This is a genomic window from Streptomyces sp. NPDC085932 (assembly GCF_044540525.1).
GTDB lineage: Bacteria > Actinomycetota > Actinomycetes > Streptomycetales > Streptomycetaceae > Streptomyces > Streptomyces levis.
Genome location: NZ_JBITSJ010000002.1, coordinates 962816 through 1020486, shown reverse-complemented (window position 1 = coordinate 1020486; position 57671 = coordinate 962816). Strand labels below are relative to the sequence as shown.

47 protein-coding genes (2 of these 47 running past the window's edge) are annotated in these 57671 nt (G+C 72.1%); 32 read left to right on the top strand and 15 right to left on the bottom strand.

Annotated features, from left to right (window positions below; genetic code table 11):
* From lpdA to ACIGAQ_RS13735, 6 genes are all read left to right on the top strand, one after another.
* Positions 1-1325: the 3' portion of a dihydrolipoyl dehydrogenase gene (gene lpdA / locus ACIGAQ_RS13760; RefSeq protein WP_311687272.1), read on the top strand. Its footprint begins 64 nt before the window's first position; the window shows 1325 of its 1389 coding nt (coding positions 65-1389); its start codon lies beyond the left edge, outside the window; the stop codon is at positions 1323-1325.
* A gap of 61 nt (positions 1326-1386) precedes the next feature.
* Complete coding sequence (sucB, locus tag ACIGAQ_RS13755) at positions 1387-3240, top strand: 2-oxoglutarate dehydrogenase, E2 component, dihydrolipoamide succinyltransferase (RefSeq protein WP_399782340.1); 1854 nt, start codon at positions 1387-1389, stop codon at positions 3238-3240.
* Between the two features lie 277 nt (positions 3241-3517).
* Positions 3518-4141 (top strand): GntR family transcriptional regulator, encoded by a 624-nt coding sequence (locus ACIGAQ_RS13750; protein ID WP_311687275.1) that lies wholly within the window; start codon positions 3518-3520, stop codon positions 4139-4141.
* Between the two features lie 267 nt (positions 4142-4408).
* The gene (gene aceE / locus ACIGAQ_RS13745) at positions 4409-7111 is read left to right on the top strand and encodes a pyruvate dehydrogenase (acetyl-transferring), homodimeric type (protein WP_399782337.1); all 2703 of its coding nucleotides are present in this window, start codon (positions 4409-4411) and stop codon (positions 7109-7111) included.
* A 71-nt stretch (positions 7112-7182) separates the two neighbouring features.
* The gene (locus tag ACIGAQ_RS13740) at positions 7183-8169 is read left to right on the top strand and encodes a WYL domain-containing protein (protein ID WP_362273914.1); all 987 of its coding nucleotides are present in this window, start codon (positions 7183-7185) and stop codon (positions 8167-8169) included.
* A gap of 56 nt (positions 8170-8225) precedes the next feature.
* Positions 8226-8744 (top strand): DUF4240 domain-containing protein, encoded by a 519-nt coding sequence (locus ACIGAQ_RS13735; RefSeq protein ID WP_311687486.1) that lies wholly within the window; start codon positions 8226-8228, stop codon positions 8742-8744.
* A gap of 217 nt (positions 8745-8961) precedes the next feature.
* Here ACIGAQ_RS13735 and ACIGAQ_RS13730 read toward each other — a convergent pair whose 3' ends face one another.
* Complete coding sequence (locus ACIGAQ_RS13730; protein ID WP_399783175.1) at positions 8962-9795, bottom strand: peptidoglycan recognition protein; 834 nt, start codon at positions 9793-9795, stop codon at positions 8962-8964.
* A 278-nt stretch (positions 9796-10073) separates the two neighbouring features.
* On the opposite strand from ACIGAQ_RS13730, the gene ACIGAQ_RS13725 reads away from it, so the two are divergent.
* Positions 10074-11258, top strand: coding sequence for a MarP family serine protease (locus tag ACIGAQ_RS13725; protein WP_399782333.1), 1185 nt, complete (start codon positions 10074-10076; stop codon positions 11256-11258).
* 47 nt (positions 11259-11305) lie between these two features.
* Here the strand turns inward: ACIGAQ_RS13725 and ACIGAQ_RS13720 are convergent, their stop codons facing one another.
* A complete protein-coding gene (locus ACIGAQ_RS13720) occupies positions 11306-11794 on the bottom strand; it encodes a GNAT family N-acetyltransferase (protein ID WP_311687285.1) in 489 nt (162 codons plus the stop codon).
* Between the two features lie 70 nt (positions 11795-11864).
* Between ACIGAQ_RS13720 and ACIGAQ_RS13715 the strand changes: the two genes are divergently transcribed.
* Together ACIGAQ_RS13715 and ACIGAQ_RS13710 are read left to right on the top strand one after the other, a co-directional pair.
* A complete protein-coding gene (locus ACIGAQ_RS13715) occupies positions 11865-12761 on the top strand; it encodes a TIGR01777 family oxidoreductase (RefSeq protein ID WP_399782330.1) in 897 nt (298 codons plus the stop codon).
* 180 nt (positions 12762-12941) lie between these two features.
* Positions 12942-14357: an NAD(P)/FAD-dependent oxidoreductase gene (locus tag ACIGAQ_RS13710; RefSeq protein WP_399782327.1), complete on the top strand. Its 1416-nt coding sequence runs from the start codon at positions 12942-12944 to the stop codon at positions 14355-14357.
* Between the two features lie 87 nt (positions 14358-14444).
* Here the strand turns inward: ACIGAQ_RS13710 and ACIGAQ_RS13705 are convergent, their stop codons facing one another.
* Complete coding sequence (locus tag ACIGAQ_RS13705; RefSeq protein ID WP_311687291.1) at positions 14445-15923, bottom strand: regulator; 1479 nt, start codon at positions 15921-15923, stop codon at positions 14445-14447.
* Between the two features lie 238 nt (positions 15924-16161).
* Between ACIGAQ_RS13705 and lipB the strand changes: the two genes are divergently transcribed.
* The 4 genes from lipB to ACIGAQ_RS13685 all read left to right on the top strand — a co-directional run bounded on the left by lipB (position 16162) and on the right by ACIGAQ_RS13685 (position 19275).
* The gene (gene lipB / locus ACIGAQ_RS13700; RefSeq protein ID WP_399782324.1) at positions 16162-16962 is read left to right on the top strand and encodes a lipoyl(octanoyl) transferase LipB; all 801 of its coding nucleotides are present in this window, start codon (positions 16162-16164) and stop codon (positions 16960-16962) included.
* Between the two features lie 95 nt (positions 16963-17057).
* Positions 17058-18023 (top strand): lipoyl synthase, encoded by a 966-nt coding sequence (gene lipA / locus ACIGAQ_RS13695; protein WP_094056592.1) that lies wholly within the window; start codon positions 17058-17060, stop codon positions 18021-18023.
* Positions 18024-18284: 261 nt separating this feature from the next.
* Entirely contained in the window at positions 18285-18497 is a 213-nt protein-coding gene (locus tag ACIGAQ_RS13690; RefSeq protein ID WP_094056591.1) for a hypothetical protein, read from the top strand.
* A gap of 76 nt (positions 18498-18573) precedes the next feature.
* Positions 18574-19275 (top strand): DUF4191 domain-containing protein, encoded by a 702-nt coding sequence (locus ACIGAQ_RS13685; RefSeq protein WP_311687296.1) that lies wholly within the window; start codon positions 18574-18576, stop codon positions 19273-19275.
* A gap of 91 nt (positions 19276-19366) precedes the next feature.
* On the opposite strand, the gene ACIGAQ_RS13680 is transcribed toward ACIGAQ_RS13685, so the two are convergent.
* Entirely contained in the window at positions 19367-19834 is a 468-nt protein-coding gene (locus tag ACIGAQ_RS13680) for an RDD family protein (protein WP_311687298.1), read from the bottom strand.
* Between the two features lie 210 nt (positions 19835-20044).
* Here ACIGAQ_RS13680 and glnA point away from each other — a divergent pair, with 210 nt between their 5' ends.
* The 4 genes from glnA (at position 20045) to ACIGAQ_RS13660 (ending at position 24043) form a co-directional block, all read left to right on the top strand.
* Positions 20045-21454, top strand: coding sequence for a type I glutamate--ammonia ligase (gene glnA, locus ACIGAQ_RS13675; protein WP_311687300.1), 1410 nt, complete (start codon positions 20045-20047; stop codon positions 21452-21454).
* Positions 21455-21567: 113 nt separating this feature from the next.
* Entirely contained in the window at positions 21568-21843 is a 276-nt protein-coding gene (locus ACIGAQ_RS13670) for a hypothetical protein (RefSeq protein WP_399782318.1), read from the top strand.
* A 28-nt stretch (positions 21844-21871) separates the two neighbouring features.
* Positions 21872-22243, top strand: coding sequence for a signal peptidase I (locus ACIGAQ_RS13665; RefSeq protein ID WP_399782315.1), 372 nt, complete (start codon positions 21872-21874; stop codon positions 22241-22243).
* Between the two features lie 138 nt (positions 22244-22381).
* Complete coding sequence (locus tag ACIGAQ_RS13660) at positions 22382-24043, top strand: alpha/beta fold hydrolase (protein WP_399782313.1); 1662 nt, start codon at positions 22382-22384, stop codon at positions 24041-24043.
* Between the two features lie 91 nt (positions 24044-24134).
* Here ACIGAQ_RS13660 and ACIGAQ_RS13655 read toward each other — a convergent pair whose 3' ends face one another.
* Positions 24135-24767 (bottom strand): TetR/AcrR family transcriptional regulator, encoded by a 633-nt coding sequence (locus ACIGAQ_RS13655; protein ID WP_399782310.1) that lies wholly within the window; start codon positions 24765-24767, stop codon positions 24135-24137.
* Positions 24768-24862: 95 nt separating this feature from the next.
* Here ACIGAQ_RS13655 and ACIGAQ_RS13650 point away from each other — a divergent pair, with 95 nt between their 5' ends.
* Positions 24863-25918, top strand: coding sequence for an aldo/keto reductase (locus ACIGAQ_RS13650; protein WP_399782307.1), 1056 nt, complete (start codon positions 24863-24865; stop codon positions 25916-25918).
* Positions 25919-25971: 53 nt separating this feature from the next.
* On the opposite strand, the gene ACIGAQ_RS13645 is transcribed toward ACIGAQ_RS13650, so the two are convergent.
* Positions 25972-26286, bottom strand: coding sequence for a hypothetical protein (locus tag ACIGAQ_RS13645; RefSeq protein ID WP_311687312.1), 315 nt, complete (start codon positions 26284-26286; stop codon positions 25972-25974).
* Positions 26287-26515: 229 nt separating this feature from the next.
* On the opposite strand from ACIGAQ_RS13645, the gene ACIGAQ_RS13640 reads away from it, so the two are divergent.
* The 9 genes from ACIGAQ_RS13640 (at position 26516) to ACIGAQ_RS13600 (ending at position 35784) form a co-directional block, all read left to right on the top strand.
* Positions 26516-26875, top strand: coding sequence for an arsenate reductase family protein (locus ACIGAQ_RS13640; RefSeq protein WP_399782304.1), 360 nt, complete (start codon positions 26516-26518; stop codon positions 26873-26875).
* Positions 26876-26993: 118 nt separating this feature from the next.
* Positions 26994-27677, top strand: coding sequence for a hypothetical protein (locus ACIGAQ_RS13635; RefSeq protein ID WP_311687315.1), 684 nt, complete (start codon positions 26994-26996; stop codon positions 27675-27677).
* Positions 27678-28034: 357 nt separating this feature from the next.
* Positions 28035-29066 carry a glutamine synthetase gene (gene glnII, locus ACIGAQ_RS13630; protein ID WP_311687316.1) on the top strand — a complete coding sequence of 344 codons (1032 nt, stop codon included), beginning with the start codon at positions 28035-28037 and terminating at the stop codon, positions 29064-29066.
* Positions 29067-29152: 86 nt separating this feature from the next.
* Positions 29153-30088: a DUF6891 domain-containing protein gene (locus ACIGAQ_RS13625; protein WP_399782299.1), complete on the top strand. Its 936-nt coding sequence runs from the start codon at positions 29153-29155 to the stop codon at positions 30086-30088.
* 318 nt (positions 30089-30406) lie between these two features.
* Entirely contained in the window at positions 30407-30985 is a 579-nt protein-coding gene (locus tag ACIGAQ_RS13620; RefSeq protein WP_311687320.1) for a winged helix-turn-helix domain-containing protein, read from the top strand.
* A 64-nt stretch (positions 30986-31049) separates the two neighbouring features.
* Positions 31050-32060 (top strand): SDR family oxidoreductase, encoded by a 1011-nt coding sequence (locus ACIGAQ_RS13615; protein ID WP_399782296.1) that lies wholly within the window; start codon positions 31050-31052, stop codon positions 32058-32060.
* A gap of 96 nt (positions 32061-32156) precedes the next feature.
* Positions 32157-33416 (top strand): sensor histidine kinase, encoded by a 1260-nt coding sequence (locus ACIGAQ_RS13610; protein WP_399782293.1) that lies wholly within the window; start codon positions 32157-32159, stop codon positions 33414-33416.
* A complete protein-coding gene (locus ACIGAQ_RS13605; RefSeq protein WP_311687326.1) occupies positions 33407-34060 on the top strand; it encodes a response regulator transcription factor in 654 nt (217 codons plus the stop codon). The genes ACIGAQ_RS13610 and ACIGAQ_RS13605 overlap by 10 nt, the downstream gene beginning before the upstream one ends.
* A gap of 203 nt (positions 34061-34263) precedes the next feature.
* Positions 34264-35784 (top strand): DUF1996 domain-containing protein, encoded by a 1521-nt coding sequence (locus ACIGAQ_RS13600; protein ID WP_399782290.1) that lies wholly within the window; start codon positions 34264-34266, stop codon positions 35782-35784.
* An 80-nt stretch (positions 35785-35864) separates the two neighbouring features.
* On the opposite strand, the gene ACIGAQ_RS13595 is transcribed toward ACIGAQ_RS13600, so the two are convergent.
* The gene (locus tag ACIGAQ_RS13595; protein WP_311687330.1) at positions 35865-36296 is read right to left on the bottom strand and encodes a hypothetical protein; all 432 of its coding nucleotides are present in this window, start codon (positions 36294-36296) and stop codon (positions 35865-35867) included.
* Positions 36297-36443: 147 nt separating this feature from the next.
* Here ACIGAQ_RS13595 and ACIGAQ_RS13590 point away from each other — a divergent pair, with 147 nt between their 5' ends.
* The 3 genes from ACIGAQ_RS13590 to ACIGAQ_RS13580 all read left to right on the top strand — a co-directional run bounded on the left by ACIGAQ_RS13590 (position 36444) and on the right by ACIGAQ_RS13580 (position 39727).
* Positions 36444-36971 (top strand): tetratricopeptide repeat protein, encoded by a 528-nt coding sequence (locus tag ACIGAQ_RS13590; RefSeq protein ID WP_399782287.1) that lies wholly within the window; start codon positions 36444-36446, stop codon positions 36969-36971.
* Between the two features lie 50 nt (positions 36972-37021).
* A complete protein-coding gene (locus ACIGAQ_RS13585) occupies positions 37022-38944 on the top strand; it encodes a hypothetical protein (protein ID WP_362273971.1) in 1923 nt (640 codons plus the stop codon).
* 93 nt (positions 38945-39037) lie between these two features.
* Complete coding sequence (locus tag ACIGAQ_RS13580; protein ID WP_311687336.1) at positions 39038-39727, top strand: TetR/AcrR family transcriptional regulator; 690 nt, start codon at positions 39038-39040, stop codon at positions 39725-39727.
* Between the two features lie 13 nt (positions 39728-39740).
* Here ACIGAQ_RS13580 and ACIGAQ_RS13575 read toward each other — a convergent pair whose 3' ends face one another.
* From ACIGAQ_RS13575 to ACIGAQ_RS13545, 7 genes are all read right to left on the bottom strand, one after another.
* Positions 39741-40097 carry a 5-carboxymethyl-2-hydroxymuconate Delta-isomerase gene (locus tag ACIGAQ_RS13575; protein WP_311687337.1) on the bottom strand — a complete coding sequence of 119 codons (357 nt, stop codon included), beginning with the start codon at positions 40095-40097 and terminating at the stop codon, positions 39741-39743.
* Positions 40098-40186: 89 nt separating this feature from the next.
* Complete coding sequence (gene pulA / locus ACIGAQ_RS13570) at positions 40187-45583, bottom strand: pullulanase-type alpha-1,6-glucosidase (RefSeq protein ID WP_399782282.1); 5397 nt, start codon at positions 45581-45583, stop codon at positions 40187-40189.
* Between the two features lie 187 nt (positions 45584-45770).
* On the bottom strand, positions 45771-47144 hold the full coding sequence (locus ACIGAQ_RS13565; protein ID WP_362273980.1) for an alpha-amylase family protein: 1374 nt from the start codon (positions 47142-47144) through the stop codon (positions 45771-45773).
* 120 nt (positions 47145-47264) lie between these two features.
* Positions 47265-48956, bottom strand: a complete 1692-nt coding sequence (locus ACIGAQ_RS13560; RefSeq protein WP_399782279.1) for a glycoside hydrolase family 13 protein — start codon at positions 48954-48956, stop codon at positions 47265-47267.
* A gap of 139 nt (positions 48957-49095) precedes the next feature.
* Positions 49096-50007: an ABC transporter permease subunit gene (locus ACIGAQ_RS13555; RefSeq protein WP_362273982.1), complete on the bottom strand. Its 912-nt coding sequence runs from the start codon at positions 50005-50007 to the stop codon at positions 49096-49098.
* 13 nt (positions 50008-50020) lie between these two features.
* Positions 50021-51025 carry a sugar ABC transporter permease gene (locus ACIGAQ_RS13550; protein WP_311687343.1) on the bottom strand — a complete coding sequence of 335 codons (1005 nt, stop codon included), beginning with the start codon at positions 51023-51025 and terminating at the stop codon, positions 50021-50023.
* A 117-nt stretch (positions 51026-51142) separates the two neighbouring features.
* A complete protein-coding gene (locus ACIGAQ_RS13545; RefSeq protein WP_399782274.1) occupies positions 51143-52411 on the bottom strand; it encodes an extracellular solute-binding protein in 1269 nt (422 codons plus the stop codon).
* Between the two features lie 388 nt (positions 52412-52799).
* On the opposite strand from ACIGAQ_RS13545, the gene ACIGAQ_RS13540 reads away from it, so the two are divergent.
* Positions 52800-53834 (top strand): LacI family DNA-binding transcriptional regulator, encoded by a 1035-nt coding sequence (locus ACIGAQ_RS13540; protein WP_311687347.1) that lies wholly within the window; start codon positions 52800-52802, stop codon positions 53832-53834.
* Between the two features lie 93 nt (positions 53835-53927).
* Entirely contained in the window at positions 53928-54791 is an 864-nt protein-coding gene (locus ACIGAQ_RS13535; protein ID WP_399782271.1) for a phosphatase PAP2 family protein, read from the top strand.
* On the opposite strand, the gene ACIGAQ_RS13530 is transcribed toward ACIGAQ_RS13535, so the two are convergent.
* A protein-coding gene (locus ACIGAQ_RS13530; protein ID WP_399782268.1) for a bifunctional [glutamine synthetase] adenylyltransferase/[glutamine synthetase]-adenylyl-L-tyrosine phosphorylase crosses the window boundary here: on the bottom strand, positions 54770-57671 show its 3' portion. 107 nt of this gene lie beyond the right edge of the window; only the last 2902 of its 3009 coding nucleotides appear in the window; its start codon lies beyond the right edge, outside the window; its stop codon occupies positions 54770-54772. The genes ACIGAQ_RS13535 and ACIGAQ_RS13530 overlap by 22 nt on opposite strands.

Genomic DNA, 57671 nt, shown 5'->3' with positions numbered 1-57671 from the left:
CCGCGGCCCTGCGCGGGGCGCAGCTGGGCCTGGACGTCGCCCTGATCGAGAAGGACAAGGTCGGCGGCACCTGCCTGCACCGGGGTTGCATCCCCACCAAGGCCCTGCTGCACGCGGGCGAGATCGCCGACCAGGCCCGCGAGAGCGAGCAGTTCGGTGTCAAGGCCACCCTCGAGGGCATCGACATCGCCGGTGTCCACAAGTACAAGGACGGCGTGGTCGCGGGCCTGTACAAGGGCCTGCAGGGTCTGGTCGCCTCCCGCAAGGTGACCTACATCGAGGGTGAGGGCCGGCTGTCCTCCCCGACCTCCGTCGACGTGAACGGCCGCCGCGTGGAGGGCCGCCACGTCCTGCTCGCGACCGGCTCCGTGCCGAAGTCGCTGCCGGGCCTGAACATCGACGGCGACCGGATCATCTCCTCCGACCACGCCCTCGTCCTGGACCGCGTGCCGAAGTCCGCGATCATCCTGGGCGGCGGCGTCATCGGCGTCGAGTTCGCCTCCGCGTGGAAGTCCTTCGGTACCGACGTCACCATCGTCGAGGGCCTGAAGCACCTCGTCCCGGTCGAGGACGAGAACAGCTCCAAGCTGCTGGAGCGCGCCTTCCGCAAGCGCGGCATCAAGTTCAACCTGGGCACCTTCTTCGAGAAGGCCGAGTACACCCAGGACGGCGTCAAGGTCACCCTCGCCGACGGCAAGACGTTCGAGGCGGAGATCCTGCTGGTCGCCATCGGCCGCGGCCCGGTCTCGCAGGGCCTGGGCTACGAGGAGCAGGGCGTCGCGATGGACCGCGGCTACGTCCTGGTCGACGAGTACATGCGCACGAACGTGCCGACCATCTCCGCCGTCGGTGACCTGGTCCCGACCCTCCAGCTCGCGCACGTCGGCTTCGCCGAGGGCATCCTGGTGGCGGAGCGCCTGGCCGGTCTGAAGACCGTCCCGATCGACTACGACGGTGTCCCGCGGGTGACGTACTGCCACCCCGAGGTCGCCTCCGTCGGCATCACCGAGGCCAAGGCCAAGGAGATCTACGGCGCGGACAAGGTCGTCGCTCTGAAGTACAACCTCGCGGGCAACGGCAGGAGCAAGATCCTGAACACCGCGGGCGAGATCAAGCTCGTCCAGGTCAAGGACGGTGCCGTGGTCGGCGTCCACATGGTCGGCGACCGCATGGGCGAGCAGGTCGGCGAAGCCCAGCTGATCTACAACTGGGAGGCGCTGCCCGCCGAGGTCGCGCAGCTGATCCACGCCCACCCGACGCAGAACGAGGCGCTCGGCGAGGCCCACCTGGCCCTGGCCGGCAAGCCCCTCCACGCGCACGACTGACCCCTCGGTCGACGAACGCGACGACAGACTTCCGCACTTTCCGTAAGGAGCAACCGAAACCATGGCGGTTTCCGTAACCCTTCCGGCGCTCGGCGAGAGCGTCACCGAGGGCACCGTCACCCGCTGGCTGAAGGCCGAGGGTGAGCGCGTCGAGGCCGACGAGCCGCTGCTCGAGGTCTCCACCGACAAGGTCGACACCGAGATCCCCTCCCCCGCCTCCGGCGTGCTGTCCTCCATCAAGGTCGCCGAGGACGAGACGGTCGAGGTCGGCGCCGAGCTGGCGCTGATCGACGACGGTTCCGGCGCCCCCGCGGCCCAGGAGGCCCCGGCCGCCGAGCAGGCCCCGCAGGCCGAGCAGGTCGCCGAGCCCGCCCCGGAGCCGGCCGCGGCCGCCCCCTCCACCGAGCAGGCCGCCCCGGCGCCCGCCCCGACCGCCGACGCCGCCGCCGGCGGCGGCTCCGCCGAGGGCACGGACGTCGTCCTGCCCGCGCTCGGCGAGTCCGTCACCGAGGGCACCGTCACCCGCTGGCTGAAGTCGGTCGGCGACACGGTCGAGGCCGACGAGCCGCTGCTGGAGGTGTCGACGGACAAGGTCGACACCGAGATCCCCGCCCCGGCCTCCGGCACGCTGCTGGAGATCGTGGTCAACGAGGACGAGACCGCCGAGGTGGGCGCCAAGCTCGCCGTCATCGGCGAGGCGGGTGCCGCTCCGGCCGCCGCCCCCGCGCAGGAGGCCCCGGCCGCTCCGGCCCAGCCCGAGCCCACCCCGGCTCCGGCGCCGCAGCAGCCCGCCCCGGCCCAGCAGGCCCCCGCCCCGCAGGCTCCGGCCCAGCAGGCACCGGCTCCGCAGGCCCCCTCCGCTCCGGCCCCGCAGCAGCAGACCACCCCGGCCCCCGAGCCGGCCCCGTCCGCTCCCGCGCCCGCCCCGGCTCCGGCCCAGGCCCCGGCCGCTCCGGCCGCCGCCAAGCCGGCCGACGACGGTGCCTACGTCACCCCGCTGGTGCGCAAGCTCGCCGCCGAGCAGGGCGTCGACCTGTCCACCGTCAAGGGGACGGGCGTCGGCGGCCGCATCCGCAAGCAGGACGTCGTCGCCGCCGCGGAGGCCGCGAAGGCCGCCGCCGCTGCCCCGGCTCCGGCTCCGGCCGCCGCGGCCGCTCCGGCAGCGAAGAAGGCCCCCTCCCTGGAGGCCTCCCCGCTGCGCGGCCAGACCATCAAGATGCCGCGGATCCGCAAGGTCATCGGCGACAACATGGTCAAGGCCCTGCACGAGCAGGCCCAGCTGTCCTCGGTCGTCGAGGTCGACGTCACGCGGCTGATGAAGCTGCGCGCCCGTGCCAAGGACGCGTTCGCGGCCCGTGAGGGCGTCAAGCTCTCCCCGATGCCGTTCTTCGTCAAGGCCGCGGCCCAGGCGCTCAAGGCCCACGCGCCGATCAACGCCAGGATCAACGAGGCCGAGGGGACCATCACCTACTTCGACACCGAGAACATCGGTATCGCGGTGGACTCCGAGAAGGGCCTGATGACCCCGGTCATCAAGAACGCCGGCGACCTCAACCTGGCCGGTATCGCCAAGGCCACGGCCGAGCTCGCGGGCAAGGTCCGGGCCAACAAGATCACCCCGGACGAGCTGTCCGGCGCGACCTTCACCATCTCCAACACCGGCTCGCGCGGCGCGCTCTTCGACACGATCATCGTGCCGCCGGGCCAGGTCGCGATCCTCGGCATCGGCGCCACGGTCAAGCGTCCGGCCGTCATCGACACCGAGGACGGCCCGGTCATCGGCGTCCGGGACATGACGTACCTGACGCTGTCCTACGACCACCGCCTGGTGGACGGCGCCGACGCCGCCCGCTACCTGACGGCGGTCAAGGCCATCCTGGAGGCCGGCGAGTTCGAGGTCGAGCTCGGCCTCTGACCTTCGGTTCCACGGTTGTACGGTGCCCCGTTCGGATCTCCCGGGCGGGGCATCGCCGTACCCGAGGGACGCGGGGCCGTGACATGTGCGGCTCCGCCGCGTGGGCGCGACGAGCCACCGACGACCGGCGGCCGCCCACGCGCGGAGCAGCGCGAGATCCCAGGCGCCACACACCGTGTGCAACATGTCTCACCTGCGTGCAAGCACGCTCGTCGGCCACACCCGCGGAGCGAACCGGCCGTATTGTCTAAGCGTCGATCCCGACCGAGGAGCCCTCATGACCGCGCCCGTCATCCACTCGCTGCGCGAGCAGATCCGCGAGCACATCCTGGAGGGCATCATCAGCGGCCGCTGGCAGCCGGGCGAGCGGATCGTCGAGCGCCGGATCGCGACCGAACTGGAGGTCAGCCAGACCCCGGTCCGCGAGGCCCTGCGCGAGCTGGAGTCGCTGCGCCTGATCGAGTCGGCCCCGAACAAGGGCGTCCGCGTGCGGAACCTGACGGCCGCCGACCTGGAGGAGAGCTACCCGGTCCGGGCCGGCCTCGAGGCCATCGCGGCGGAGCTGGCCGCCCACACCCTCGCGGAGGACTGCTCGGCGCTGGAACCGCACGTCAGCGCCCTGTACGAGGCCGACCGCATGTCCGACGGCACGGCCCAGGTCCGGCACACCGTCGCCTTCCACCGCGAACTGGTCCGCGCCGCCGGCAACTCCGTCCTGCTGCACACCTGGGAGGGCCTGGGCATCGAGGTGTTCACCGCCCTGTCCATCCGCTGGCTGGGCACGCAGCAGCAGTCGTACGCGGAGGAGCACGAGGAGCTGGTCGCCGCCTTCAAGCGCCGTGACCCCCGGATCGCGGAACTCGTGAAGGCGCATGTCCTGGGGTGCGCGCCCCGGGCGTGACACCCGAGCGCGACCCCGCTCAAACGCCTCCGACCTGCGAAAATCCCTCGAAAATCCGTCACCGCGTGCCACCGCCGGAGGCACCGCGTGCCTACTTTCTCGTGATCAAGAGGTTTTCGCCCTCAACCCTTTGATCGATCATCGATCAGGGAGTTACAGTCGCCGACGGGCTTGCCACCCAAGCCTCAGCCCTGTCCTGCCAAAGACAAAGGGCACCCCCGATCCCCTTACGTGAGGGAACCCCCTTCGACTGAGGAAGGCGGCGACATGACCGACCCCAACGCCATCCAGCCGAGCGAGCTCGACCAGCTCCCCGACCGGGACCCGGAGGAGACCGCCGAATGGCAGGCCTCCCTGGACGCGGTCGCCAAGGCAGCCGGGCCGCACCGTGCCGCGTACCTGATGCGCCGCACGCTGGAGCGCGCCGAGGGCGCCGGCATCGCGCTGCCGAAGCTCCTCGAGACCGACTACGTCAACTCCATCCCCACCTCCGCCGAGCCGGACGTGCCCGGTGACGAGGCGATGGAGCAGCGGATCACCGCGTGGAACCGCTGGAACGCGGCCGCGATGGTGACCCGCGGCAGCAAGTACGGCGTCGGCGGCCACATCGCCACCTTCGCCTCCGCCGCCTGGCTCTACGAGACGGGCTTCAACCACTTCTTCAAGGGCAAGGAGGCCGACGGCTCCGGCGACCAGCTCTACATCCAGGGCCACGCCTCCCCCGGCATCTACGCCCGCGCGTTCCTCGACGGCCGGCTCAGCGAGGAGCAGCTCGACAACTTCCGCCGCGAGGCGGGCGGCAACGGCCTGCCCTCCTACCCGCACCCGCGCCGTCTGCCCTGGCTGTGGGAGTTCCCGACGGTCTCCATGGGCCTCGGCCCGCTGTCGGCCATCTACCAGGCGCGCTTCAACCGCTACCTGACCAACCGCGGCATCAAGGACACCTCCGCCTCGCACGTGTGGGCGTTCCTCGGCGACGGCGAGATGGACGAGCCCGAGTCGACGGCGGCCCTGGCGCTGGCGGCCCGTGAGGAGCTGGACAACCTCACGTTCGTCATCAACTGCAACCTGCAGCGCCTGGACGGCCCGGTCCGCGCCAACTTCAAGATCGTTCAGGAGCTGGAGGCCCAGTTCCGCGGCGCCGGCTGGAACGTGATCAAGACGCTGTGGGGCACGGCCTGGGACGAGCTGTTCCAGCTCGACACCACCGGCGCGCTGGTACGCCGGCTGCGCCAGGTGCCGGACGCGCAGATCCAGACGTACCAGACGCGCGACGCGGCCTACATCCGCCAGGACTTCTTCGGTGCCGACCCGGCGCTGGCGGAGATGGCGAAGCTGCTGAGCGACGACAAGATCCTGGAGTGCTTCCACCTCTCGCGCGGTGGTCACGAGGCGCGCAAGGTGTACGCCGCGTACAAGGCGGCCGTCGAGTACAAGGGCGCGCCGACCGTGATCCTGGCCCAGACGGTCAAGGGCCACACCCTCGGCGAGGGCTTCGCGTCGAAGAACGCCAACCACCAGATGAAGAAGCTCTCGGTGGACGAGTTCAAGAACATGCGCGACCTGCTCGGCCTGCCGATCAAGGACAGCGACTTCGTCGACGGCGTGGTCCCCTACGGCCACCCCGGCGCCGACTCCCCCGAGGTCCGCTACCTCCAGGAGCGGCGTGCCGCCCTCGGCGGTCCGGCCCCGGCCCGGCGCGTCCACCCGGTCGCCCCGCTGCCCGCCCCGGCCGAGAAGGCGTTCGCCTCCTTCGACAAGGGCTCCGGCTCGCAGAACGTGGCCACCACCATGGCGTTCGTCCGCCTCGTCAAGGACCTGGTCCGCGACAAGGAGACGGGCAGGCGCTGGGTGCCGATCGTCCCCGACGAGGCCCGTACCTTCGGCATGGAGTCGCTGTTCCCGTCGCTCGGCATCTACTCGCCCAAGGGGCAGACGTACGAGCCGGTCGACCGCGACCAGCTGATGTACTACAAGGAGGCCAAGAACGGCCAGATCCTCAACGAGGGGATCACCGAGGCCGGTTCGATGGCCGACTTCATCGCCGCTTCGACGTCGTACGCGACGCACGGCGAGACGATGATCCCGTTCTACATCTTCTACTCGATGTTCGGCTGGCAGCGCACGGCCGACCAGATGTGGCAGCTCGGCGACCAGCTCGGCCGCGGCTTCCTGGTCGGCGCCACGGCCGGCCGCACCACGCTCACCGGTGAGGGCCTGCAGCACGCCGACGGCCACTCCCCCGTCATCGCCGCGACCAACCCGGCGGCCCTGACGTACGACCCGGCGTTCGCCTACGAGGTCGCGGCCATCGTCAAGGAGGGTCTGCGCCGGATGTACGGCGAGGCCGCCCCGGGCGAGGACCAGGACGTCTTCTACTACCTGACCGTCTACAACGAGCCGCTGCCGCAGCCGGCGAAGCCGTCCGTCGCCGGGATCGACGAGGGCATCGTCAAGGGCCTGTACCGCTTCAACACGGCGGAGTCTGCGGGCGTGACCGTGCCGGCGAACGCCCCGCGGATCCAGCTGCTCGGCTCCGGCACGGCGATCCACTGGGCGCTCAAGGCGCAGCGGCTGCTCGCCGAGGAGTGGGGCGTGGCCGCCGACGTGTGGTCGGCGACGTCCTGGAGCGAGCTGCGCCGGGACGCCCTGGAGGCGGACGAGGCGCTGCTGCGCGGCGAGGAGCGGGTCCCGTTCGTCCGGCAGGCGCTGCAGGGCGCCGAGGGCCCGGTGTTGGCGGTCTCCGACTACATGCGCCAGGTCCCGGACCAGATCGCGCAGTGGGTCGAGCAGGACTGGTCCTCGCTGGGCGCCGACGGCTTCGGCCTGTCGGACACCCGTGAGGCGGCCCGCCGCCACTTCGGGGTCGACGCCGAGTCCATCGTCGTCGCGGCCCTGGCCCAGCTCGCCAAGCGCGGCGAGGTCAAGGCCGCGTCCGTGAAGGAAGCGCGCGAGAAGTACGGTCTGTGAGTCCTCCCCCGAACACGGACCGTTGATCGGCAGGCCCCCGCCCCGGCGGGGGCCTGCTGCATGATGTGGCCATGCGCGCTGCCCGGCTGATCAAGATGGTGTTGCTGCTCCAGTCCCGGCCCTCCATGACGGCCGCCGAGCTCGCCCGGGAGCTGGAGGTGTCGGAGCGGACGGTGACACGGGACGCGCAGGCGCTGTCGGAGGCGGGTGTGCCGGTCTACGCCGACCGGGGCCGGGCGGGCGGCTACCGGCTGGTCGGCGGGTACCGGACCCGGCTGACCGGGCTGCACCGCGGCGAGGCGGAGGCGCTGTTCCTGTCCGGGGTGCCGGGGGCGCTGCGCGAGATGGGGCTGGAGGACGCGGCCTCGGCGGCCCGGCTGAAGGTGTCGGCGGCGCTGCTGCCGTCCCTCAGGGACGCCTCCCGGACCGCGGCGCAGCGCTTCCACCTGGATGCCCCGAACTGGTTCAAGGAGCCGAGGACGCCCGCGCTGCTGCCGGCGGTCGCGGACGCGGTGTGGGACGACCGGCGGATCAGCGCCCGCTACCGGCGCGGCGAGGAGGAGGTCTCGCGGGAGCTGGAGCCGTACGGGCTCGTGCTGAAGGCCGGTGTCTGGTACCTGTGCGCGCGGGTGGCAGGGGGCGCGTCCTTCCGGGTGTACCGGATCGACCGGTTCACGGCGGTGGAGCCGGGTGCGGAGCGCTTCGAGCGGGAGCCGGAGTTCGACCTGCCCGCGTTCTGGGAGGAGCGGGCGGAGCAGTTCGCGCGGTCCATCCTGCGGGCGCGGGTCCTGGTGCGCCTGTCCCCCGAGGGGGTGCGCAGACTGCCGTACGCGCTGGACTCGCTGTCGGCCCGGGAGGCCCTGGCGGAGGCGGAGGCGCCGGACGGCGAGGGGTGGGTGACGGTGGATCTGCCGGTGGAGTCCGAGGAGGTGGCCCACACCCAGCTGACGGCGCTGGGCCCGGAGGTGGAGGTGCTGGCGCCGGACGGCCTGCGGGAGCGGTTCGCGGCGGACGCGGCGCGGCTGGCCCGCCTCTACCGTCCCGAGGGCGGCGCATAACGATCCCGCGCACTCCGGGTGCGCCCCTGTGCCCCAGGGCCGATGCTTGACCCGTGATGGACGAGACGGAGTTCTGGGAGCTGGTGGACGACGCCCGCGAGGCCGCCGAGGGCGACCCCGAGGAGCAGGCGGACCTGCTCGTGGAGCGGCTCGCCCGGCTGGACCCGGACTCGGTCCTGGACTTCGCCCGGCACTTCGAGTCCCGCTACAACCGCGCCTACCGCTGGGACCTGTGGGGCGCCGCCTGGGTGCTGCTGGACGGGGCCAGCGACGACGCCTTCGACTTCTTCCGGTGCTGGCTGATCGGCCAGGGCCGGGAGGTCTTCGAGGGCGCCCTGCACGACCCGGACGCACTCGCCGACCTGCTCGGCGACTTCGACGAGGAGATCGACGGCGACGGCGAGGAGCTGGGCTACGCGGCCGACGAGGCCTACGAGCAGCTCACCGGCGTGGTCGCACCCGATCTGGAGATCCCGCCCGCCCCCGCGGAGCCGGAGGGCACCCCGCTGGACTTCGAGAACGAGCGCCTGCTCGCGGAGCGCTATCCCCGGCTGTGGGAGCGCTTCAGGGGCTGATCAGGCGCCCCGGTCGCGGCCGGTGCCGGACGGCACGTGCGCGTGCGTCCGCTCGGCCCGCACCGCGTGGCGCAGCGGGGCGGCGCGCCGGCCTGGTCGAGGGCGGACGCGGCGACCGCGTCGGCCCCGGACGACGGTCGCGACCGCGCCGAGCACCGCCTGGAGCTCCGGGCCCTCCGCCGGGTGCGCGCCCGCGCGTTCCGCGTACCGCCGCTGTTCATGGTCCCCACGTCCGGTCGGGTGCCTGGGGGGACGACGGTAAGGGGCCCGGATGTGACGACACCGCGCGTTCGCTGTGGCCCTCCTGTGCGGGTGCGGGGCGGCCCTGGAGCCGGGCCGCGAGCTGCCGGATCTCCGGCAGGCGGGCGTGCAGGGCGGCGCCCGGGCAGGAGGTCATGTAGCCGTCGTTGTGGCCGGCCACGGCGGGCAGCCGGGCGGTGGTGCCGGCCGCGTAGCGGCTCAGCCCGTTGCTGGAGACCAGACGGACGCCGGCCCGCGGGTCGGTGCCGGTCAGGCCCAGCTTCCAGGCGGAGAGCGCGGCGATGGCGTGGATCATGGCCCGGGGCACGGGCAGGCCCGCGGTGAAGGTGCCGAGGGCGGCGATGCCGGTGGTGCGGTGGTTGAAGCCCTGGGTGTGGGCGCCGGTGACGGCCCGCTCGACGCCCCCGGCGCGGCCCTCGTAGATGGTGCCGCAGCGGTCGACGACGAAGTTGTAGCCGATGTCGTCCCAGTCGCGGCTGCCGGTCTGGCCGGTGTAGAGGTCCCGGATGATGCGGGGCGCGTCGGCGCAGTCGTAGCCGTTGGGCGAGTCGGTGTGGTGGACGAAGACGGCGGCGACCCGGTCGTCGTAGCGGGGGCGGGGCTGGTCCCGGGCGGCGTCGCCCAGCCAGTGCGCGCGCGGCACGATGGGCGGCCGCGGGGCGGTGTACGGGGTGGCGGTGGAGCGGTCCGGGGCGGCGCGGGCGGAGGTCTCGGCGGCGTGCTCGACGCCGTGGGCGCACAGCACCAGCGCCACGACGGCGGCGACGCCCGGCACGCAGCCGAGCGCCACGCGGGCCGCGCGCGGCAGACCGGCTGTGCCGGGTGTCCCGGCGGCGCGGCGCCCCCGCGCGCCCCGCCGCCCTCGGTAGACACGCATGGTCCCACTGTCGGACGGATGCGGTCCGTCCGCGATGTGTGATGTGCCACCCGGTGGAACCATCGTCACGGTCCGCGACGTTTCTCCGGGTGCACGGGCGCGTGACCGGTTCCGGTCATCCGCGCGCGGGTGACTGATCACCGGGCCCTTCCCCCGCGTACTAGAGGGTTCCGAGAGAGAGGCGGCGTTGCGTGGACCTGCTCGACATCCTGCTGTTGCTGGTCGTCCTGGCCTACGCGGCGTCCGGGTACCGGCGCGGGCTGGTGGCCGGCTGTGTGTCGCTGGCGGGCTTCGTGGGCGGCGCGGCCGTCGGCGTGTGGATCCTGCCGTGGATCATGGACTCGGTGGAGCCGGGGACGACGCGGGCGACGGTGGCGGCGGTGTTCACGGTGCTGCTGCCGGCGGTGGTGGGCCACGAGCTCGCGGGACGGCTGGCGCTGCGGCTGCGGCGGGAGCTGGACCGGGGGCCGCTCAGGGTGGCGGACGGGATCGGCGGGGCCGTGGCCAACGCGGTCGCCGTGCTGATCGTGGCGTGGGTGGCCGCGAGCGTCCTGGGGGCCTCCTCGTCGCCGCTGGTCACCTCGGCCATCCGGGACTCGCGGCTGCTGGGCGCGGTGCAGCGGACGATGCCGGACACGACTCCGGCCTGGTTCTCGGAGGCCACCTCGGCCCTGACCCAGGCGGGCTTCCCTCAGGTCTTCAACCCGTTCGAGAACGAGTCGACGGCCGAGGTCGCCAAGCCCACCGGCGACAGTGTCACGGCGGCCGCCACCGAGGCCGCCAAGCAGAGCACGGTGAAGGTCGAGGGCGTCGCGGGCACCCAGGGCCGCGAGGGCAGCGGGTTCGTGTACGCGCGCGAGCACGTGATGACCAACGCGCACGTGGTGGCCGGCATCGACGAGCCGACCGTGCAGATCGGCGGGGTCGGGCGGACGTACGAGGCGCGGGTGGTGCTCTTCGACCCGCAGAAGGACGTGGCCGTGCTGTACGTGCCGGGTCTGAAGGCGCCCGTGCTCGCATTCGACGACGACGCCGAGCGCGGCGATTCGGCGGTCGTGGCGGGCTATCCGGAGGACGGCGACCTGAACCTCCAGGCGGCGACGGTGGCGAACCGAGTGCGGGCGACGGGCCAGAACATCTACAACGACGGGACGGCCGTGCGCGAGATCTACTCGATCCGCTCCACGGTCCGCCCCGGCAACTCCGGCGGCCCCCTGCTCACCACGGACGGCCGGGTGTTCGGCGTGGTCTTCGCCCGCTCCACCTCGGACGCCGAGACGGGCTACGTGCTGACGGCGGACGAGGTGGCCTCCGCCGCCGAGCGGGCGGCCGACGCGACGGCACCGGTGGACACGGGCGAGCCGACACAGTCCTAGGCCGCGGACACGGCCTGGGCGGTGTCCGCAGGGCGCCGGCGCCGGGCTCAGAGGAAGCGGCCCATGAACACGTCGTCGACGTAGGCGCCGTCGAGGAAGAACTCCTCGGGCAGGACGCCCTCCACGGCGAACCCCTCGGACGCGTAGAGCGCCCGGGCCGGGGCGTTGTGCGCCAGGACGCGCAGGGTGAGGCGCCGCGCCCCCTGCCGCCGGGCCTCCTCCCCCGCCGCCCGCAGCAGCGCCCGGGCGACGCCCTGCCCGCGCGCCTCCTGAGCGACGGCCAGTCCCCGGATCATCCGGACGTGGGCGTTGCAGGCGAGCGGGGTCGCCGTGCCCAGCCGCAGGTAGCCGGCGAGGGTTCCGCCGAGTTCGGCGACGAGGCACTCCGCCGCCGGGTCCCGTTCGCTGAAGAAGGGCCCGTACGGCGGCTCCGGGCGGGGCTGGACGGCGTGCAGCGGGGACCAGGTGGCGCGGTCGAGCCGCCCCAGGGCGTCGTCGTCCTCGGGGCGCGCGGGGCGTATGTGCGGAGATGGCATGGGGGCACGTTACGTCGGGCACACGCTTCGCCGGCGGGGGTTTTCCCCCGGGGGCGGGCAGGATTGAGCCATGCGACGCATCGCGGTGACCGGCGCCTCCGGTCTCATCGGCAGCGCCCTGGTGCGGTCCCTGACCGCGGACGGGCACGAGGTGGTGCGCCTCGTGCGCCGTACGCCCCGGACGGAGGACGAGGTCCGCTGGGACCCGGAGGGCGGGCGCGCGGACGCGGCCGGGCTCGCCGGCTGCCACGCGGTGGTGAATCTGGCGGGTGCCGGGGTCGGCAACCGCCGCTGGACCGACGCCTACAAGCGGCGCATCCGCGACAGCCGGGTGAACGGCACGGCGGCGCTCGCCCGGGCGGTCGCCTCCCTGGACGACGGGGACCGGCCACGCGTCTTCGTCAACGGCAGCGCCATCGGCTACTACGGCGAGACCGGCGACCGGGCGGTGGACGAGGAGGCGCCGCCCGGGGCGGGCTTCCTGCCCGAGCTGTGCGTGGAGTGGGAGGCGGCGGCGGCACCCGCCCGTCAGGCCGGTGTCCGCACGGTGTTCACCCGGACCGGCCTGGTCGTCTCCCGGCACGGCGGGGCGTGGGGGCGGCTGTTCCCGCTCTTCCGGGCGGGGCTGGGCGGGCGGATGGGGGACGGACGGCAGTACTGGTCGTTCGTCGCGCTGCACGACGAGGTCGCCGCGATCCGGCATCTCCTCGACACCGACGGGCTGTCGGGGCCGTTCAACCTCACCGCGCCGAACCCGCTGACGAACGGTGAGATCACGGCGGCGATGGGGCGGGTGCTGCGCCGGCCGACGCTGTTCGCGGTGCCCGCGCCCGTGCTGCGGTCCGTGCTCGGCGAGATGGCCGGGGACGTCCTGGGCAGCGCCCGGGTCCTGCCGACGCGGCTGCTGGAGTCGGGTTTCCGGTTCGCGTTCCCGGACATCGAGGGGGCGATCCGGGCGGCTCTGTGACCCCTGCGACCACTTCACGCCCACCCGGCCTCCGTATGCGACCGCTGTGCGACCGTGCCCTGCCGATGCGCGACTCCCCCTGACCGATCACGGACCTACCCTCGACCAGAACTCGCGTATCCCTGCGGCCTGTTGAGGGCATGACGTCTCCAGCGCCCGCGCAACCTCGAGGAGGGGCACGTGCTTGAGCCCGCGTACCAGGCGGACGTGGTCGTCGTGGGGGCCGGGGTCGCCGGACTCTCGGCCGCGCACCGGCTGACCAGCGCAGGAGTGACGACCATGGTCCTGGAGGCCGCCCACGGTGTCGGCGGCCGCATGGCGACGGAGAAGATCGACGGCTTCCGGCTCGACCGGGTCGGCCAGCTGCTGTCCACCGCGTATCCGGAACTACGACTGACACCCGGTCTCGGGGGGCTGGCCCTGCGGCCCTTCGCGCCCGGTGTGCTGCTGCACGGCGACGGCCGCCACCATCGCGCGGGCGTCCAGCCCGGCGCAGGGGGCGCACGGGGCGCACTGCACGCGGTGCGCGCGCTGGCGAGCGCGCCCCGGTCGCCGTCCGCGCCGAGGCTCCCCAGGGCGCCCAGGAGGCCGGCGGCCGTGCCCGGCCGGCAGGTCTCCGTGCCGCGGAGCCGGTCCGGCGCCCCGCTCGGCACGCCCGTGGACCAGGCGCGGCTGGGTGCCGCGCTGACCCGGCTGGCGGGCACCCCGGCGGAACGGCTGCTGGCCCGGCCGGAGTTGCCCGCCGGTGAGGCGCTGGCGGCCCGCGGGCTGCCCGCCCGTACCATCGACGGCTTCCTGCGCCCGCTGCTCGCCGCCCTGTTGTGCGACCCGGGCCTGACGACGTCCAGCCGGTGCGCGGACCTCGCGCTGCGCGCCTTCGCGAGCGGCCGGCTGTGCGTGCCGGAGGGCGGCGCGGATGCCCTGCCCGAGCATCTGGCCCGGATGCTCCCGGCGGGCACGGTCCACACGGGCGTACGGGTCACCTCCGTGTCGACGACCTCGGTGACCACCGCGGAACACGGCGAGATCCGGTGCCGCGCGGTGCTGGTGGCGACGAACGCGCGGGCCGCGGCCGAGCTCCTGCCCGGGTTGCGGGTGCCGGATTTCCACCCGGTGACGGTCGTGCACCACACGACCGACGAGCCGCCGGGGACGGGAGCGTCGCTGCTGCTCGACGCGGACCTGGGCGGACCGGTCGCGCACACGGCGGTGGTCAGCCGGGTCGACCCGACCCGGGCCCCGGCGGGGCGGACGCTGGTGTCGTCGACCGTGCTGGGACGGCCGCCGGGGGACGTCGACACGGCCGTGCGGATGCATCTCGCACGGCTGTACGGGGTGTCGACCGCGCGGTGGGAGACGCTGGCCGTGCACCACACGCCGGAGGCCGTGCCCGCGATGCGGCCGCCGCACGATCTGCGGCGGCCGGTGCGGTTGCTCGCGGGTCTGTACGTCTGCGGGGACCACCGCGACACCAGTACGGTGCAGGGTGCTCTGCACTCGGGGCATCGGGCGTCGGCGGCGATCCTGGCGGACCTGGGGGCGGGGCGGTCGATGCACGTCGCCGATCCGCTGCCGACCGTGCCGAGGGCTGCGTAGGGGCTTCCTCGGCCGCGGGTGCACGGGGGCTGGTCCCGCCCACGCGGCGGAGCCGCACATCGACCCAGCCCCGTGCCCCGGAGGTCCCTACCCCAGCGCCGCCACCTTGTCGCGGTAGCTGCGCACCGGCGCCGCGTCCTTGTAGGGCTCCAGCCTGCGCTCGAAGTCCCTGACGTACTCCACCGCCCGCACCGAGCGCATCTCGGCCGCCTGGCCCGCCGCCTCCGCCGCCAGCTGGCAGGCCTGGTCGAGTTCGCCCAGGCCCAGCCGGGCGGTGGCGAGGACGACCCGGCAGAACAGGCGGCTGCGGGCGTAGGACGGGGCCCTGAGCTGGAGTGAGCGTTCGGCGTGCTGGGCGGCGGCACGGAACTGCTGCAGGTCGCGGTGGCAGTGGCCGAACTCGTCGGCGAGCTGGGCCTCGTCGAAGAACCTCGCCCAGTGCGGCACCTCGTCCCCGGGCCGGGCCGTCTCCAGGGCGCGCTCGGCGCGGACCAGGGCCGCGGTGCAGGCCCGGACCTCGCCGAGCACGCCGTGCCCGCGCGCCTCGGAGGCGTGCAGCAGGGCCTGGACGACGGGCGGGCCCGAGGTGCCGACGCCCTGCTGGGCCACCCGGGCCAGCTGCACGGCCTCCCGCCCGTGCCCGAGGTAGACGGCCTGCCGGCTCATCGTGACCAGCACGTACGCCCCGAAGGCCCGGTCGCCCGCCGCCTGGGCCAGCCGCAGCGCCTGCACGAAGTAGCGCTGGGCGAGCCCGTGCGCGGCGATGTCGTACGAGGTCCAGCCGGCGAGCCGGGTCAGGTCGGCGGCGGCCGCGAACAGGCGGCGGCCGGTCTGCTCGCCGTAGGTGCCGCGGAGCATGGGCTCGCACTCGTGCTCCAGGTAGCGCACGAGGGCCTGGCGGGCGTGGCCGCCGCCGTAGGCGTCGTCGAGGGTGCGGAACAGCTCGCCGACCGAGCGCAGGGCGGCGATGTCCCCGGCGGTGACCTTCTGGCCGGGTCCGCGCTCGGCTCCGCCGCGCTGGCGGGGCAGGACCGGCACGCCCTGCTCGGCGGTGACCGGGAAGCGGGCGGCGGGGCGGCCCTGCGCCGGGATGCGGGCGGCGGGCTGCTCGCCCCGGGCCACCTTCTCGTCGGCCCGGCCGATCAGCCAGTCCCGGCTGGGCACGACGAGCCCGGCCGGGGTGAAGGCGATCTTGCGCAGCTCGGCGTGGCTGCCGGAGTCCTTGCGCCACAGCCCGCTGACGATGTCGACGGCCTCCTCGGGGGTCGCGGCGAACTCCAGGCCCGCGTAGACGGGGGCGCAGGCGTCCAGGCCGAGGTCCTGGGCGGTGAGGCGGCGGCCCAGGCGCCGGGTGAAGACCTCGGCGATCAGTGCGGGTGTGGTGCCGCGGGGCTGCTGGCCGCGCAGCCACCGGGTGACGGATGTCTTGTCGTATCTGAGGTCGAGCCCGTGTTCGAGACCGAGCTGGTCCACGCGACGGGCGAGTCCCGCGTTGGAGAACCCCGCTTCTGCGATGAGCGCGGCGAGCTGTCGGTTGGGGGTGCGCTGCGCGGGTCGTTCCGTCATCTGCGGTGCGGTCTCCTGCCTTCCGGCCTTCGTGATGTGCGCGGATTGCCTGTGAGCAGGCCTTATGCCTTGCTGGACGGCGCGAATGTAGCGGAGAGTAAGCACCCCATCACACATTTTCCCGGACATTCATCCGATCGTGTGAGGATTGACCCCGGGACTGACGCGCACGGGCCGGACGTACAGTGGCTTGGGCGCGATACGTGCCTTACACACCCGTTCGAGGGAGGCGCTTGCCGTGAGTGAGTTGCGGTTCGTCCGTATGGGTTTCGGTGACGAGGCCGTCGAGTACCAGGAGGCGTGGGACGAGCAGCGCCGGGTGCACGCGGCGCGCTTCGCCGACGAGGTCCCCGACACCGTACTGCTCCTGGAGCACCCCCCGGTCTACACGGCCGGCCGGCGCACGGCGGACGACGAGCGGCCCCTCGACGGCACCCCGGTCGTCGACGTCGACCGCGGCGGCAAGATCACCTGGCACGGCCCCGGCCAGCTCGTCGGCTATCCGATCCAGAAGCTTCCGCGCCCCGTGGACGTCGTGGCGCACGTCCGCCGCCTCGAGGAGGCCCTGATCCGCACCTGCGCCGACTTCGGCCTGGAGACGACCCGGGTCGAGGGCCGCAGCGGCGTGTGGGTGCTGGGCGACCCGGTGGAGCAGCGCCCGGCGCTCGGCGGCCTGTCGCTGGACTTCGACCCGCGGCTGCAGGACGAGGACTTCGACCCCCGGCTCAACGGCCCCGAGTACGCCCCGTCCAACGCGGGCCAGCGCCGGGAGGACCGCAAGATCGCGGCGATCGGCATCCGCGTGGCCAAGGGCGTCACCATGCACGGCTTCGCGCTCAACGTGAACCCCGACAACAAGTGGTTCGACCGGATCATCCCCTGCGGCATCCGCGACGCGGGCGTGGCCTCGCTGGCCGGCGAGCTCGGCCGGGACGTGACGATCGAGGAGGTCCTGCCGGTGGTGGAGCGGCACCTGCGCGAGGTCCTGGAGAACGCCGAGCTGCGGCCCCGGGAGATCGAGCGGACGCCGGCGGCATAAAAGCGCCCGTGGAGGGGCTGACACCACACACAGGCATTCAAATCGACGGGCGTACCCTTGAGGACGCCGAAGAATCAAACGCTAGGGAGCCGGTCGTGTCCGCAGTCGCACCCGACGGACGCAAGATGCTGCGCCTGGAGGTCCGCAACAGCCAGACCCCCATCGAGCGCAAGCCCGAGTGGATCAAGACCCGGGCGAAAATGGGCCCCGAGTACACGAAGATGCAGAACCTCGTGAAGAGCGAGGGGCTGCACACGGTCTGCCAGGAAGCCGGCTGCCCGAACATCTACGAGTGCTGGGAGGACCGCGAGGCGACCTTCCTCATCGGCGGCGACCAGTGCACCCGGCGCTGCGACTTCTGCCAGATCGACACCGGCAAGCCCGAGGCGCTCGACCGCGACGAGCCGCGCCGCGTGGGCGAGTCCGTGGTCACGATGGACCTGAACTACGCCACGATCACCGGCGTCGCCCGCGACGACCTGGAGGACGGCGGCGCCTGGCTGTACGCGGAGACGGTCCGCCAGATCCACCAGCAGACCGCGGGCCGCGAGGGCGGCCACACCAAGGTCGAGCTGCTGGCCCCCGACTTCAACGCGATCCCCGAGCAGCTCGAAGAGGTCTTCTCCTCCCGGCCCGAGGTCTTCGCGCACAACGTCGAGACGGTCCCCCGGATCTTCAAGCGCATCCGCCCCGGCTTCCGCTACGAGCGCTCCCTGAAGGTCATCACCGAGGCGCGCGACTACGGCCTGGTCACGAAGTCGAACCTGATCCTCGGCATGGGCGAGACCCGCGAGGAGGTCAGCGACGCGCTCAAGCAGCTGCACGACGCGGGCTGCGAGCTGGTCACCATCACGCAGTACCTGCGTCCCTCCGTGCGGCACCACCCGGTGGAGCGCTGGGTCAAGCCGCAGGAGTTCGTGGAGCTGCAGCAGGAGGCCGAGCAGATCGGCTTCTCCGGTGTGATGTCCGGCCCGCTGGTGCGCTCCTCGTACCGCGCCGGGCGGCTGTACCGGATGGCCATGGAGCAGCGGGACGCGCGCATCGCGGCCCAGGCCGTCTGACGAACCGTCACCACCCCTTCCCCGTCCGGCCGGGGACAAGCGTGTGAATTCGCGCACAAGACACTACCCGCGGGTAGCGACCGATATAACGCGGTCCCGACCGTCCTCGCAGATGAGGGCACCTGTCGGGACCGCGTCGGCGTTTCGCCGCTCCCCGCCGGGGCTTCATGGGTGTTTGACCGGTCGGTCACGCCCTGGTAACACCAAACAGTGACGCTGGACTCACAGCACGTACACCCTTACTGAGGGGGGACCTCACCCATGCAGGCCGCGCCTGTTCGCGCCACCGCGATCCCGTCCTTCACGACCGCTCTGCGCGCCGTGGAGTCGCTGCTGATGAGCGGCGGTCAGCGCACCGCCCGTCGCAACGCCTGGACCTCCGTGCTGGAGGACCGCCGTCGCGCCAAGGACCGGGTCGAGGCGCAGCGCGTCCTCGAGCAGTCCCTTTCCCGGTCCGTCTCCGTCCGTCCCTGAGTCCGGGCCCTCCCCCACGGGGCCCCGGCGGACACTGCCGTCGTCCGCGCTTGTGCGGCCACGTAGACTTCGTGGCATGGCGAGGAAGGAAACCGCAGCGGACGCTGCGAACACCGGGCGACTGAAGCAGATCGCCCTGACCTACAAGATGACCCGCAGGGCCGACAAGAAGATCGGTCTTGTACTCGCGGCTGTCGGAATCGTCACCTTCGGTGTCTTCCTCGCGATCGGTTTCTTGATCGGGCACCCCATCTATCTCGGCATCCTGGGCCTCCTGCTCGCCTTCCTCGCGACGGCGATCGTGTTCGGGCGCCGGGCCGAGCGGGCCGCGTTCGGGCAGATGGAGGGCCAGCCCGGCGCCGCGGCGGCGGTGCTCGACAACATCGGCCGGGGGTGGACGACGACCCCCGCGGTGGCGATGAACCGCAACCAGGACGTGGTGCACCGCGCGGTCGGCAAGGCGGGCATCGTGCTGGTCGCCGAGGGCAACCCGAACCGGGTGAAGACCCTGCTGGCCGCCGAGAAGCGGAAGATGAACCGCATCGTCGCGGACGTCCCCGTGCACGACCTGCTCGTGGGGACGGGCGAGGGCCAGGTCGAGCTGAAGAAGCTGCGCACGACCATGCTGAAGCTGCCGCGCGTGCTGACCGGCCCGCAGGTCACCGCCACCAACGACCGGCTGCGCGCCCTCGGCGACCTGATGAGCAACATGCCGCTGCCGAAGGGGCCGATGCCGAAGGGCATGCGCCTGCCCAAGGGCGGACCCAAGGCCCGCTGATCCCCCGCACACGCATGCCGAAGGGGCGCCCGGAGTGGTCCGGGCGCCCCTTCGGCGTCTGTGCGCGGTGGCGCGGCGCGCGTGACGTCCGCTAGATACGGACCTCGACCGTGCCCGCGAGGCGGTCGTGCAGGCCGCGGCCGTCGCGGTCCCAGATCAGGGCCGGGATCGCGAGGAAGAGCAGGACCGTGCGCAGAGCGGAGCGCCAGGGGCTGACGCGGCCGGTCTCCAGGGCGAGCACGCGCAGGCCGAAGAGGCGCTTGCCCGGCGTGAAGCCGACCGTACCGACCGTGAGCACCATCAGCGCGAACATGATGAGCGGCGCCCAGATCTGCGCCGCGTCGTTGTAGCTCTGGGTGATGAGGCCGTATGCGATCAGAAGGCTCAGGCCCCAGTCCACGGCGAGGGCGCCGAGACGGCGGCCCGGGCGGGCGATCGAACCGGGCCCCTCCTCGGGCAGACCGAGCTGCTCGCCCCGGTATCCGAAGTCGACACCGGCCTCTTCCGCGGCCGCGCGGGGCCCGGAGAGCCACGATCCGAGTGCTTGCCTGTTGTCCACCCGTCCACGGTACTGCGCCCCGGATCGACCAGGGCAGGGCGGGGTGCGTCGGGGCTACGGTGGAAGGAGGTCCGGTTAACTTGTGCGAAACAAATGAGTCACGCCCGAGAAATCACCCGTCCCTAGGGTCGAGGTCAGCGTGTGCCACCCGCACTGGCCGCACGATCGATCTACCACCCCGGCGGGACGGTCGGGAGTAGGAGGAGCTGGATGTTCCAGAACGCCGACGAGGCCAAGAAGTTCATCGCGGACGAGGACGTCAAGTTCATCGACGTCCGCTTCTGCGACCTCCCGGGCGTGATGCAGCACTTCACGGTGCCTGCGGAGGCGTTCGACGCCGACGAGGAGCTCGCCTTCGACGGCTCCTCGATCCGGGGTTTCCAGGCCATTCACGAGTCCGACATGGCGCTGCGCGCGGACCTGTCGACCGCCCGGGTCGACCCGTTCCGCCGTGACAAGACGCTGAACATCAACTTCTTCATCCACGACCCGATCACGGGCGAGCAGTACTCCCGCGACCCGCGCAACGTGGCGAAGAAGGCCGAGGCCTACCTCGCCTCCACCGGCATCGCCGACACGGCGTACTTCGGTCCCGAGGCCGAGTTCTACGTCTTCGACTCCGTCCGCTTCGCGACCAGCGCGAACGAGTCCTTCTACCACATCGACTCCGAGGCGGGCGCCTGGAACACCGGTGCGCTGGAGGACAACCGCGGCTACAAGGTCCGGTACAAGGGCGGCTACTTCCCCGTCCCGCCGGTCGACCACTTCGCCGACCTGCGCGCCGAGATCTCCCTGGAGCTGGAGCGGGCCGGCCTGAAGGTCGAGCGCCAGCACCACGAGGTGGGCACCGCCGGCCAGGCCGAGATCAACTACAAGTTCAACACGCTGCTCGCCGCCGCCGACGACCTCCAGCTCTTCAAGTACATCGTGAAGAACGTGGCGTGGAAGAACGGCAAGACCGCGACCTTCATGCCGAAGCCGATCTTCGGTGACAACGGCTCGGGCATGCACGTCCACCAGTCGCTGTGGACCGGCGGCCAGCCGCTGTTCTACGACGAGGCCGGTTACGCGGGCCTGTCGGATACCGCCCGCTACTACATCGGCGGCATCCTCAAGCACGCCCCGTCGCTGCTGGCCTTCACCAACCCGACGGTGAACTCCTACCACCGCCTGGTCCCCGGCTTCGAGGCCCCGGTCAACCTGGTGTACTCGCAGCGCAACCGCTCCGCGGCCATGCGCATCCCGATCACGGGCTCGAACCCGAAGGCCAAGCGCGTCGAGTTCCGCGCGCCGGACGCCTCCGGCAACCCGTACCTGGCCTTCTCGGCGCTGCTGCTCGCCGGCCTGGACGGCATCAAGAACAAGATCGAGCCGGCCGAGCCGATCGACAAGGACCTGTACGAGCTGGCTCCCGAGGAGCACGCGAACGTCGCCCAGGTCCCGACCTCCCTCGGCGCGGTCCTGGACCGCCTGGAGGCCGACCACGAGTTCCTGCTCCAGGGCGACGTGTTCACCCCGGACCTGATCGAGACGTGGATCGACTTCAAGCGCGCCAACGAGATCGCGCCGCTGCAGCTGCGTCCGCACCCGCACGAGTTCGAGCTGTACTTCGACGTGTGATCGACGCCTGATCGAAGCGGATCGACCGCCCGTGCCCCCGCTGTGCCTCGCGCAGCGGGGGCACGGGCGTCTGTTCTATTCTGGTGACAGGACCACACGGGGGTGGAGTGGTGATGCGCGAGCACGAACAGGACGGCCAGCAGCGCGAGTTCGATCTCCGATGGGCGGACGACGCCGAGCACAAGGAGCCCTCGGCGCGGGCCCGGATGCTCGCCGCGCGGTGGAAGCACGACCCGCCCGGGCCCGTGCCGTTCCGCCCCGACCCGGAGCACGGACGGCCGCGACGGCGGGCCTCACGATCGCCCTGGATCTCCACGGCCGTGGTCCTCGGCAGCGTGGCGGCCCTGATCGTCCTGCTCGGCTACATCAACTTCCGGCCCCCGTACTAGGCAGTCATGCCTGTTGACGTCCGGGCCTGTGAGCGACAGCGTGTACACGGGCAACGCGGGCGAGGACGCCGCCCTGGACCAGGGGTGGCTCCTCGGGCACTTCAAGGGACCGGGGGATCCGCGGCGCAGTGACGCCGTGGAGGTGAAATGGGGCGTGCATCCCCGCGGGGACGAGCGGGCCGAGTGGGTGCGGGGTGAGGAACGCACCGCGGTGCTCGTGCTGATCAGCGGGCGTTTCCGGGTCGAGCTGCCGGGGCGCAGCGTCGTGCTGGAGCGGCAGGGGGACTACGTCGTGTGGGGGCCAGGAATCGATCATTCCTGGTGCGCCGAGGAGCAGTCGGTGGTGCTCACCGTGCGGTGGCCTTCCGTGCCGGGGTACGCGGTGGCCGGCGGCGGCTGACGTCTCATGGGGCCTGGGGGCGACCGTGAGCCGTTCCAGGGTGGGGGCCGGTGCGCAGCGGTGCTGGGAGCCGGCCCGCCGTGACCGGCACCGCGCGATCGGCCCGTGTGGGAATCTGTCGCGTGAGTGAATGGGCCTATGAGTGAGCTGACTTCCGCCAGGCCGGCCACGTTCGCGCGCGCCGACTTCGTGCATGCCGTCGGTGGGGAGCGGCTCAGTGGGTGGTACGCCGGGGGCGGTGGCCCGGTACCGGGGACGGCCGTGGTGCTGCACGGCGCGGGCGACGGGAGCAAGGAGCTGGTGCTGCCGCTGCTGGAGGAGTTCGCCGCCCAGGGTTGCCGTGCCCTCGCCTTCGACTTCTCCGGGCACGGGCGGAGCACCGGCCGGCTGCGCGAGCTCAGCCTGCGCCGCCGGTTCGACCAGGCGGTCTCCGTCATCGACGCCCACGCGCACGGTCCGCTGGTCCTGGTCGGCTTCAGCATGAGCGGCCAGACGGTGGCCGACCTGGCGCGGCACTACGGGGACCGGGTGGCGGCCCTGGGGCTGTGCGCGCCGGCGGTGTACGCCGCCGAGGCGTGGGACGTGCCGTTCGGCGACGGGGACGGGAGGTTCAGCGAGCTCATCCGGCGCCCCGGCAGCTGGCGCGGATCGCCCGCGCTCGACGTGCTGCGGGATTACGAGGGGCGGGCCGTGCTCGCGGTGCCCGGCACGGACGAGGTCATCCCGCCCGGTGTGACGGAGGCCGTCTCGGCGGCGCTGGCCCGGCGCGCGCAGTTCACCCACTGGGAACTCCCCGATGCACGGCACCGGTTGAGCGGCTGGTTCCGCGACCACCCGGAGGACCGGCGGGAGTTCGTCACGTCCCTGCTGTCCGGGCTCGGTGAGCCAGGCTGGGCGGCGACGCGCGCGTGGGTGGCCGGGCACCTGCCCGAGGGCCGCCGGGTCGTGGAGTCCGCCTTCCTGACGGGAGGCTGGAGCGCCCAGCTGCGGCGGCTCACCCTCGACGACGGCACCGCCCTGGCGCTGCGGAGCTTCGTGGCGCCCTTCTTCCGGCGGCACGCGCCCGGGCTGCTGGCCCGTGAGGCGGAGGTGCTCACCCTGCTGGCCGCGCAGGAGGACGTGCCCGCGCCCCGGCTGATCGGCGTGGACGCGACCGCCGGGCACTGCGAGCATCCGTCCCTGCTGATGACCGTCGTGCCGGGGCGGGTCAGGGTGGACGTTGGGGAGGACCTCGGCCGGCAGGTGGAGTTGCTGGCGGCCCGACTGGCCGCGATCCACCGGATCGTCCCCGGGCACCGGCCGCGCACGTACCAGGCGTGGACCTCACCGGAGCGGGTGAACGCACCGGAGGGCGAGGTGTGGGAGCGGGCGGTGGACGTGATCCGCCGTGACCCTCCCCCGTACGAGGGCTGCTTTCTGCACCGGGACTTCCATCCCGGGAACGTGCTGTTCACGGGCTCGGGGGCGGGGCTGCGGATCGGTGGTGTCGTCGACTGGGTGGAGACCTCGTGGGGGCCCGCCGACCTGGACGTCGCCCACTGCTCCACGGCACTGGCGCTGCTGTTCGGGGCGGAGTACGGCCTCGGTTTCCCGGAGCGCTACCAGGAGCAGGGCGGCCGGCGCCTGGCCGACGGCCCGGACCATCTGTACTGGCGGCTGCTCGACGCGCTGGCCTACGCCCCGGACGCGGCGAAGCTGGCGGGTCCGTGGCGGGAGCTGGGTCGGACCGACCTGACACCGGAGGTCCTCCTGGAGCGGCTGGAGGCCTATGTGACCGGGCTGTTGCGGCGCTACGCCTGAGGGGCGGCGACGAGCCGGGCGTCCCCGTCTCTCTCCCCCCGGCGGGCCGAGCCGGTCCTCAGCCCTCCCGCCGGCCGGCCCGGCGGGTGCGTCAGCTCGCCGAGTTCACCGTGGGCTGCCGGACGTACACCCCCGCCCGCGCCGCGATCGCCGCGGCCTCCGCCGCGCGGTCGGCCAGGGCCTCGTCGAGCCGGCCGCCGCTGATGAGCAGGTGGTAGTAGAGCGGCGCGGAGACGGCGCGGATCACCTCGTGCGCGTCCGTGCCCTCGGGCGCCTCGCCCCGTTCGACGGCCTGCCGGACGCAGGGCGCCCACTCGCGGACCCGGATGTCGTAGAACCGGTGCAGGGCCGCTGCCGTCCTCGCGTCGCCGGTCGCTGCCGCGATCAGCGCCTTGAACAGCGCCCCCTGCCGGGGGTCCGTCAGGGTCCGGTGCACCAGCCGGGCGTTGGCCGTCAGGTCGCCGAGCAGGGAGCCGGTCTCGGTGCGCGGCGACGACTGCTCGGCCATGTCCGCCAGGAGGTCGGCCACCAGCCCGGTCACCGTGCCCCAGCGGCGGTAGACGGTCGTCTTGCCCACTCCGGCGCGGCGGGCGATGTCGGCCAGGTCCAGGCCGGTGAAGCCCTCCTCGGTCAGGGCGTCCTCGGCCGCCCGCAGCACCGCCTCGCGCACCCGCGCCGTACGCCCGCCGGGCCGCAGCGTCCCCGGCTCGCCTCCGTCAGCCATAACGGTACCCCTGTTCCATTAACCGCTCCGCCCTGCTACCTTAGTGGCTACTAACGGAACCAGAGACCCGTTAGCAGTGACCGAGGAGGTCCCTCATGGAATACAGGCGACTGGGCGCGTCCGGCATCATGGTCCCCGCGCTGAGCTTCGGCGCCGGCACCTTCGGCGGCCGGGGCCCACTGTTCGGGGCATGGGGCGCGACCGACGCGCGGGAGGCGCGCCGTCTGGTGGACATCTGCCTGGACGCCGGCCTCACGATGTTCGACACCGCCGACGTCTACTCCGCCGGCGCCTCCGAGGAGGTGCTCGGCCAGGCGATCAAGGGCCGCCGGGACCAGGTGATCGTCTCCACGAAGACCGGTCTGCCGATGGGCGACGGCCCGGGCGACGCGGGCTCCTCGCGCTCCCGGCTGATCACCGCCTGCGAGGACGCCCTGCGCCGTCTCGGCACCGACCGCATCGACCTGTTCCAGCTGCACGCCTTCGACGCCGGCACCCCGGTCGAGGAGGTGCTGGACACCCTGGACACGCTGGTCCGGGCGGGCAAGGTGCGCTACACCGGCGTCTCCAACTTCTCCGGCTGGCAGCTGATGAAGTCCCTCGCGGCGGCGGACCGGCTCGGCCACCCGCGCCCCGTCGCCCACCAGGTGTACTACTCCCTCGTCGGGCGCGACTACGAGTGGGAGCTCATGCCGCTCGCCCGGGACCAGGGCGTCGGCGCGCTCGTCTGGAGCCCGCTCGGCTGGGGCCGTCTCACCGGCCGCATCCGCCGCGGCACCCCGCTCCCGCCCGGCAGCCGTCTGCACACCACCGCCGACTACGGCCCGCCGGTCGACGACGACCACCTCCACGGCGTGGTCGACGTGCTGGACGAGATCGCGCGGGAGACGGGCCGGGCCGTCCCGCAGATCGCTCTCAACTGGCTGCTGCGCCGCCCCACCGTCTCGTCCGTCATCATCGGCGCCCGCGACGAGCGGCAACTGCGCCAGAACCTCGGCGCCGTCGGCTGGAGCCTCACCCCCGAGCAGGTGGCGCGACTCGACGCGGCGAGCCACCGCCCGGCGCCGTACCCCTACTTCCCCTACGAGCGCCAGGAGGGCTTCGCCCGGCTGAACCCGCCGCTGATCGCGGCACCGGAACGGGCGGCATGAACAAGCGCCGGGCACTCCGCGGAGCGGGGCACCCGGCGCTCGCGGACGGCCGGTCAGCGCGCGTAGCGCATGAACGCCCGCACCATGTGGCAGGTCGTGTCCGACGGCGGGTGGACACCGATCAGCTCCGCCGTGTCGCGGATCGTCTCGTTGCGGGCCTGGTTGGGCACGTAGACGCCGGAGTCGAGCAGGGCGATGGCCAGACGCATCGCCTTCAGGCGGCGGTTGTGCGTCACGTACCACTCGCGGGGCCGGCCCGGCGGCAGCGGCCGCTTCTCCACGGGCGCGTACGGCAGGTCGAGCAGGACGGGACGCTTCGCGGTGGACTGGGTGGGCAACGGCTTCGGCTTCAGGGCGGCAGCGGGCACAGGCATCCTCCTGTCGCGGTCGGGCGGTCCGCCGAAGACGTCGGCGTCTTCGGCGCCACCCTCGAACACTGCTTACAGTTTACCGCCGGGCACTGACAACGGGCAGTGCGCGAAGGCCGGTAAAAGCCCAGTTCAGTGCAGGGATTGGCGGTCCGTCACAGCCGTTCCGGAAGAGGCGGGTGAGTCGGCGGAAAATCGAACAGAGTCTGGAGCGCGTACGGTGAGCGGCATGGAGATCTGGATCAATCCGGCCTGCTCGAAGTGCCGCAGTGCCGTGCAGCTGCTCGACGCCGAGGGCGCCGACTACACCGTCCGCCGCTACCTGGAGGACGTGCCGAGCGCGGACGAGATCCGTGACGTCCTCACGCGCCTCGGTCTCGAACCCTGGGACATCACCCGGACGCAGGAGGCGGCCGCCAAGGAGCTCGGGCTCAAGCAGTGGCCGCGGGACGCCGGCGCCCGCGACCGGTGGATCGAGGCGCTCGCCGAGCACCCGAAGCTGATCCAGCGCCCCATCATCACCGCGGACGACGGCACGGCCGTGGTGGCCCGCACCGACGAGGCCGTGCGCGACGCACTGGGCCGTTGACGCCGCTCAACGGCCGTGTGGCGCAGCTCACTTGAATGACTCCCGCAACCGCTGAGTAACCCCGTTCGGTATCTCGTACATAGCGGCGTACGCTCCCCTACCTCTTCAGGAGGCGCGCATGTCGCGCAGGAGAACTCTCGGCACGAAGAAGAAGATCGCGCTCCTCGTGAGCGCGGCGACGGTGGCGGGAGGCGGGGCCTTCGTCATGGCGAGCACGTCGAACGCCGCGCAGACTCCCAAGTCGGCGTCGGAATCGACGGTCTGCCTGGGTCTCGCCACCGCCCTGGGCAACAACCAGAAGTTCATCGCGGACCAGCGGGCCGACCCGGACGCCCAGTCCGAGGCCAGGATCGCCAACCGTGAGGCGGTCGTCGCTGAGATCAAGCGCAAGCAGGAGGCGTCGGGCTGCGTGGTGGGGGAGTCGGCTCAGGACTCCCAGGCCACGCAGCCGGCGCAGCCCGCCCAGCCGTCGGCTCCGGCTGCGTCGGCCCCGGCCTCCCCGCCCGCCGCGTCCGCCCCGGCGGGCAATGCCGGCGGTGGCGGCGCGGCCGCCGGGCAGCAGGTGTGCAACGGCTCCACGGTCACGCTCTCCGGCGAGGGCGGTGCGCCCGCCGCGTCCAGCAACCAGTTCCCGGCCGGCACGAAGCTGAAGGTCACCAACCTGGACAACAACAAGTCCACGACCGTGGAGGTCACTTCGGTCTCCGGCAGCTGTGTGCTGCTGAACAACGCGGCCTTCGAACAGGTCCGTGAGCCCGGCAAGTTCCTGATCCGCCGGGCCGTGATCGAGAAGGTGGGGTGAGGCCGGACGGTCGATCGAGCCACTGAGGCGGCGGCCACCCCCTCGGCCGCCCCTCGTACGTGTCACCGGTCCTGCTGCTCCCGGCCAGGAGCAGTGGGACCGGCGCGTCAGGGCCACGCGGCGGCGGTCACCGGCTGGACGGAGGGGAGCCGGTGACCCGCGCCCGCCGCGGGGGACGACGTCCTCACAGCGTGCGGTGGGGCACGGCGCCACCAGGTAACACGGGGTTCACATCCGAGCAATGGCCGGGAAATCGCCCGTTGCGAGGCTGCCGGGCAGCACCGCGCGGCGTTTCAGTGCCGCAGCGCCGCAGCACCCGCGATACGCGCCCAGACACACCCCCGAAGGATGTGGCCCGTGACCTTCAAGGCTGAGTACATCTGGATCGACGGCACCGAGCCGACGGCCAAACTGCGGTCGAAGACCAAGATCATCACGGGTTCGCCCGCCGGTCTCGACGCGCTGCCGATCTGGGGTTTCGACGGGTCCTCCACCAACCAGGCCGAGGGCCACGCCTCGGACTGCGTGCTCAAGCCGGTCTTCACCTGCCCGGACCCGATCCGCGGCGGCGACGACGTACTGGTCCTGTGCGAGGTGCTGAACATCGACCTCACCCCGCACCCCACCAACACCCGTGCGGCGCTGGCCGAGGTGGCGGAGAAGTTCGCGGCGCAGGAGCCGATCTTCGGCATCGAGCAGGAGTACACGTTCTTCAAGGACGGCTACCCGCTCGGCTTCCCCAAGGGCGGCTTCCCGGCCCCGCAGGGCGGCTACTACTGCGGCGTCGGCGCCGACGAGATCTTCGGCCGTGACGTCGTCGAGGCCCACCTCGACAACTGCCTGAAGGCCGGCCTCGGCCTGTCCGGCATCAACGCCGAGGTCATGCCCGGCCAGTGGGAGTTCCAGGTCGGCCCGCTGTCCCCGCTGGAGGTCTCGGACCAGCTGTGGGTGGCCCGCTGGCTGCTCTACCGCACCGCCGAGGACTTCGACATCGCCGCCACCCTGGACCCGAAGCCGGTCAAGGGCGACTGGAACGGCGCCGGCGCGCACACCAACTTCTCCACCAAGGCGATGCGCGAGGGCTACGACGCGATCATCACCGCGTGCGAGGCGCTCGGCGAGGGCTCCAAGCCGCTCGACCACGTCAAGCACTACGGGGCCGGCATCGACGACCGCCTGACCGGCCTGCACGAGACCGCCCCGTGGGACAAGTTCTCCTACGGCGTCTCCGACCGCGGCGCGTCGGTCCGCATCCCGTGGCAGGTCGAGAAGGACGGCAAGGGCTACATCGAGGACCGCCGTCCCAACGCCAACGTCGACCCGTACGTGGTGACCCGCCTGCTCGTCGACACCTGCTGCACGGCGCTGGAGAAGGCCGGCCAGGTCTGATCCGCCCGCACGGCTCCACGAGGGGGCGCCCGCCGTTCACGGTGGGCGCCCCTCGCGTTGTCGGTGGGGCGTGCCATCGTGGGGGCATGGAGATCGACGGGGGCCTGCCCATCACGGTGCGGACGGAGAGCGGGCGGACGGACGCGCGGGTGCCGGAGCGGGAGCTGCGGGACCGGGTGGAGCGGATCGGCGGGGACGGCGACCGCTTCCTCGTCGTGCAGCGGATACCGGACCGGCCGAGGGTCTTCGTCCAGACGGCGCGCGAGCAGGACGGGACGTACGACCTGCAGCACCGCACCGGATCCGTCTCCCCCATGTGGGTGACCCGGGTGAGCGACCCGGAGCTCGTCGCCGAGGTGTTGGTGCGCTGGGCCCGGCAGGAGGACGGCTGGGACACCGGAATCGCCTGGGAGCGCGAGGAGTTCCCCGAGCCCGAGCGGGCCCCCGCGCTCGCCCCCGAGGTCGCCGCACGGGCCGCGGAGTACGTCCGCGCGATGCTCCGGGACGGCTTCCTGGGCATCGAGGCGCTGATCCGCGAGACGGTGTACCTGATGGAGGACGGCGCGGACGGGCCGCCGCCGTCCGCCGCGCAGGCCCGCGAGCTCGTCGAGCGGCTCTGGCTGGAGCGGCTCGACGAACAGGACACGTGGACCGGGCCGACCGATCCGGACCGCCTGGAGCGCGCCTTCGCGGCCCTGGACGAGGCCGGCGTCGTCGCCCGCGCGCACTTCACCTGCTGCCACGGGTGCGGCATGGCCGAGATCGGCGCGGAAGCGGACGGCCGGGACGGGGTGCGCGGGTTCGTCTTCTTCCACCGGCAGAGCACGCGCGGCGCGGCGGAGGGCCGCGGCCTGTCCGTCCACTACGGCGGCTTCGACGGCTCCGAGGAGACCACGCGGGCGGTCGGGCACGAGGTCGTGGCCGCGCTGACCGCCGCCGGACTGTCCACCCAGTGGGACGGTGATCCGGGCACGGCGATCACGGTCACTCCCCTGACCTGGCGCAAACGGCTGGTGGGGTGACGCGGTCGACAGCGGCTCGGTGTCCAAGCTGTGAGAGAAGGGTCCCGGCGATCGACCCCCGTCTGCTTCAATGGCCTCATGGCCAGCTACCAGAAGAACACCGCGACGGGTCGCCATGACCTCGAGCCCTTCTGGCCTTCCCGTCAGCACCACGACTTCGACCGGGTGTGTTGCCGCGCGACGAACGCGCCGGCCCTCTAAAGCCGTACACCCCGGCCTTCGGCCGGCGCGAACCGCGTACGTCCTCGGCGGGCCCGACCACGAACTCGCGGCCGTCGATCTCCCGACGAACCCTTCGCGCGAAAGAGCTGACCTCTCATGGCGACCACTCGTTCCCTGTCCACCGCCACCCTCGACTCCCCCGCCCCGCACGGCCCCCGGCACCGGCTGCGCGCCGTCGACCGGGACGAGGTGGTGACGGTCGCGGATCTGCTGCCGCCCGGTGCCACCTGGCTGCCGGCTCCCCCGCACACCCTGCCGACGCTGCCCGGGCAGCCGCCGATGATCGGTTACCTGGTGCTCGTCCCCGCCGACCAGCAGCCCCCGTTCCCGGTGGCGGTGCCCGACCGACCGGCGGCGACGGCCGGGGCCGAGCCGGGCGGCGAGGCGCTGATCCGGGTCGACACCGTGCAGCGCACCGCCACGGTGGCCGGACGGCCGCTCGACCTCACGTACCTGGAATTCGAGCTCCTGGCCCACCTGGTGGCCCACCCGGGCCGGGTGCACACCCGTGACCAGCTGGTCGGCACGGTGTGGGGCTACGGCCACGTGGGCGACGGCCGCACGGTCGACGTCCACGTCGCCCGGCTGCGCCGCAAGCTGGGCGCGGAGCACCGCGACACCATCCGTACGGTGCGCCGCGTCGGCTACAAGTACGTGCCGCCGACGGAGGGGTGATCCGGCCTCTGCCGACAGCAGATCCCCGTTCCATGGCGCCCCCGCGCCGGGCAGAGTCCTCGGCATGAGACTTCTGGTGCTGGGTGGTACGGAGTTCGCGGGGCGGGCCGTCGTGGACGCGGCGCTCGCGCGGGGCTGGGAGGTGACCGTCTTCCACCGGGGACGGCACGAGGCCCCGCCGGGCGTGCGGTCGCTGCACGGTGACCGCACCGCGCCCGGCGGGCTCGCGGCCCTGGCCGGGGACTCGGGCTCGTGGGACGTCGTCGTCGACACCTGGTCGGCGGCGCCCCGGGCCGTACGGGACGCGGCGCGGCTGCTGCGGGACCGCGCCGGCCGGTACGTGTACGTGTCGAGCTGCTCGGTGTACGCCTGGGCCCCGCCCGCCGGCTACGGCGAGGACGCGCCGGTGGTCGAGGGCGCGTCGGGCGACGCCGGGCAGACCGACTACGCCCACGACAAACGGGGCGGCGAACTGGCCGCCCTGGACGCCTTCGGCCCGGACCGCTCGGTGCTGGTACGGGCCGGGCTGATCCTCGGCCCGTACGAGAACGTCGGCCGCCTGCCGTGGTGGCTGGCCCGGACGGCCCGCGGCGGCCCGGTCCTGGCGCCCGGGCCGCGGGAGCTGCCCCTGCAGTACGTCGACGTCCGCGATCTGGCCGAGTGGATCCTCGGCGCGGCGGAGCAGGGCCTGAGCGGGCCGTACAACCTGATCGGTCCGCGGGGGCACGCCACGATGGGGACGCTGCTCGACGCGTGCGCGCGGGTCACCGGCGGTGCGGCCGAGCTCCGGTGGACCGAGCCCGGGGTGATCCTGGAGGCGGGCATCGAGCCGTGGGTCCAGCTGCCGGTGTGGGTGCCGCCGGGCAGCGACCTGCACGACGCCCTGCACGGCGCCGACGTCTCCCGGGCCCTGGCGGCCGGGCTGCGCTGCCGGCCCGTCGAGGAGACCGTGGCCGACACCTGGAGCTGGCTGTGCGCCCTCGGCGGGGTCGCGCCGCAGCGGCCGGACCGGACGCTGAAGGGACTGGACCCGGAGCTGGAGGCGAAGGTGCTCGCGGCCGGCGCCGGCACCTGAGACGCCGGCCGAAGCCGGGGGGTGTACCTGGCACCACCCCCCGGCCGGGTGCCCGGCCCCGTGACCCCGCTCCCCCGCTCGACGAGACTGAACGCCATGACCATCGACACGAACGACGGCGGCGTGCGGACGACGGGGCGGAACATCGGGCTCGCCGCGGCGCGGGGGCTGGCGCTGGCCCTGATCTCCCTGCCGGGGGCGGTGCTGTGCTTCTGCCTGACCGCGGTCTCGATCGGGCTCATCCCGATCGGGGTGGGGATCGTCACGACGCCGTACGTGCTGACCGGGGTGCGGGCGTTCGCGAACTGGCGCCGGGTGCTCGCGGCCGAGTGGGGCGGGGTGCGGATCCCCCCGGCGTACCGGCCGCTGCCGAAGGACGCCAACCCGTGGGCGCGCACCTTCGGGATGCTGGGCGACCCGGCGACGTGGCGGGACCTGAGGTGGCTGCCGATCGACATGACCGCGGGGTTCACCACCGCGCTGCTGTCCGCCGCCCTGCTGATCTGGCCGCTGGAGGGGTTCGCGCTCGCCCTCGGGCTGTGGCGGGTCTTCCCCGACGGGTACTGGTACGGCTTCGTGCCGGTGACGGGCCAGGCGTCGGCCCTCGGGGCCGCCGCGCTCGCCCTGGTCATCCTGTTCTTCGCGCACTTCTTCACCCCGCGCCTGCTGAACGCCCACTTCCGGCTCACCCGGGCGATGCTCGGTGCCGACCAGGAGCAGCTGGCCGAGCGGGTGCGGGTGCTGACCGAGACCAGGCGGGACGCGGTCGACGCCTCCGCGGCCGAACTGCGGCGCATCGAGCGGGACCTGCACGACGGTGCGCAGGCCCGGCTGGTCGCCGTCGGCATGGACCTCGGCACCATCGAGGCGCTCCTCGACAAGGACCCGGCCCAGGCCAAGGAGCTGATCGCGCAGGCCCGGAAGTCCTCGGTGGAGGCCCTGACCGAGCTGCGCGAGCTGGTGCGCGGCATCCACCCGCCGGTGCTCGCCGAGCGCGGACTCGGCGACGCCGTACGGGCCCTGGCCCTGCGGCTGCCGGTGGCCACCGAGGTGAGCGTGGACCTGCCCGGGCGGGCGGAGGCGCCCGTGGAGTCGGCCGCGTACTTCGCCGTCAGCGAGGTGCTCACCAACGCGGTGAAGCACTCCGGCGCGGACCGGATCTGGGTCGACCTGCACCAGGCGGACGGCATGCTGCGGGCGACCGTGACGGACAACGGCCGGGGCGGCGCGGTGATCGAGCCCGGTTCGGGGCTGGCCGGGGTCGAGCGGCGACTGGGTACATTCGACGGCGTCCTGGCCGTCAGCAGCCCCGCGGGCGGCCCCACCATGGTCACCATGGAGATCCCTTGCGCGTAGTCCTCGCCGAAGACCTGTTCCTGCTGCGCGACGGTCTCGTCCGGCTGCTGCGGGCGCACGGCTTCGAGATCGCGGCGGCCGTCGAGTCCGGGCCCGAACTGGCCGCCGCACTGGCGGAGCTGGACCCGGACGTCGCCGTGGTCGACGTGCGTCTGCCGCCCACGCACACCGACGAGGGCCTGCAGTGCGCCCTCGACGCCCGCCGGAAGCGGCCCGGGCTGCCCGTGCTGGTCCTCTCCCAGCACGTGGAGCAGCTGTACGCGCGTGAGCTGCTCGCCGACGGCAGCGGCGCCGTGGGCTATCTGCTGAAGGACCGGGTCTTCGACGCCGAGCAGTTCGTGGACGCGGTACGGCGTGTGGCGGCCGGAGGGACGGCGATGGATCCGCAGGTCATCCAGCAGCTGCTGGCCCGGCAGTCGGGCGGCGACCGGCCGCTGGCCCGGCTGACGCCCCGGGAGCTGGAGGTGCTGGAGCTGATGGCGCAGGGCCGGTCCAACGCGGCGATCGCCGGGAAGCTGGTCGTGACGGAACGGGCGATCGCCAAGCACACCGCGAACATCTTCGCCAAACTGGGCCTTGAGGTCTCGGACGACGACAACCGGCGCGTGCTGGCGGTTCTCGCGTATCTCGACCACGGCCGGTGAAACCGGACCCGCCGATTCACCCACGGTGCGGGATCAACAACTCCCGGTACTTCCGGGGCAGTTGAGGACACAGGGACCACACGAATCTCGCATCAATTTCCGGGACCTCTGAACACCCGTGGGACGGCCTCCGTATGGAAGGGAGCCGCTTCACTCCTGTCGGGCGCCTCGATGCCCCCGAAAAAGGAAGTCAGAGGAGTTCCATGGGACGCAACACAAGAAAACGCCGTACGCCGCTGGCCACCAAGGCCATAGCCGCATCGGCGGCCCTAGCGCTCGGTGGGGGCGGGCTGATCTGGGCAAACTTCTACGCCTCGGCGCACGAGGAGAACTCGGCGAACCAGACGAAGTCCGCAGGCGCGCAGATCGCCACGATCCAGTGCCCGGACGTCGGTCAGAAACTGACCAAGGTGCCCAACCGCGCCCGGCGGGGGGTGGACCGGGAGCTGGCGAACCTCGACAAGCAGATCAGCGAGGCGTACGCACGGCTCGCCTCCACGCGTCGGGCCCAGGCCGGTGACCCGGGCTTCGTCGACAACGCCATCCTCGGCCCGCTGAAGTCGAAGCGGACCGCGGCCCTCGACCGGATCGGCATCAACATCCGGCGGGTGGGCGGCAAGGCACCCAACCTCGGCAAGTTCGCCGGGTGCCGGGGCATGGCCGCGAACCCGAACACCAACGACGGCAACGCCGGAGGCGGCCAGAACAACGACGGCCAGGACCAGGGCCAGAACAACGGCGGCCAGGGCGGCAACGGCGGCCAGGACAACGGTCAGGGCGGCAACGGCGGCCAGGCCGGCAACGGTCCCGCGGCGGCGGACTTCATCAACATCGAGGACGTCCAGCCCAACTCCCGCAACCTGCCCAACGGTCTGGCCGCGAACGGCGACGGCGGCTCCACGGGCTCGTTCACCACGAACTGCGGCACCAACGAGAACGAGAACCGCAACTCCGACAACGTGATCGTGGCGCCCGGCGTGTCCAACGGCGCGCAGCACCAGCACGACTACGTCGGCAACCAGAGCAACAACGCCTTCGCGAGCGACGAGGACCTGGCCAACGCCCAGACCACCTGCCAGAACCAGGGCGACAAGTCCTCGTACTTCTGGCCGGTCCTGCGCATCCAGGACGGCTCGCAGGACATCGACCAGGGTCAGCCCGGCGGTGGCCAGGACGGCAACGTCGGCAAGATCGTCGAGCCGGCCGAGGCGCAGCTGAAGTTCGTCGGCAACCGCACCAGCGACGTCGTCGCCATGCCGAAGGCCCTGCGCATCATCACCGGTGACGCCAAGTCCTTCACCAACGGCCTGAACAACGCCAACACCTCGTGGAGCTGCACGGGCTTCGAGGACCGGCAGGTGACGGACAAGTACCCGATCTGCCCCCAGGGCAGCTCCGTGGTGCGCACGTCCAACTTCCAGAGCTGCTGGGACGGCCAGAACATCGACAGCGCCAACCACCGCACCCACGTGGACTTCGTGGAAGCGGACGGCAGCTGCTCGAACGGCTTCCGGGCCATCCCCCAGCTCCAGGTCCGCCTGGTCTACGACGTCCAGGCGCCGCAGATCAACAACGGGCAGGTGCAGAACGCCTTCGCGGTGGACTCCTTCCCGGAGCAGCTGCACAAGCCGATCACCGACCACAACGACTTCATCAACTTCTTCGACGAGGACGTGATGAACGAGATGGTCCAGTGCATCAACAACGGCGAGGACTGCCAGTAGTCCGGACCAGGTGAGAAGCCGGCGGTGGGAATTCCCACCGCCGGCTTTCGCTCGCCCCGGATTCCCGGGATTCCGCTCGGTCAGCCGTGGTGGCCGCCCTTGTTGTGGCTGCCGCCGGGATTCATGTGCTCGGAGCCCTCCTCCATGGTCCCGCCGAGAGTGCTCTGGAGCGCCATGACGGTCTTCTCCTGGCCGACGGCGACCCATTTGCGGCCGACGAGGTAATAACCGCCGTAGTCCTTGGCGCTGTTGAGCCATTCACGCTGGCCGCGGTCGGTGGCGAAGGTGGCGAGGACGTACTTCTCCTCGCCCTTCTTGCAGATGGCCTGACGGATGGTGTCGGCGTCGGTCTGCATGTTCGGCTTGCACTCGGCCTCGGCCGCGATGTGCTCCAGGCTGCCGGTCACCGCCTCGGGCACGGCCGCCTCGTGTCCGCCGCCGGATCCGCAGCCGGCCAGCGCCAGTATCGCCACCGCGCCGCTCAGCGCGAGCATCGGTCGGGTCACCCTCATCTGTTCCTCCGGTCCTTGTCACGGCACGGTCCGGACGCATGCCGCACGGAGCCCTGGCACGAGGCTCTCCCCTTCGATACGGCCGCGGGGCGCGGACTGCTCAAAATTCCGCTGCCCCGATGGGCACGGGCGTGCGAGGGTGGGGCGGTGAACCAGGACTGGGAAGAGCGCGTGACCGCCCTGTGGGCCCGCTTCGACGACTACGCCGAGACGGCCGGGGACGAGGCCCGCTTCCGCGCCGACGTCGACGCCCTCGTGGCCGAGCTGCCCGGGGACAGCCCGCTGGGCCCGTTCGAGCAGGCCTGCGCCTGGGACTCGACCGGCCACTCGGACCGGGCGGTGCCGCTGTACCGGGAGGCGCTGGCCCGGGGACTCGCCGACGTCAGTCCCTACAAGGCCCGCCGGACGAAGATCCAGCTGGCCAGCTCGCTGCGGAACATCGGACAGGCCGAGGAGGGTGTCAAGCTGCTCGAAGCCGAACTCGACGCCCCGTCCGACGAACTGGACGACGCCGTGCGCGCCTGTCTCGCCCTGTGCCTGTCCAGCCTCGGCCGCGACCGCGAGGGCCTGTCGCTGGCCCTGGGCGCGCTCGCCCCTCATCTGCCGCGCTACCAGCGGTCGATGGCGAACTACGCCCGGCTGCTCGTCGAGCCCGCGGAGCGGCCCGGGGCCTGAACGCCCCCGCGGTCAGGTGACCATCCACCGATTCGCTCGTTCTGCTGAACGTGCAGTCACAGGATGTCGCCCAGCGCCCCGCACCCTCCTCCCCCGCCGGCCCGGTCGTCGACGTCGAGCAGGCCGAGGCCGCCCTCGTCGAGCACTACCCGCGGCTCGTCCGGCTGGCCTATCTGGTGCTGCCGCCCGGCCTGGGCCGCAGCCGGCGCGTCCTGACCGCACACGCCCTCACCCAGCGGGCGCTCCCCCGCAACCGCACCCCGGCCCCCGTGATCCCGGCCCAGTCCACCGGCCGGGACGGCGACCCGGGCTACGCCCTGGTCCGGCTCCAGGTGCTGCGTACGGCGCTGGAGGCGGGGCTGCCGCTGCGGCTGCGGGCCTGGCCCAAGCGGTCCCAGCTGCCGCCGCTGCTGCCGCAGGTGTGGGGCCTGAAGCTCTTCCCGCGTTCCGGCGGGGCCGACGAACTCGCCCTGGACCAGCGGCTGTCCACACTGTCCGGCCCGGCCCGGGCGGCGTACGCGCTGCGTGGTCTGGAGCGGCTGACGGACGACGGCGCGCGCAAGGTGCTGGCGGCGGTGGGCGTCGCCGACCCGGAGGGCGCCCTGCTGGAGGCCGGGGGGATCCCCGAGCAGTTCGCCCTGCTCGACTCCCCCGAGTTCGACCCCTGCTCGCTGCAGGCCCGTCCCACCGACCTGATGCGGCGCCGCCAGCACCTGAAGGCCGCGCTGGCGGCCGGGGCGGCCCTGCTGGTGTGCGGGGCGCTGCTCGGGCTGCCCGGCGAGGGCTGGGGCCCCGACGGCGCCGCGGCGCCGCCGTACGCGCGCAACCCGGCCGCCCAGGCCGCCCTCGACCCGGCGAAGCTGACCCGGGTGCCCCCCGACGCGTGGCGGATCTCGGCGCGCACCGACTTCTCCGTCTGGCCGGCCCGGGGCGACCTCACCGGCGACGAGGCCCTGCTGCGCCGGGCCCTCGCGGTCTGGGCCCGCCCCGGCGAGACGGTCCAGGTCTCGGCGACGCCCGGCACCCCGTCCGGCGGCCCGGCCGGACCGCCCCAGCTGCTGTACGCGGGGACGGTCGACGCGGCTCGCGTGGTGATCCTCCACGACGGTCTGCGCATCGCCCGGTACGCCGAACCGAAGGACGGCACGCAGGGAGCCGCCCTCGACTTCGCCCGGGTCGACGGTGCCTCCCGGGCCGAGGCGGGCGCGGTGGTCCTGGGCCGGGCCGACGGCAACGTCCGCTACCTGACCGCCCCGTGGATCGAGAAGGCGGCCGAGCGGGACCTGCTGAAGCCCGGCTCGGGCGCGATGGACCTGGCGCTCACCGACGGCGTGACCGCGCCGCTGGCCAGCCCCGCCCTGCGGTCCGGCCCCTGCACCTCGTGGAACGTGCTCCAAGTGACCGACGGCGCGCGGACCCGGCTGCTCACGGACCTCGGCGAGCTGGTCCCGGCCCGGCTCACCACCGGCCGGCCGGGCTCCCCGGGCGAGGTGTCCGGAGCGGCGGCGCTGCGCACCTGGCAGCCGTTCGCCTGCTCGCTGGGCACGGTCCGCTCGGCCGGGGTGCGCGGCGTCAACGCCTGGGCGTTCAACGAGCAGCCGCTGCCCGACGCGAGCGGCTCGGCGGCGTGGGTGTGCACGCGGGCGGAGACCTGGCGGGGCGGCGGGGCACGGGTGCTGGCGCAGTTCCACACGCCGGGCGGGGCGTACGGGGCGGTCGCGGCGAAGGCCGAGAACGTCCCGGCGTGCGGGGCGCGCGATCCCCACGTGCTGGCCGGGGTGCTGTGGAAGGCGAAGGCGGGCGACTGGTACCTGCTGGCCGCCGGCAGCCGGACGACCGCCTCGATCCGGGCGACGGGCGGGGTCGACGGGTCGGCCTCCGGCAGTCTGCTCACGGTCCCGGCCGAGCAGGGCGCGCAGGCCGAGTTGAAGGGCACGCTGAAGGACGGGCGTTCGCTCGGCGGGCTGCGCTGACCGGTGGTCGCGGCGCCGGCCCGGGTACGCCGGGCCGGCCGCGCCGATCACTCCGGACCGTTCGCGGCCGGAATCGATCGGTAAGGTGTTCGTATGACTATCGGGGTTCGCCGCAGAATGGGAGTCGAGGAGCGACGGCAGCAGTTGATCGGAGTCGCCCTCGAACTGTTCAGCCGCCGCTCGCCCGACGAGGTCTCGATCGACGAGATAGCGTCGGCCGCGGGCATCTCACGCCCGTTGGTCTACCACTACTTCCCCGGCAAACTCAGCCTGTACGAGGCCGCGTTGCAGCGGGCCTCGGACGATCTCGCGGCCCGTTTCGTGGAGCCGCACGAGGGCCCGCTGGGGGCCCGGCTGCTGCGCGTGATGCACCGCTACTTCGACTTCGTGGACGAGCACGGACCCGGTTTCTCCGCCCTGATGCGCGGCGGCCCGGCGGTCGGCTCCTCGACGACCAACGCGCTCGTCGACTCGGTACGGCAGGCCGCGTATGTCCAGATCCTTTCGCACCTGGGCGTGACCGATCCGCCCGCGCGGCTCGAACTGGTCGTGCGGTCCTGGATCTCGCTCGCCGAGTCGACGGCGCTGATCTGGCTCGACGGCCGGCGCATCCCGCGCGAGGAGCTGGAGCCCCAGCTCGTCAACGACTTCGCCGCGCTCGCCGCGGTGAGCGCGGCCTACGACGAGGAGATGGCGGCGCTGCTGCGCCGCATCGTCGCGGACGAGCCGGCCGACGGCCCGTTCGCGAGCCTGGCCGGCCGGCTGATCGCCCTGGCGAGCTGAACGGGCCGGCCTCTCAGCTCTCGAACTTGGCGTACGAGGGGTCGAGGTCGCGGACCTCGGCGGAGGCGTGCAGCGCGATGCCCGCCGCGGGCTTCAGATGCGTCCGCAGCAGCTCCAGCGCGGCCTGCGTGAGCCGGGCCTTGGTCTCGTCGGTGCGGCCGGCGAGCAGCGCGATGTGGACGTGCACATGGGCGTGGCCCTCGGTGTCGGGGCCGACCACGATGTCCTCGGTCCGCCGGAACCTGCTCTTGCAGGCCTGCGGCTTGGCGGCCGCGATCTCGACCGTCGCCTCGTGCAGCGCCTTCGCGAAACCGGGCCGGTCGAAGCCGTCCGCGAGGTCGGCGGAATAGTCGACGGTGATCTGCGGCATCAGCACTCCTGTTCCGGGTCGGTGGGCTCACCCTAACGGCAGGCGGGGCGGGCCGCCGGTCGCGGCCCGCCCCGCCCGTACCGGGTGCGTCACCCGGCGGTGAACACCGCGACCGTCCGTCCCGGGACGGTGAACGTCCCGGACTTCTCCGCGTAGGAGGCGGACTTCACGGTGGCGTCGGCGCCCGCCGCCTGCACCGGGTGCAGGCGGTAGCCGGTCCCGGCCAGGGCGGGGACGCGCTGCTCCTGCCGCTCGGGCGTGGCGTTGAAGACGACGACGAGGTCACCGAGCCGCATGGTGATCACGCCGGGCGTCTCGTCCGTGCCGGACAGCGGGAAGGAGAGCCGGGACTGGACCCGCTCGGCCGTGGCGAGGGAGAAGTCCGGCTCGGCGGCGCGGATCCGCAGCAGGTCGCGGTAGGCCGCCGAGGCGCCCTCGATCTGCTCGCAGCCCACCTTCACCGTGCCCAGCAGCGGCTTGGCGTACGGCCACTTGTCCTCGTTGTCGGCCGCCATGGGCAGTCCGCGGCCGAAGCCGTTGCCGTCCCGGCAGTCCCAGTGGATCGCGTTGAACCAGTCGCCGCTGTCGTAGGAGTTGCGGTCCAGGGACTTCGAGCGCAGCAGGTCGGTGCCCGCCTGGGAGAGGGCCGGGCCCTGCGAGAGGGTGGCCGTCGCCATGGCGAGGACCTGCATCCGGGCCCGGTCGGAGGCGCTCACCGTGGCGGGCAGCTTGAAGGCGAGCGCGTCGAACAGGGTCTCGTTGTCGTGCGCGTCGGCGTAGGCGAGGGCGTCGCCGGGTGCGTCGGCGTAACCGGCGGGGGCGCCGTTGTAGTCGACCTCGGAGCCCTTGACCTCCTTGCCGCTGGTGTCGGTGAAGGTGTAGGCGCTCAGGTTGCCGGTCAGGCCCACCTTGATGAGGTCCTGGTAGTGCAGCAGGCGGGCCTTCTGCTCGGCCGGGGTGCCGTTGCTCTTCGAGGAGTTCGGCTCGGTGTACAGGCCGGACGCGAAGCCCTGCACGCCGGGGTCCTCGTCGAAGGGGCCGCCGCCGCGCACGGCGTCGCGCGCCCGGTCGGAGAAGGTGGCGATGCCCGTGCCGGCCATGTTCTTCTGGGTGGCCTGGACGAACCGGGCGTCGTCGGCGACCTCGCCGAAGTTCCAGCCCTCGCCGTACAGGATGATCTTCTTGCCGTCGACGCCGTCCTTCGCGAGGGTCAGCTCGTCCAGGGCCTTCCGCACGGCCAGGATGTTGGCCTTCGGGTGGTGGCCCATGAGGTCGAAGCGGAAACCGTCGACCTTGTACTCCTTGGCCCAGCTGACGATCGAGTCGACGACCAGCTTGCCCATCATGGCGTTCTCGGTGGCGGTGTTGGCGCAGCAGGTGCTGTTGGCGACCGAGCCGTCGGCGAGCAGGCGCTGGTAGTAGCCGGGGACGATCCGGTCGAGGACGCTCGTCTTCTCCTGGCCCGCGGCGGCGGTGTGGTTGTAGACGACGTCCATGACGACCCGCAGGCCGTCGTCGTTGAGGGCCTTGACCATCTTGCGGAACTCGACGGTGCGGGCCGTGCCGTCCGGGTCGGTGGCGTAGGAGCCCTCGGGGACCGTGTAGTGGTACGGGTCGTAGCCCCAGTTGTAGGCGTCCTTCGCGGCGATCTTCCCGACGCACTCCTGCTGCTTCCCGGAGTCCGCCGGGTGGGAGGCCAGGTCGCAGTCGGTCCGCGCCTGGTCGGCCTTGCGCTCGGGGATGGTGGCGATGTCGAAGGCCGGGAGCAGGTGCACGTACGAGGTGCCGGCCTTCGCCAGCTCGCGCAGGTGCTTGCTGCCGTCGCTGGCCTTGTCGGTGAAGGCGAGGTAGGTGCCGGGGTGCTTCGCCGTGCGGTCCTCGACGGAGAAGTCCCGGACGTGCAGCTCCTGGATCTGCGCGTCCCGCAGCGGCACGGCCTTCGGCTTGGTGTACGTCGACCAGCCGGCCGGCTTGAGGGCCTTGTCGGCCAGGTCGACGACGAGGCCGCGCTCGGAGTCGGCGGTGAGGGCCACGGCGTAGGGGTCGGTGACCCTGTTGGTGACGACCTTGCGGACGCTGGGCGCCCAGACCTTCACGACGTAGCGGTAGGGCTTGTTCTTCCAGGACGCCGGGCCGGTGACGGACCAGACACCGGTGGCTGAGTCACGGCGCATGGCGACGGTTGTGCCGTCCAGCTCCAGGGCCACGGACTGCGCGGTCGGCGCCCACACGGACAGGGTGGGGCGGCCCTTGGCGAACGTCGGTCCCAGGTCGGCCCCGGTGGCGTCGTAGAGGTCGTCGAGGACTCCGGCGATCTGGACGCCGGTCGCCGCGAGCACCGCACCGTTGGCCGCGTGCCGGGTGGCGACGACCTGGCCGCGCAGGGCCTCGCGGACCCGGTCGCGGTCACGGGGGTCGACGGTCCAGGCGTCGTACTCCTTCAGGTGCGGGAACTTCGCCTTCTGGGCGTCGGTCAGCTCGCCCTTCGACAGGCGCAGCCACTTCGCGTCGCCGGTCAGGACGCCGTCCTCGACCTTGATCGAGCCGTCGCGGGAGTACTGCAGCTGGGTGGAGGCGGCGGCGTCGGAGCCGTTCCAGGCGAGGGTGTTCCGGTCGATCCAGACCGCCTTGGACGTGGTCAGGTCGAGGGCGGCGGCGCTGCCCGCGGGCTGCGGGAGCAGGTACTTCTCCTGGCCGCTCACCAGCCACACCTCGTGGCCGTTCGCCTTGAGGTCGAGCGACTGGTCGCTGGGCAGGTCCTTCTCGTCGCCCTTGTGGATGATGTAGCTGAGGCTGGTGGCACCCTCGGTGAGCGGCACCTCGAAGACTGCGCCATAGGAGTCAGTCTTCACCGGCTGCAAGGGGTTCGACCAGTCGGTGGGGTTCGCGGCGCCGGTCCAGACGTGCAGGCCCCAGCCGTCGTAGTTCCCGTCGGCCCGGTGGTAGTGCAGCACGGCCTTGCCCTTGTCGGGGGCCGGGTAGTCGGGCCGCTCGGTGGTGACGGTCTCCTTGCCCTGCTCGATCCAGATCTCGCCGGTCTTGGTGACGTCGATCGTGCGGTCGGTGGAGACGTCCTTGGTGCCGTCCTTGTCGATGACGAGGAAGCCGACGTTCGAGGCACCGGGCTTGAGCTTGACCCAGGCGAAGGCGCCGTAGGCGTCCCGGCCGGTGAAGGGGTGGCTCTTCGGCCATTCGGTGGCCTCGCCCTCGGCAAGGTCGCCCCAGGCGTACAGCCCCCAGTCGGCGTAGTCGCCGTCCGCGCGCTTGTAGTGGACGATCGCGTAGTCGCGGGAGGACGCGGTGGGCGGCTCCTGGGCGGGCGGGGTGCCGGTGGTGGAGGAGGCCAGGGCGCTCGCGGTGCGGCCCGCCGAGTCGACCACGACGGCCTTGTAGCGCAGGGCCGTCCCCGGTGCCACGTCCTTGCCGACGGTGTGGGTGACCTTGTACGGGGCGTGGTCGGCGGAGCCGAGGACCCGCCAGGCGCCGTTGCCGGTCTGCGCGGCGAAGACGACCCGGTTGAGCTGCCCGCCGTCGACGTCCGCGGAGATCTCGACGGTTCCGGTGGCGCCGGCCGCCGGGGCCTTGAGGGTGAGGGACGGTTCGGTGGCGGGCTCGGCGAGCCGGCCCGCGGCCTTGAGGACGATCGCCGAACCGGCCGGGACCGTCACGGTGAGCTTCCTGTCGCCGTCGCTCTTGACGGAGGCGTCGGTGCCGTAGAGGCCGCGGAAGGTCATGCCGGCCGAGCCGGTCGTGAAGGTCGCGGTCTTCTGCTCGGTGGCGTTGTTGAAGGCGACGACGTACTCGGTGCGGGTCTTCGCGTCCGTGCGGGAGAAGGCGTAGACGCCCGGCCCGTCGGCCGCGTACCGCTCCTGCTGGACGCCGTCGGTCAGCGCCGGGTGGGCCTTGCGGAGCTTCGCGAGGGCGCTGATCTGCCGGTAGAGGGGCGCCTCGGTGTCGTAGGCGTCCTCGGCGTGCGTGGCGTCGGTGCCGATCCGGTCGTCGTCGAGGTAGTCGGCGGTGCGCGAGGCGAACATGGTCTGCCGGGCGTCCTTGTCCCCGCCCGCGCCGGCGAAGCCCTGCTCGTCGCCGTAGTAGACGACCGGGTTGCCGCGGCTGAGGAACATCAGCTCGTTGGCGAGCCGGTCCTTCTTCAGCAGCTCGGCGTCCGAGGCCTTCGGGTCGTCCTGCTTGAGGAAGTAGCCGATGCGGCCCATGTCGTGGTTGCCGAGGAAGGTGACCTGCTCGTACGCGTTGGCCTTGCCGGTCGTGTACTTGTAGTCGTCGCCGAAGACGCCCGCGAGCCGCTGGGCGCTGCCGCCCTGCGAGGCGTACTGGCGGGCCGCCTCCTGGAAGGGGAAGTCGAGCGTGGCGTCGAGCCGGCCCTCGGTGACGTAGGGGGCGGTGACGTCCGTGTCGGCCGAGTAGACCTCGCCGAACATGAAGAAGTCGTCGCGGCCCTTCTTCGCCGCGTAGGCGTCGAGGGCGGTGGCCCACTGCGTCCAGAACTCCATGTTGACGTGCTTCACGGTGTCGATCCGGAAGCCGTCGATGTCGAAGTCCCGCACCCAGCGCCGGTAGATCTTCTCCATGCCGCTGACGACCTCGGGCCGTTCGGTCCACAGGTCGTCGAGCCCGGAGAAGTCGCCGTGGGTGGAGCTCTCGCCGGCGAAGGTGGAGTCACCGCGGTTGTGGTACATCGTCGGGTCGTTGAGCCACGACGGGACCTTGACGTTCTTCTCGGCGGCCGGGACGGCCGGGGTGCGCGGGAAGGAGTCTCGGTCGACCTCGGGGAAGTCCCGCCGCCCGTCCGCGTAGTCGGCGTCGTCGAAGGGCACGCCGTCCTTCGTCAGGTACGGGAAGGCGCCCTTGGAGAGGTAGTCGTAGGACTTCTCCTCGTAGTCGACGACGTCCGCCGTGTGGTTGGTGATGACGTCGAAGAAGACCTTCATGCCCTTGTCGTGGGCCTTGTCGATGAGGGTCTCCAGGTCCTCGTTGGTGCCGAAGTGCGGGTCGACCTGGGTGAAGTCGGTGATCCAGTAGCCGTGGTAGCCGGCCGACGCGTTCGCGCCGGTGCCCTGCACGGGCCGGTTCTTGAAGATCGGGGCCATCCACAGGGCCGTGGTGCCGAGCCCCTTGATGTAGTCGAGCCTCTTGGTCAGGCCCTTGAGGTCGCCGCCCTGGTAGAAGCCCTTGTCGGTGGGGTCGTAGCCGGTGGCGAGGCGCGAACCGGTCAGGCCGCCCTTGTCGTTGCGCGGGTCGCCGTTGGCGAAACGGTCCGGCAGGACGAAGTAGAACTGCTCCCGGGTGGCGTCGTGCCGGGCCGGCTGGGCGGCCAGCGCGGCATCGGACGGCGGCGCCGGCGGGGTGGCCGCCCCGGCGGCGAGCGGCTGGACGAGTGTGGCGGCCAGCGCGGCGGCGGTGACCGCTGCGACCCGTCCGGCACGGGCGGTTCGGCGCCTGGACGGCACCGGCCATCTCGGTATCACAGATGGGCTCCTAGCGATTGCGGCTCTCTCGGGTCCGACCCCGCGCGACCGTATCGCCGCCGAAACCCTTACAGCAAGAGTCTTGAAACCATGGGAAAGAACTTTCAACCACCGGAGTTGACCCGGCGCAGCGGCCCCAGCCGCCACGCGAGGTGGCGTTCGGGGCCGCGCGCACGGGCGTCCGGGACTAGCAGCCGGACTTGCCCGCGTGGATCGCCAGGGCGGTGTTCGAGCCGAGCGTGGCGGTGAACTGGCCACTGGAGTTCACCGTCACGGGCGTGTTGTTCTGCACGTTGCAGTACGTGCCCGCCGGCAGTGAGGTCTGGTAGGTCCGGGTCAGGGAGCCGGACTCGTGGTTGATGGCCACGAAGCCCTTGCTGCCCCGGCCGAAGGCGATGGCGTCGCCGCCGTTGTCCCACCAGTTGGTGACCGCCTGCCCGCGCGTGGCGTTGCGGAAGGCGACCATGGACTTGATCTCCGGCCAGTTGTGCTGGCACTTCCAGCCGTCCTGCCAGCAGGCGTTCACCTGGCCGCCGTTGGGCGGGCCGGCGTCGTGGTCGGTGAACTCGTAGCCGGAGTTGATGTCGGGGGCCCCGTAGGGCCAGGCCAGCATGAAGACGTTGGCCAGGGTGTAGTTGGCGCCGTCCTTGTAGCTGAGGGTCGAGCCGTTGCGCTCGGTGTCGTGGTTGTCGACGAAGACGCCCGAGACGCCGCTGTTCATGTAGCCCCAGCCCTCGCCGTAGTTCTTCAGGTAGGCGAGGTTCTCGTTGGTGAAGACCCGCTTGAGGTCGTAGGCGTAGCGGAACTCCTGGACGTCGCCGTTGCCCGTGTACTCGGTGGGCTGGACGGCCTCGCCGGCGCCGAAGATGACCTCCTGCTTCCAGTACACCGACGGGTTGCTCAGCCGGGACTTGATGTTCGCCAGGTCGGCGGCCGGCATGTGCTTGGCAGCGTCCACGCGGAAGCCGTCCACGCCGAGGGAGAGCAGGTCGTTCATGTACCCGGCGATGGCCCTGCGGACGTAGTCCTCGCCGGTGTCGAGGTCGGCGAGGCCCACCAGTTCGCAGTTCTGGACGTTCCCGCGGTCCTGGTAGTTGGTGATCTGCGCGGTGCAGTTGTCGAAGTCGTACGAGGAGTACAGACCGGGGTAGTTGTACTTCGTGTACGACGAGCCGCCGGTGCCGGTGCCGTTGCCCGCCGCCATGTGGTTGATGACGGTGTCGACGACGACCTTCACACCGGCCGCGTGGCAGGTGTTCACCATGTTCTGGAAGGCCGCGCGGTCCCCGAGCCGACCGGCGATCTTGTAGCTGACCGGCTGGTACGAGGTCCACCACTGCGGGCCCTGTATGTGCTCGGCGGGCGGGGAGACCTGCACGTAGCCGTAGCCCGCGGGGCCGAGGGTGGTGGTGCACTCGCGGGCCACTGAGGCGAACTTCCACTCGAAGAGGACGGCGGTGACGTCCTTGGTGCCCGGCGGGGAGGCCTGGGCGACAGTCGGGTTCATGACAACCGCGGCCGCGGCGAGCGCGACGGCGGCGGAGAGGTGTCTGCGTGCCATGTGGGGTTTCCTTCTTCGTTGAAGGCTCTTGCTGCAAGGTTCAGAAACCTTGCGGTGACGCAGATGTTAAAGGCCCGCCACCCGAAAAGGCAGCGGGCCGTACGAAATCGAGCGCGAAAACTAGTCGGTCTGCGCGGTGCTCCACCACACCGTGGTGTCGGCGGGCACCTTCGCCTCGTCGTCGACCTGCACGATCTCACCGCTCGCGACCAGCACACGGCCGTACGCCGGCATCGCCACCGACTCGCCCGTGGTGTTCGCGACGCACACGAACTCCCCGCGCCGGAAGGCGAGGACGCCCTCGGGCGCCCGCAGCCACTCCACGGACGTGCCGGCCCCGAGGTCGGGGTGCGCGCGCCGCGCGGCGAGGGCGGCCCGGTACAGCTCCAGGGTCGAACCGGGCACCCCGGTCTGCGCCTCGACGCTCGACTCGCCCCAGCTGTCCGGCTGCGGCAGCCAGCTGCCCCCGTCGCCGAAGCCGTACGAGGTACCGGTCCGGGTCCACGGGATGGGCACCCGGCACCCGTCACGGAAGCCGTCCTGGCCGGCCCCCCGGAAGTACGCCGGGTCCTGGCGCACCTCGTCGGGCAGGTCCACCACGTCCGGCAGGCCGAGCTCCTCGCCCTGGTAGACGTAGGCCGAGCCGGGCAGGGCCAGCATCAGCAGGCTCGCCGCGCGGGCCCTGCGCAGGCCCAGTTCCCGGTCGCCGGCCACGCGGATCTGGGTGCCGAGGCCGGGCGGGTTGGCGAACCGGGTGGCGTGCCGGGTGACGTCGTGGTTGGACAGGACCCAGGTGGCCGGGGCGCCGACCGGGCGCATGGCCTCCAGGGTGCGGTCGATGACCTCGCGCATCTCGGCCGCGTCCCAGTGGGTGCTCAGGTACTGGAAGTTGAACGCCTGGTGCAGCTCGTCCGGGCGGACGTAGTTGGCGGTCCGCTCGATCGTCGACGTCCACGCCTCGGCGACGAAGATGCGCTCGCCCGCGTACTCGTCCAGGATCAGCCGCCACTGACGGTAGATCTCGTGCACACCGTCCTGGTCGAAGAACGGCATGACATCGTTGCCCAGCAGCTTCACCTGGTCGTGGGATCCAAGGTCGGGCAGCCCGTCCGCCTTCACCAGGCCGTGGGCCACGTCGATCCGGAAGCCGTCCACGCCCATGTCCAGCCAGAACCGCAGGATGGAACGGAACTCGTCGCCGACCGCCGGGTGGTTCCAGTTGAAGTCGGGCTGCTCCGGGGCGAAGAGGTGCAGGTACCACTCGCCCGGCGTGCCGTCGGGCTCGGTGACGCGGGTCCAGGCCGGGCCGCCGAAGATGGACTCCCAGTCGTTGGGCGGCAGTTCGCCGTCGGCGCCCTTGCCGGGACGGAAGTGGTAGCGGTCGCGCAGCGGCGAGCCCGGGCCCTCGGCGACGGCCCGCTTGAACCACTCGTGCTGGTCCGAGGAGTGGTTGGGCACCAGGTCGACGATGATGCGCAGACCGAGCCGGTGGGCGTCGCGGATCAGCGCGTCGGCGTCCAGGAGGTTGCCGAACATGGGGTCGACGGCCCGGTAGTCGGCGACGTCGTAGCCGGCGTCGGCCTGCGGCGAGGCGTAGAAGGGGCTGAGCCACACGGCGTCCACGCCGAGGTCGCGCAGGTACGGAAGCCGGGTGCGGACACCCTCCAGGTCGCCCATGCCGTCGCCGTTGCTGTCGGCGAAACTGCGCGGGTACACCTGGTAGATCACCGCGTCCCGCCACCAGTCGCGGCGCTTGGCGACGGCCACGGCGGACGGGGAGGTGGGGGCAGGTGCAGCTGAGTGCTGGCTCATGTCGTCCTTGATGCGTAACTGGGGTGTGGTCATGGGACGTGAGGTGGTACGAGGCGGCCGCGGCACAGCGGGGTCGGATGGGCGCCGCGGCCGCCTCGGGCTGGTGGGGGCCGTTCGGTGACGGCCCGGGGAGCGCCGGTCAGCCCTTGGTGCCGCCGGCGGTGAGCCCGGTCACCAGGTTCTTCTGCACGAGGTAGAAGAACGCGGAGACGGGTATCGCGATGAGCACCGCGGTCGCGGCCATCAGGTTGCGCTGGGCGTCGTGTTCGCTGATGAAGCTCTGCAGGCCGACGGCGAAGGTGTACTTCTCGTCGTCGAGCATGAACACGGTGGCGAAGGCGACCTCGCCGAAGGCGGTGATGAAGCTGTAGAAGGCGGCCACCGCCAGACCGGGCCGGGCGAGCGGCAGGATCAGCCGGAAGAACGTGCCGAACGGCGTCAGTCCGTCGACGCGGCCGGCCTCGTCGATCTCGAACGGGATGGTGTCGAAGTAGCCCTTCAGCAGCCAGGCGCAGTAGGGCACCGCGGTGGAGCAGTAGACCAGGATCAGGCCGAGGTAGGTGTCGACGAGCTGCAGGCTCGACAGGATCTGGTACATCGGCACGATCAGCACGGCGATGGGGAACATCTGCGTGCACAGCAGGACCCACATGAACTTCTTGTAGCCCGGGAAGCGCATGCGGGACACGGCGTACCCGGTCGTGGCGGCGATGACCACTCCGATGACCGTGGTCCCCAGGGACACGATCAGCGTGCTCTGCAGCCAGTGGAAGAAGGCGGTCTCCTGCAGCACGAAGCTGTAGTTGTCCAGGGTCATCTTCGACCAGATGCCGCCCGGGTGCAGGTAGTCGTCCTTGTCCGGGCCGAGGGACAGGAAGATCAGCCAGGCGATCGGGAAGAGCGCGATCAGGCTCGCGATGATCAGCAGGCCGTGGGAGAGGAGGCTCCCGGCCGTGCCGCGGCGGCCGCGCCGGCGCACGGGGGCGGGCGCGGGGGCGACGGCGGGGACCGGGGCCCCGCCCGCGGACTGCTGGACGGTCGTGGTGCTCATGGGGACTCCTGCCTCAGATCGCGAGCTGCTGCTCATCGCGGTTCAGCCAGCGGCGGTAGAAGGAGGTGAAGACGATCAGGATGCCGAGCAGCAGGATGCCGTAGGCGGCCGACTGCGCGAAGTCGCGCGGCTGCTGTCCGAAGCCGAGCTGGTAGGCCCAGGTGACGAGGATCTGCGCGTCCGGGGCGGTGTTGCCGAACAGCAGGAAGATGATGGCGAACTGGTTGAACGTCCAGATCACACCGAGCAGCACCACGGTGGAGCTGACCGACCTCAGGCCCGGCAGGGTGACGTAGCGGAACTGCTGCCAGCGGCTGGCGCCGTCCATCTCGGCGGCCTCGTACAGGGAGGAGTCGATGGACTGCAGGCCGCCGAGCAGGGAGACCATCATGAACGGCACGCCGCACCAGGTGTTGACCATGATCGCGGCGAAGCGCTGCCAGAAGGTGTCCTCCAGCCACGCCGGGGTCGGCAGGTGCAGCATCTCCAGGCCGGAGTTGATGATGCCCGAGTCGGCGAGCATGAAGCGCCAGCCGAAGACGGTGACGAAGGTCGGCACGGCCCACGGCAGGATGAGCATCAGCCGGTAGAAGGTGCGCCCGCGCAGCTTCTGGTTGAGCAGCAGCGCCAGGCCCAGGCCGATGGAGTAGTGCAGGACGACGCACAGGGCCGTCCACACGATCGTCCAGATGAAGTGGGACCAGAAGCGGTCGTAGGCGGTCTCGCCCCACAGGATGTCCGCGTAGTTGTCGAAGCCGATGAACTTGTAGGTGGCCTCGATCTCGTTGACGCCGATCGTCCGGGCCGTGTTGAGGCTGGTCGCGTCGGTGAGCGTCAGGTAGAAGCCGTAGGCCAGGGGGTACAGCACGAGGACGCCGAGCACGACGGCCACGGGCGCGATCATCGCGTAGGCGTACCAGTGCTTCTGGTAGCTGTGCCTGAGGCGCCGGCCCAGCCCGGACCGGGGACCGCGGTCACCGCTCCGCTTGCCGGTCGCTCGGTCGATGGCGACTGTCATGTTCGACAACCTTCTTCGCGAACTGGAGATCAGCTGGAGATCGAGGGATACGGCACACAGGCCGACGGCCGCCGGATCCTTCCCCCTCTGTGCTGGAGGATCCGGCGGCCACAGGGCCTACTTGCTGTAGTCCGGGAGCAGCTTGGCGATGGAGGTCTCGGCGCTCTTGAGCCCCTCGTCCAGGGACTTCTTGCCACCCGCGATCGCGAGCAGCTCGTCGTCCAGCGGCGTCCACAGCGAGCTGTACTCGGGCAGCTCCGGCCGCGGCTGGGCGGCGGCGAGGACGCCCTGGTAGCCGGCGATGCCCGGGTCGGCCTTGACCTCGGCGGTGTAGGCGTCGTCGCGCGTCGGCAGCGTGTTGTTCTTCAGCGCGATGGTCTCCTGGGCCTTGGCCGAGGTCATGAACTTCACGAACTTCAGCGAGGCCTCCTGGTGGGCCTTGTCCGAGCCCGCGTACACCGAGAGGTTGTGGCCGCCGGTCGGGGCGCCGGCCTTGCCGCTGGAGCCGGCCGGGACAGTGGCGATGCCCAGGTTGGCCTTGTCCTTGAACGCCGAGCCCTTGTAGAAGTTCGTGATCTCCCACGGGCCCTGGATGATCGAGGCGACCTTGCCGCTGACGAACGCCTCCTGGATGTGGGCGTAGGCGTCGGCGGTGGTGTCGGCCTTGTGCAGGCCCTTGCCCTTGAACAGGCTCAGCCAGGTGCCGTAGGCCTTCTCGGCCGCGGGCGAGGTGACCGTGATCTCCTTGGCGCCGACGTCGACGGTGTCGGCACCCTCGCCGTAGAGGAAGGAGTGGGCGTAGTAGGACTGGGTCGAGCCCCAGTAGCCGTCGACGCCGGTCTTGTCCTTGATCGTGGCCGCGGCCTTCTTCAGGTCGTCCCAGGTCTTGGGGGCCTCGACGCCGGCCTTCTCGAACAGGGCCTTGTTGTAGACCAGGGCGAGGGTGTCCGTGGTGAAGGGGACACCGTAGGTCTTGCCCTCGTACTGGGCCTGCTTGATCAGGTTGGGCTGGAACTTGTCCTGCTCGGCGAGGGCGTCGGTGCCGTCCAGCGGCAGGAAGAAGCCCTTCTTGGCGAAGGCGGGGGTCCAGCCGACCTCGGAGCGCAGCACGTCGGGGGCACCCTTGGAACCGGCGGCGGTGTCGAACTTGTTCTGCGCCTGGTCGAAGGGGACGTTGACGTACTTGACCTTGACGTCCTTGTTGGCGGCCTCGAACTCCTTGACGAGGGCCTTGTAGGTCGGCGCCTCGTTCGTGGCGTTGGAGGTGTCCCACCAGGTGATGGTGACGGGACCGTCGGCCTTGTCGCCGCTGTCGCTTCCGCCGCACGCCGTCGCTGCCAGGGCGAGGGACGCCACCAGCGCGGTGGCCGCTATGCCACGCCGCATGAGTTCTCCTTGAGGGTGAAGCCCGTTGTGCTGCCGACTGCGCCGTTGGCCGCCGGGCGTCGGTGACATTAACCTCGTCGCAACGTGTTGCGAAAGACCTTGCAGCAAAAAGTTGCAAGAGGTGCGGATGGTTATCCCGCCGTGACCTCCCCTCGATCGCCCCGAAGCCTTGATTTACGGCTGCTCGACGGGGAGTCGGACAGTTGTGCAAGACTCTGCAAGCACTTGCCATCCGTTTCCGCCGGGGGAATCATCCGTTGCGGAGCGGACGCCGACACCACTTCAGGGGACCGCGATGACCAAGCAACCCGCAGCGGGCCGTGCGCCGGCCCGTACCCGGCGTCCCGTCGGTGTGCAAGCAGAAGTCCGGCCGCTACAGTCCAGTGCTGTGACCACACGGCTTGCGGACATCGCGTTGCAGGCGGGGGTGAGCGAAGCGACCGTCAGCCGCGTCCTCAACGGGAAGCCGGGCGTCGCCGCCACGACCCGCCAGTCCGTGCTGGCCGCCCTCGACGTGCTGGGCTACGAACGCCCGGTGCGGCTGCGGCAGCGCAGCGAGGGCCTGGTCGGCCTGATCACCCCGGAGCTGGAGAACCCGATCTTCCCGGCCCTGGCCCAGGTCATCGGCCAGGCGCTGACGCGGCAGGGCTACACGCCCGTGCTGGCCACCCAGACCCCGGGCGGCTCGACCGAGGACGAGCTGACCGAGATGCTGGTGGACCGCGGGGTCGCCGGCATCATCTACGTCTCCGGGCTGCACGCGGACACCACCGCCGACATGCAGCGCTACGACCGGCTGCGCGCGCAGGGCGTGCCCTATGTCCTGGTCGACGGTTTCTCGCCGAAGGTGCAGGCGCCGTTCATCTCCCCCGACGACCGGGCGGCGATGAGCCTGGCCGTGACGCACCTGGCGTCCCTCGGGCACACCCGGATCGGACTGGCCCTCGGACCCAAGCGGTTCGTGCCCGTGCAGCGCAAGATCGAGGGCTTCGTGCGCGCCATGCAGGAGCAGGTGGGCCTGGGCGCCGAGACCGTCGAATCGCAGCTCGTGCAGCACTCGCTCTACACGCTGGAGGGCGGCCAGGCCGCCGCCACCGCCCTGATGGAGCGGGACTGCACGGCCGTGGTGTGCGCGAGCGACATGATGGCGCTGGGCGCGATCCGGGCGGCGCGCCAGCGGGGCCTGGACGTGCCGAAGGACATCTCCGTGGTCGGCTTCGACGACTCCCCGCTGATCGCGTTCACCGACCCGCCCCTGACGACCATCCGCAAGCCGGTCCCGGCCATGGGCCAGGCGGCCGTGCGCACGCTGCTGGAGGAGATCGGCGGAACGCCCGCGCCGCACAGCGAGTTCGTGTTCATGCCGGAACTGGTGGTGCGCGGTTCGACCGCCTCGGCGCCCGGGGACCGTGTGCGCTCCTGAGGCCGGCGGCCTGATGTCGCGGTAGAACATGCGGCCCGGGCCGGGTCGCGGGATGATCGGTGGGGAAGTCCTTTTCTGGCAGACTTTGTGCCTATGGGTGACGCGACCGTGACGCAGCCGGAGGGCCTGGAGGCGGCCCTCCCGCCCCCCGTTGCGGTCGAGACCGGGCCGGGTGTGCTGCGCCGGCTGCGGACACCGCGCCGACCCCGCTTCTGGTTCGAGATCCTGCTGATCGCGGTGAGTTACTGGACGTACTCGCTCGTCCGCAACGCCGTGCCCGAGCAGAAGACCGAGGCGCTGCGCAACGCCGACTGGATCTGGAAGACCGAGCACCAGCTGGGCATCGCCGTCGAGGAGTCGGTCAACCACGCGGTGAACTCGGTGACTTGGCTGATCATCGGCATGAACTACTACTACGCGACGCTGCACTTCGTGGTCACGCTGGGTGTGCTGGTGTGGCTGTACCGTCGCCACCCCGGCCGGTACGCGGCGACCCGCCTGGTGCTCTTCGCGACCACCGCCGTCGCCCTGGTCGGTTACTACCTGTATCCGCTGGCGCCTCCGCGGCTGATGAACGGCGGCGACTTCGTCGACACCGTCATGGTCCACCAGACCTGGGGTTCGATGGCGTCCGGCGACCTGAAGAACATGTCCAACCAGTACGCCGCGATGCCGTCGATGCACATCGGCTGGTCGGTGTGGTGCGGCCTGACGATCTTCGCGCTGGCGTCCGTCCCCTGGGTGCGGGTGCTGGGCCTGCTGTACCCGGCGCTGACCCTGGTCGTGATCGTCGCCACGGCCAACCACTTCTGGCTGGACGCGGTCGGTGGCGTGCTGTGCCTGGCGTTCGGGTTCGCGGTGGCCCGGCTCTGGTACGGCCGGCTGCCGTACGCGCTGCCGAAGCGGGTGCCGCGTCGGAAACCGGCCCGGTCCGATCAGCGTTCGGTCGCCCCGTAGAACAGCTCCTCCACCACGCCCCGCGCGCGGCGGGCCGTGCGCCGGTAGCCGTCGAGCATGTCGCCGACGTGGCCCGGGTTGTGGCCCAGGTACCGGCCGACGGCGGCCAGTTCGCGCGGGTCGGAGGGGAACGTGTCGCCTGCCCGGCCCCGCACCAGCATCACCGCGTTGCGGACCCGGGTCGCCAGGACCCAGGCCTCGTCGAGCGTCGCGGCGTCCTCGTCCGTGATCAGTCCCGCCGAGCGTGCGGCGGCCAGGGCCTCACGGGTGCGGGTGGTGCGCAGGCCGGGCTCCCGCGCGCCGTGCCGCAGCTGCAGCAGCTGCACCGTCCACTCCACGTCGGACAGCCCGCCGGGCCCGAGCTTGGCGTGCAGCTTCGGATCGGCGCCGCGCGGCATCCGCTCCCGCTCCATCCGGGCCTTCAGCCGCCGGATCTCGCGCACGGCCTCGTCGCCGAGACCGTCGGCCGGGTAGCGCAGCGGGTCGATCAGCTCGATGAAGCGACGGCCGAGGTCCTCGTCCCCGGCGACCGGCTCGGCCCGCAGCAGGGCGTGCGACTCCCAGGTCAGCGACCACCGGCGGTAGTACGCCGCGTACGAGGTCAGCGTCCGCACCAGCGGCCCGGACTTGCCCTCCGGACGCAGGTCGGCGTCGATGAGCAGGGGCGGGTCGGCGCTGGGGATCTGCAGCAGGCGGCGCATCTCGGAGACGACCTTGTTCGCCGCCTGGGACGCCTCCCGCTCGTCGACGCCGTCGCGCGGTTCGTGCACGAACAGCACGTCCGCGTCGGAGCCGTAGCCCAGCTCGTGGCCGCCGAACCGGCCCATGCCGATGATCGCGAACCGGGTGGGCAGCTCATCGCCCCAGCCTTCCCGGACGACCGCCCGGAGCGTGCCCGCGAGGGTCGCGGCGGTCAGGTCCGACACCGCGGCCCCGACCCGGTCCACCAGGGCGCCCTGGTCGGCCTCGGCGGGCTGCTCCTCGGTGCCGTAGGAGCCGACGATGTCCGCGGCGGCCGTGCGGAACAGCTCGCGGCGGCGCACCCCGCGCGCGGCCGTGACCGCCTGGGCGGCCCCGTCGGCCCGCTTCACCGCGGCGAGTATCTCCTGCTCCAGGTGGGCGCGCGGGCGGGGCGAGAGGCCACCGCCGTCCCCGTCGCCGAGCAGCGCCACCGCCTCGGGCGCCCGCATCAGCAGGTCGGGCGCGAGGCGTCCGGCGGACAGCACCCGGGCGAGGTTCTGCGCTGCGGCGCCCTCGTCCCGCAGCAGCCGCAGGTACCAGGGCGTCTTGCCGAGGGCGTCGGACACCTTGCGGAAGTTGAGCAGGCCCGCGTCCGGGTCGGCCGAGTCGGCGAACCAGCCGAGCAGCACGGGCAGCAGGGTGCGCTGGATGGCGGCCTTGCGGGTGACGCCGGAGGCCAGCGCCTCCAGGTGGCGCAGGGCGGAGGCCGGGTCGGCGTACCCGAGGGCGACCATGCGTTCGCGGGCCGCCTCGGCGCTCAGCCGGGCCTCGCCGGTGGCGAGCTGGGCGACCGCGTCGAGCAGCGGCCGGTAGAACAGCTTCTCGTGCAGCCGGCGCACCACGGTGGCGTGCCGCCGCCACTCGCGGTGCAGCTCGGCGACCGGGTCGGTGCGCAGCCCCAGGGAGCGGCCGATGCGGCGCAGCTCGGCCTCGTCCTCCGGCACGAGGTGGGTGCGCCGCAGCCGGAACAGCTGGATGCGGTGCTCCAGGGAGCGCAGGAAGCGGTAGGCCTCGTCGAGCTGCGCGGCGTCTGACCGGCCGACGTAGCCGCCGGCGGCGAGCGCCTTGAGCGCGTCGAGGGTCGTACCGCTGCGCAGGGAGGGGTCGGTGCGGCCGTGCACCAGCTGCAGCAGCTGCACGGCGAACTCGACGTCCCTGAGGCCGCCCGGGCCCAGCTTCAGCTGGCGGTCGACCTCGGCGGCGGGGATGTTCTCCACGACCCGGCGGCGCATCTTCTGCACGTCCGCGACGAAGTTCTCGCGCTCGGCGGCCTTCCACACCAGCGGCTGCACGGCCTCGACGTACTCCGCGCCGAGGTCGAGGTCGCCGGCGACCGGGCGGGCCTTGAGCAGCGCCTGGAACTCCCAGGTCTTGGCCCAGCGCTGGTAGTAGGCCAGGTGGCTGGCCAGGGTCCGCACCAGCGGGCCGTTGCGGCCCTCGGGGCGGAGGTTGGCGTCGACGGGCCAGATGGAGCCCTCGACCGTGGTCTCCGAGCAGATCCGCATCATGTGCGAGGCGAGCCGGGTCGCGGCACGGATCGCCTTGGTCTCGTCGGCTCCCTCGACGGCCTCGCCGACGAAGATGACGTCGACGTCGGAGACGTAGTTCAGCTCGTGGCCGCCGCACTTGCCCATCGCGATGACGGCGAGCCGGCACAGGGCGTCGTCCTCGGGCGCGGCCGCCCGGGCGAGACCGAGGGCGGCGCGCAGGGTGGCGGTGGCGAGGTCGGCCAGCTCGGCGGCGGACTCGGCGACACCGGTCGTACCGCACACGTCGCGGGCGGCGATGGACAGCAGGCAGCGCCGGTAGGCGACGCGCAGCGAGACCGGGTCGTCGGCCTGCGCGAGTCCGGCCTCGAACTCCGCCACCCCGGGGTGCAGGTCCCGCGCCTCGTAGGTCACGAGGGCCTGCCAGTCGTCCGGGTGCCGGGCGAGGTGGTCGGCGAGGGCGGTGGAGGCGCCGAGCACGCCGAGGAGCCGGTCGCGCAGCGGCTTGGCCGAGATCAGGGTGTCGAGCAGTTCCCGGCGGGCGCCCGGGTGCGGCTGGGCCTCCAGCAGCCGGACGAGGCCGAGCAGCGCGAGATCGGGGTCGGCGGTCGCGCCCAGCGCGTCCAGCAGCACCGGGTCGTCGCGCAGGGGA

Bases quoted from the DNA above. Each gene is read 5' to 3' on its own strand.
- ACIGAQ_RS13640 (WP_399782304.1), top strand. From the start codon at position 26,516: ATGGAGATCTGGATCAATCCGGCCTGCTCGAAGTGCCGCAGTGCCGTG.
- ACIGAQ_RS13555 (WP_362273982.1), bottom strand. From the start codon at position 50,007: ATGAGCACCACGACCGTCCAGCAGTCCGCGGGCGGGGCCCCGGTCCCC.
- ACIGAQ_RS13635 (WP_311687315.1), top strand. From the start codon at position 26,994: ATGTCGCGCAGGAGAACTCTCGGCACGAAGAAGAAGATCGCGCTCCTC.
- ACIGAQ_RS13595 (WP_311687330.1), bottom strand. From the start codon at position 36,296: ATGAGGGTGACCCGACCGATGCTCGCGCTGAGCGGCGCGGTGGCGATA.
- ACIGAQ_RS13650 (WP_399782307.1), top strand. From the start codon at position 24,863: ATGGAATACAGGCGACTGGGCGCGTCCGGCATCATGGTCCCCGCGCTG.
- ACIGAQ_RS13560 (WP_399782279.1), bottom strand. From the start codon at position 48,956: ATGAGCCAGCACTCAGCTGCACCTGCCCCCACCTCCCCGTCCGCCGTG.
- glnA (WP_311687300.1), top strand. From the start codon at position 20,045: ATGTTCCAGAACGCCGACGAGGCCAAGAAGTTCATCGCGGACGAGGAC.
- ACIGAQ_RS13705 (WP_311687291.1), bottom strand. From the start codon at position 15,923: ATGACGGAACGACCCGCGCAGCGCACCCCCAACCGACAGCTCGCCGCG.
- ACIGAQ_RS13620 (WP_311687320.1), top strand. From the start codon at position 30,407: ATGGCGACCACTCGTTCCCTGTCCACCGCCACCCTCGACTCCCCCGCC.
- ACIGAQ_RS13655 (WP_399782310.1), bottom strand. From the start codon at position 24,767: ATGGCTGACGGAGGCGAGCCGGGGACGCTGCGGCCCGGCGGGCGTACG.
- ACIGAQ_RS13660 (WP_399782313.1), top strand. From the start codon at position 22,382: ATGAGTGAGCTGACTTCCGCCAGGCCGGCCACGTTCGCGCGCGCCGAC.
- ACIGAQ_RS13685 (WP_311687296.1), top strand. From the start codon at position 18,574: ATGGCGAGGAAGGAAACCGCAGCGGACGCTGCGAACACCGGGCGACTG.
- ACIGAQ_RS13550 (WP_311687343.1), bottom strand. From the start codon at position 51,025: ATGACAGTCGCCATCGACCGAGCGACCGGCAAGCGGAGCGGTGACCGC.
- ACIGAQ_RS13565 (WP_362273980.1), bottom strand. From the start codon at position 47,144: ATGGCACGCAGACACCTCTCCGCCGCCGTCGCGCTCGCCGCGGCCGCG.
- ACIGAQ_RS13535 (WP_399782271.1), top strand. From the start codon at position 53,928: ATGGGTGACGCGACCGTGACGCAGCCGGAGGGCCTGGAGGCGGCCCTC.
- ACIGAQ_RS13740 (WP_362273914.1), top strand. From the start codon at position 7,183: ATGCGCGCTGCCCGGCTGATCAAGATGGTGTTGCTGCTCCAGTCCCGG.
- ACIGAQ_RS13615 (WP_399782296.1), top strand. From the start codon at position 31,050: ATGAGACTTCTGGTGCTGGGTGGTACGGAGTTCGCGGGGCGGGCCGTC.
- ACIGAQ_RS13735 (WP_311687486.1), top strand. From the start codon at position 8,226: ATGGACGAGACGGAGTTCTGGGAGCTGGTGGACGACGCCCGCGAGGCC.
- aceE (WP_399782337.1), top strand. From the start codon at position 4,409: ATGACCGACCCCAACGCCATCCAGCCGAGCGAGCTCGACCAGCTCCCC.
- ACIGAQ_RS13580 (WP_311687336.1), top strand. From the start codon at position 39,038: ATGACTATCGGGGTTCGCCGCAGAATGGGAGTCGAGGAGCGACGGCAG.
- ACIGAQ_RS13720 (WP_311687285.1), bottom strand. From the start codon at position 11,794: ATGCCATCTCCGCACATACGCCCCGCGCGCCCCGAGGACGACGACGCC.
- ACIGAQ_RS13545 (WP_399782274.1), bottom strand. From the start codon at position 52,411: ATGCGGCGTGGCATAGCGGCCACCGCGCTGGTGGCGTCCCTCGCCCTG.
- ACIGAQ_RS13600 (WP_399782290.1), top strand. From the start codon at position 34,264: ATGGGACGCAACACAAGAAAACGCCGTACGCCGCTGGCCACCAAGGCC.
- ACIGAQ_RS13625 (WP_399782299.1), top strand. From the start codon at position 29,153: ATGGAGATCGACGGGGGCCTGCCCATCACGGTGCGGACGGAGAGCGGG.
- ACIGAQ_RS13610 (WP_399782293.1), top strand. From the start codon at position 32,157: ATGACCATCGACACGAACGACGGCGGCGTGCGGACGACGGGGCGGAAC.
- ACIGAQ_RS13715 (WP_399782330.1), top strand. From the start codon at position 11,865: ATGCGACGCATCGCGGTGACCGGCGCCTCCGGTCTCATCGGCAGCGCC.
- ACIGAQ_RS13670 (WP_399782318.1), top strand. From the start codon at position 21,568: ATGCGCGAGCACGAACAGGACGGCCAGCAGCGCGAGTTCGATCTCCGA.
- ACIGAQ_RS13575 (WP_311687337.1), bottom strand. From the start codon at position 40,097: ATGCCGCAGATCACCGTCGACTATTCCGCCGACCTCGCGGACGGCTTC.
- ACIGAQ_RS13750 (WP_311687275.1), top strand. From the start codon at position 3,518: ATGACCGCGCCCGTCATCCACTCGCTGCGCGAGCAGATCCGCGAGCAC.
- ACIGAQ_RS13690 (WP_094056591.1), top strand. From the start codon at position 18,285: ATGCAGGCCGCGCCTGTTCGCGCCACCGCGATCCCGTCCTTCACGACC.
- sucB (WP_399782340.1), top strand. From the start codon at position 1,387: ATGGCGGTTTCCGTAACCCTTCCGGCGCTCGGCGAGAGCGTCACCGAG.